Below are 48568 nucleotides of genomic sequence, written 5' to 3' on the forward strand. Positions count from 1 at the left end.
GTGCTCCAGCGCGTAGGTCAGCACCCGGCCAGCAAAGTCGAGCAGCTCACGCCCAGGCTGTGGAAAGAGCACTTCGCCAGCAAGCCGCTTGTATCAGACGTGCAGTGGATCGACCAGTAACGGTCGGGAATGAACGCTTACCTTGAGCGATTTATTATGTGTTCGGGTTAGCATCTCGGATGTCGTTCTTGAATACATACCAGGCATTTTTCATTCTCTGTAGCTGGTGATATTTGTCCTTTACTCGACCCGACGCTGCCTTCGCGTATATTATTGCTTGATCTAGCTTTCCTGCCGTATAGCCACTAACTTCGCTCCTCAGGCTGGATGCGAGGAATTCAAGTCTCTTAGCAACGACGTCACCCTCCTTCTTGCTAGAGGCAAACGCCACCTGATTGAGGAGTTCTTCCAGTTCCTCGAGATCTACAGCTGCCATATTCTGACACTTCTCTTAGGGCACATTACATCTGAGCTAAGCGGCGCGCCTCTGGCGCGTCCGGTGGGCGCCAGACAGGGCCGGAACGTACTCGAGCGATTTGTCATTCCTTCTGCACACAGGCCTCCACCTCGCTAGCTAGCTGCTCAATTCTGTCGGGATCGTTCTTATCAAATACTTCAGTAACTCCACTATATACCTTCACCAAGAAGGTAGCCAATGTGTATGCTAACTGAGGAATATCCTCTAGCTGAGGATGATTCTTTATAACCACGATTCGCCCTCCTTGGTCCTCTTCCACATAGACTTCCAATGACCTCGGAGCCGTATGCAGAGACGGGCTTGATAAGCGGTACATGCTATCGTAGATGTCTTCCGCGCCAAGATTGGCGGCATACGCGTAGCTTTGGAATGCCTGAATATCTTCCTGTTCAATTTTCTCACTAAGCTGATCCCGCTCCCTTTCCGCGTATTCTCTGAGCTTTTCAAATAGTTCTGTTCTTCGGTTTAATGCGACATTCATAAGCTTAAGTCGCGCCGCCTCATCAGATTGAAAATACTGGGAAACAAAATTCTCATCAGAACAGATGTTGCCAAACACAAAGTAGGCATCTAGGAAGATTCTCAGTAGACTAGAGCTTTCGTTTGACATGCCATGCCGCATAAGCAGAAGCGCTGCCTCTGTGATTTCGATAACACGAGCACACACCACAATCGCTATTACTTTTTGTTTGTCCGTACTTGATTCCAGGGTAGTTACCTTTTGGTCTCGGCAGAACTCTTGGATTTCGCATAGTATCTCGGGAATCTTCTCAAGAATCTCTGCGTGGGGGTCAAGCAAAGCTTGGCTTAAGCTTCGGGCCTCTCCACTCAAGAACCCATCGCCCCGGAAGTTTATTGAACTGGAATCTTCAGGCATAACGATTAGCTAAGCGGCGCGCGTAAGCGCGTCCGGCCGAGGGCCGAAGGACCGGAGCGAGCTTGAGCGATTTGTTAAGCATTACTGCTCCAGGTAATTGCATTTTGAACACACCCATTTTGCAAGGTGTCTCATATGTTTAGGAACTGTTGAAAGGTAGATAGGCTTTGAGGGTGTTGAGCAGTTTGGACACAGGGGTACGTCGTTTTTCAATTCACTTTTCAAGGGAAAGTTCGGCTTCCCTTCTTCGCAACTTTTCTTCCACTTTTGTAAAGCGCCATTAATGGGTGCGTCCATGCACCACGAATCTCTAGTCAGGTCTACTTCATGGAGAAACGCGTTCATAACTCCACGATCAAACACACCCCTCGAAATACCTTTGTGGTTAACAAGCATAATGGGCAGACTTTTGGCGTAAGCTAGGACAGCTTCAATGTGATTCCACTCAGTTGGGAGGACAAAAGCGCCTTCTATCTCTTTCTCTCTTATACGACCCGAACTGATAGCAATCTGAGGATACCCAAGGATGACTGCGCCTTTGCATTGGTCTAGAACCTCGATCACTTCATCCAAAGGCGCCTTCGTAGGATAGTCCGTTGCACCCAAGGTGTGAGGCTCAATACCCATATTCCTAAGACATGTCAAGAAGACCTCAAGGCCGTCACTAAACTCCGGAGTTACTTTTGTTGGTCTACTTACGAAAATCTTCATAGACTGACCTATATTGCTTAACTTGCAACTATCTGTGGAAATCAGTTTATAGTGACTAAGAGGGCGAATTCACCGTTTATCCTGTGGGTTTCAGGGTCGGCGACTGCAAGTGCCTTAGGCTCCGCCTTTTGGTCCGGGCGGTGCCGCTGCTATGTGGCAATTCGCAGATATAGTTGCCAAAACCTCTACTCTCGGCAGCGCCGACTCCCCGCTATACCCGTAGTTCTTTCAGGAGTGCAATATGCCATGGGGGGGCTTTCCGGGCAAATGTGGCTGCGAAGCACGAGCTCGGCTTCGGTGCACTTCCTATTCGCCTGCAGTCAGTCCCAGTGGCAGCGTATAACCGTTTCCTACCACCCGTCCTGCCGTTTGTGCATCCCGCGCCCCTGTTTGTTTTCCCATAAACGAACATCCCGACTAACCCGCGGGATTTGCTACTGGATCGGCCCGGAAACCGGCGGGCGGTCGGGGCTTACGGCACATCCCATCCCAACACACGTGCAATCTTGGAGCTATCCTTTATCAGTCTGTGCGTCATTTGCTCAATGGCTATGTTCAGGCCTGGAGGCTCTAGCGCGACAAATACATGATGATCTGGATAGAAATAGTTTCTAGGCTTGCCAGCTTGGTTTTTCTCGGATAGGCGTTTGAGCAGTTGGCCCAAGTTACCCCTGAAGCTATAGGCGAAGATATGGACCTCATGATTCAAGAAGCTGGAGAACTCCTCAAGATCGGGAATAGGCAATGCAGTAACCGCGTTTTGTGCGTCACGCATAAGTTCGTACACATCGTGATTAGCATAACCCTTTCGAATAGCTCGCTGGCTAATACCGATCGACCTGAGAATTGATTTGCCACAAAGTTCTATTGATTGAAGGAATAGGCCAATTGATACAGCAAGCTGAGGGTTAACTGGGATCTCCTCATCTAGGTCTGTGATGATTGCTTTTCCAGCGCGGTGGAATTGGATGGCATACCCAATGTAGTGCTTAGGATAGGGACGTTTTTCGTTCATGAGCGCTACAGCTTAAGTGCTTGTTTTATGGCGTGTCGGTTCAGATTGAATCTATATCTCAATTCATTCGCCAAGCATAAGCACGGCCGCCCACATCCCTTTCGATCCTGCCGAGTAGTGCCTTGATCTGTGGTGGGTTAACTGGAACGCTGATCGAAATCATCACGCCCAAGTGACCCACATCGCTTTCCGAGGTCAGCAACTCCCGCTCCTCGAATGAAATGTGCCGTTCTGCATACTGGAATTGCTCGGCCCATTCCAGAACTATCGGACGAACCTGGTCGATGTCACCGTAGACGATGCCCTTCCATGCCATATGAAATTTCCTCGCTTGTATGGAGCCGCCCAGGGCCGGCCACTGGCATTGGCCCCGGCGGTTCGGTGATCTCGGTCGGTCTCGGACCCAGGACAGTCCCGACCACGCGTTGAGAATGCCAGAAATCTGTCGGGGAGTCAGTCCGAGATCGGTAGGGCGGCTTGTAGGAAATCGGCGCGGGTTGGTGTCGTAATTGCGTAACAGGGCAGGGCGCAAGCGGTCCGGAGCGGTGCCGGCAGTGTTACGCAATCGTTACGCAATTGGGTTGTAGGCAGAAAAAAGAGACTGCGATATCGCCACAACTCCTTGATGCTCTTGATTTTCCGGGTCGGATTCGAACCAACGAGCCGGACAGGTTATGCGATATTTTCAACATAACTTGTCCGAAACGGACAAGTTATGGTTTCGGACCTACCCCTCGAACTTCGAGGTTTGAAAATGGTGGGCCCAGCTGGACTTGAACCAGCGACCAACCGATTATGAGTCGGGTGCTCTAACCAACTGAGCTATGGGCCCGGGCAGTCAGCTGTCGTCGGAACCGGTGTCGGTGGGGTTGTTGGCGTCGCCCTGGATTTCGGCCATGGGCTTGGGTTTGAGGCCCTGGGCTTCCAGTTCTTCGTGCTTGCGCTTCTGGATGTAGGCAAGGTTGTTCTTGTACATGCTGGCGACTCTTTCGACGCCGTTTTCGGCCAGAAAGCCCTGGTTTCCGGCGGCCACGAAGGTGGCGTAAACGCCGGAGGCGGCCATCAGTGCGGCCGAGACCAGGTTCTGTTCGAAACCGCGTTCGTTGACCATCTTGTTGGCCAGTTCGATGAATTCGTTGGTGGCCTGGTTGTGGGCGTCGATCTGTTTTTGCTGTTCGGACATGGAAGGCTCGAATCAATCGGGTGTGTTGGTGTCCGGCAGACGCACCGCCGGCAGAGGCGAAAGAATACCACGATCGCCGGCGATTTCGTTGTCAGCTGCGACGTTTGCGGATGCCCAGGCTGGCGGCTGAAACGCTGGCTTCCTCGCCCGCATCGGTGCGGATGGGCTGGCCTTCGTCCGGCGACCAGGCGGTGGTGTAGAGCATTTCCCAGGTGACGGCGGTTTGCTGGCCGTTCAGGGCGCTTTCGAAGGCTTGCCGGCCCACGGGCAGGCGGCACTTCAGGCCAAGCTGGTGCAGCTCTTCGAGCAGCTGATCCAGGTTGGCGTGGGTGCTGGTCAGCCAGTCGGTGTCGAGGACCGGTTCCTGGAAGCCGGCCCGGGTGAGCACATCGCCCATTTCCTGGGCGTGGTTGGTAATGCCCATTTCGATGATGGCCCCGGCCTGGCGCAGTTCGCGCAGGGTGTCCGGCCCCGGCAGGGTCATCATCATGATGCCGCGCGGGCGCATGATGCGACGCAGGCCGGCCAGGGTCGCTGCCAGATCCGGGCTCCACTGCAGCGACAGGTTGGCAAACACCAGGTCGATACTGGCTTCGGCGATCGGCAGGGCGGAAAGATCGGCGCAGGCCAGCTCGAAGCGCGGTCGCCAGCGCCCGCGGCGCCTGCGGGCCATGGCCAGCATCTGCGCGGCGTGATCCACGGCCAGCAGCCGGGCGTCAGGATAGCGCGTGCGCAGGGCCAGGCTGTGTCGGCCGGTGCCGCAGCCGAGGTCGAGAATGCGCTCGGGCGCAAACCGCAGGCCGTCGAGACGTTCAAGCAGGCGCGTGCCGACTTCGTCGAATATGGCGGAGTACTGGTCGTAGTGCTCGGCAAGTGCGCCGAAGCGCTGCCGGATCGGGGCGGTGTCGGCCGGTTCGTTCATGGGTGGTAGGCTTGTGTGCTGTACGAAACCATCCGGGGGCGGGCGGTCATGCGGGTCGAAATATCGTCTTCCGGGCGTACCGGTTGGCTGCTGCCGCCAGTATGCCTGATCTGTGCCCGGCGCGGGCGGCCGGGGCTTGATTGCTGTGCCGGCTGCGAGTCCGATCTGCCGGTTGTTGCGCGCCGCTGTCTGCGTTGCGGGTTGGGCCTGGCCTCTACCACCGTTGTATGCGGCCGCTGTGTTCGGCGTCCGCCCGCTTTCGACAGCACCTGGCCGGCCTTCGAGTACACCGGCGCGGTCGAGCGGCTGGTGCATCGCTTCAAGTTCCATCGCGATCTGGCGGCCGGGCGCACGCTGGCCGGTCTGGCCGCGCGTCGTCTGGCGGCGCTGGGTGCGCCCCGTCCCCGGGTGCTGGCGCCGGTTCCGCTGCACTGGCGGCGTCAGTTATGGCGCGGGTTCAATCAGTCGCGCATGCTGGCCGATGATCTGGCAGCGGCGCTGGGCGCCATTCCCGTGGCGCCCTTGCTGCTGCGACGCCGCGCGACGCGATCGCAGTCCAGCTTGCCGGCCGGGCGTCGGAGCGCCAACGTGCGCGGCGCATTTCGTGTGCGAGCGGTAGGCCAAAAGATTTCGCATGTGGCCCTGGTTGACGACGTCATGACCACGGGCACGACGCTGGATGCCTGCGCACGAGCGCTGCGTCAGGCCGGCGTGAAGCGGGTGGATGTCTGGGTGGTGGCAAGGGCCTGAACGGGATTCAGGGTGTTTGCATTGCCAGCGCGATGGCGGCCCCGGCCCAGACGAACAGACCCACCCAGTGATTGCTCAAGAAGGTCTTGAAGCAGGCGACCGGATCACGGTTGCGAATTCGCCACAGCTGGATCAAAAAGTGGATGAACACCAGGCCGACGGCAATGAACCACGCCGGCTCGGGCAAATGGCGCAGTCCTATCAGTACCAGCAGGGCGGTCATCACGCCCATCAGCGCGCCCAGGATGGGCACATCAGCGCGGCCGAAAGCGATGGCGGTGGACTTCACCCCCACTTTCAGATCATCGGCGCGATCGGCAATGGCATATTCGGTGTCGAAGATCACCGTCCACACGAAGTTGGCCGCAAACAGCCACCAGGCCAGGGCGGGCACCTGCCCGGCCTCGGCGGCAAAGGCCATGGGAATGGCCCAGCTGAACGACGCGCCCAGCACCAGCTGCGGAAAGTGCGTGAAACGCTTGAAGAACGGGTAGGTGGCGGCCAGCAGCGCGCCGAAAAAGGCCAGCAGCAGGGTCAGTTTATTGGTCAGGAGCACCAGGCCGAAAGCGATTGCCAGCAGGATCAGAAACAGCGCCAGGGCTTGGCGGGGGCGAATCTCACCGGTGGCCAGCGGGCGGTCGACGGTGCGCCCGACGTGCGGGTCGAGATCGCGGTCGGCGTAGTCGTTGATCACGCAGCCGGCCGCGCGCATGACGACGACGCCCAGGGTGAAGATCACCAGATTCTTGAGGCCGGGCACGCCGCCGGCGGCAAACCACAGCCCCCACCAGGTCGGCCAGAACAGCAGGGCGATACCGATGGGGCGGTCGAAGCGCATCAGCCGCAGCCACGGGCCGGCCGCGCTGGAGAAAATGCGTGCGCGCAGGCGAAACTCCATGCCGTCAGCCTCCGGTTGCCGTCGTCAGGCGGTATTCCGTGCAGGGCACCTGGACGCGCTGTGCGCCGGGTGAGGCGCGCACAATGAACCGCCACGGCGGTGATTCACCCGGCTCGACACGGTAATCCACCCAGAACTGGGGTACCGTTTCGCGCCGCACCTCCAGCTGCGCGTCGAGCCCCATGGCGCGGATGCGCCGCTGGCGCTCGCGCGCGTTGTCGATGTTTTCGTACAGCCCGACCGAAACGGCGTTTTCAAGCGTGCCGCCGGCGATCACATAGTAGTCTTCGACGCCGCGCTCGGCCAGGTCGCGGGTCAGCGACAGGGCCTGGTTGCGGCTGCTGGCGGGCAGGTAAACCCACCAGCCGCGGTCGTGGTCGGCTTCGGTCTGGCGCAGCTGCAGGTGGCTGGCGAAGGGTCGGAGACGATCGCTGGCCCGTTGCCGGGACAGCAGCGTGGGCAGCGGGCCGATGGTATAGCAGCGCGGGCCGCTGTCTTCGCTTTGCTCGTGACTGCGCTCGACCAGCTCGGCACGCGGCAGCGCGGGGTCGAGCGGCGGGAGCTCGCCCTCACGCACCGGTGGTGGCGCTGTCGTGAATTGACCAAGCACGAATACGATGGTGTTGATTGTAAACAGCGCGACCGCGAGCCAGCGCCAGTTGATGTTGTTCATGTCGCTTGCGTTGCCAATGCCAGGCCGTGAAGCACAAGGTGTCTTTGGTGCCGGGCTTCTCGCCTCAGGTGCGAGATCAGCTCGGCGGCGTTGCCCCCGGTCAGCCACAGGCTGACTTGATCGTCAACGGCGCGTTCGGCCGCGGCAACGGCGTGTTCGATGCCGCCGGCCGCCAGAATCAGCCCGCCGCGAGCCAGCGCGGTGCCGGTGCCACGCGCCGGGCGCTCGATGTCGCCGGCTTGTGGCAGCGGCCGATTGAGCCCCGGTGCGCGCATGAACAAGCCGTTGCGCGCAGTTTCGATGCCGGCCATGATCCAGCCGCCTCGGTGCTTGCCGCTGCCGTCGACTACATCGACGGTGATGGCGGTGCCGCTGTCGACGACGACAAAGGCGCGTCGCTCTTGCTGCCATGGCATCTGCAGCGCCATCCAGCGATCGCAGCCCAGCGACTTGTACGCCGGCGCCACGGGCAGCGGACGATCACCGGTGGTGATGATATCGACTTGCGTCCCGGCCTGCTGCAGTTCATCGGCGATCCGGTTGACGGTTTCAGGCCGCGATTGCCCCGAGATCAGAGCGTGCTTGCAGCTGGCCTCCTGCAGGGCGGCAAACAGCGCGTCGGGCTGGTCGGTCATGACCCGGCCAATGCTGGGCAGATCGAGCTGGCCCTCTTTTGCGCGCGCCCACTTGATGCGCGAGTGGCCGATGTCGACGATCAGGTCATGCGGCACGAACGCTGACCTCGCCGCTGACAATGGGTTGGGTTTGTCCGTCGGCCTCAAGCAGCAGGCGGCCTTGCCGGTCGATGCCCCGAGCAGTGCCCGGGAAACTGTGGCCGTCGGCCCGGGTGACCGTCACCGGTTTATCGTACAGCAGATCGAACTGCGGCCAGTGCGCCATCAGCTCGTCAACCCCGCGTTCGTCGAAGCGAGCGAGCGCTCTGGCCAGCGCATTGATCAGCCCGGCAGCGAGCGCGTTGCGGCCAACCGGCTTGTCGGCATGTTCTTCGAGCACGGTCGAGGCCTGCTCCAGTGCATTCAGCGAGGGCGTGCGCGACAGGTTGATGCCGACGCCGACAACGGCGCGACACGGGCCTTCGGCAGCGCCGCCGAGATCAACCAGGCAGCCCCCGAGTTTGGCGTGGCCCACGAACAGGTCGTTGGGCCATTTGACTTTTACCGCAGCGCCGCTGAGCTGTTCGAGCGTTTGCGCGGCGCTCAGGCCTACCACCAGGCTCAGAAGCGACAGCCCGGCCAGGCCGGATTCAAAACGCCAGGCGAGCGACAGATACAGACCGCTGCCCGGCGGCGACAGCCAATGGCGCCCGCGCCGGCCGCGGCCGGCAGTCTGGGCCTCGGCGATCAGCGCCCGGCCGTGCGGGGTGTCCGCCGCCATCAGCCGGGTGTTGGTCGAATCCACCGCGCCGGCGACTTCCAGCCCGACTCCGTCGTGGTCGAGCTGCGCCCGTATGGCGTCTGCGTCGAGCCGCTCGATCGGGTGGGGCAGGCGGTAGCCGTCGCCGGCGGTGCCGGAGATTTCCAGCCCCAGCTTGCGCAGGCCCTGCATGCGCTTCCAGACCGCAGCGCGGGTGATCCCCAGCTCTGCGGCGAGCTCGGCGCCGTTGTGTAGCTCGCCGTCGGAAAGGCGCGTGTAGAGTTCGTACAGACCGGGTTTCATCGTCGTCCAAATGCTCGTCCAGCAGGCTTTCAGCGTCGCTTGAGCAGGCGTGCTTTCTCGAAGCGGCTTTCGTCGCCTGCCAGCATGCGCGCAAGATTACCCCGGTGGGTGAACACCAGCAGCACCGCCAGCGCAATGGCCAGTACGCCGAGCGCGGCCGGCAGGGGTTTGGGGCCGAGCAGCCACATCGACGGCACCAGGCTCAGGCCGGCCAGAATGGTAGCCAACCCGACATAGCCGGTGCCGATGATGGTGACCACCCAGACCAGCAGCAGCGGCGCCAGACACCACGGGGCGATGACGGCCATCGCGCCCACTGCCGTCCCGGCGCCCTTGCCGCCTTTGAAGCGGAAATACAGCGGCCAGACATGGCCGACGACCGCGCCGCCGCCCGCGGCCGCTGCCAGGGTGATGAAGTCCGGCGGCTGGCTGGTCAGCAAAGACGTGGCCAGCGGCAGCAGCCCGGCCGCAATGGCGCCCTTGCCGACATCGACCAGCACGACCGCCAGGGCAAAGCGCCAGCCGACCGTGCGCAGGGCGTTGGTGCCGCCGGCGTTGCCCGATCCCATGGTGCGGATATCAATGCCCTGCAGCCGACCCAGCAGCAGGGCACCGGAAATCGAACCCAGCAGATAGCCGCCCAGCAGCGTCAGCAGCAGTTCAATCATGGTGTTTCTCCGGCGGGTTCCAGATATGCATGCCCACCGCCAGCATACCCGGCCCGGCGTGCGCGCCCACCGCCGGGCTGGCTTCAACCACCCAGCAGGCGTCCACGCGCGGGTGTGCGGCAAGCAGGTGTTTGCGCAGCGCCCGCGCGTCGGTCTCGGCGTCGGTGTGGCTGATGATGATTCGATAGCTGGCTTGCTGGTCCATCCGGCGCAGCAGGTAGCGGGCAAATTTCTCCAGGGCGTGCCGGCGACCGGCAATCACGCCCCGCGTGGTGAGCTCGCCCGCGGCCGAGACGGTCAGCACCGGGTTGAGCCGCAGTCTGCGCGCCAGCTTTTCCATCCACGGCTTGACCCGGCCGCCGCGTACACCCCAGCTGAGATCGCGAATCAGCGCATGCGTGCGGAAGGTCCCGCGCATCTCGGTCAAACGGGCGCGGATGGCCGCGCGGTCCCAGCCTCTGGCCGCGGCTTCGGCGGCCCAGAGCACCATCAGGCCCTGACCACAGGCGGCATTGCGGCTGTCCATCACCTCGATATTTTCGGGGTCGCTGCGCTCGGCGGTCTGGCGGGCAGCCTGCAGCGTGCCGCTCAGACGCCCGGCGATGTGAATGCCCAGCACCTCGAGGCCGTGCGAGGTGAGCAGCTCGTACTGGCGGCGAAAATCGGCCGGTGGCGGCTGCGAGGTCTGCGGATGGATCGGTGAATCAGCCAGGCGCGCGTAGAACTCGCTCGGCGTCATGGTCAGTTTATCGAGGAACTCCGCGTCATCGAAGTTGAGCCGTACCGGCACTACGTGAATGCCCAGCCGCTCGATTTCTTCATCGGGCAGATCGGCGGCCGAGTCGGTCACGATGGCGAGCGTGCCGGTATGGTTCATCAGACCGTGCTGCCGCGTCATGTCGTCGGCTTTTTGCTGCGTCAGCTCGCCGAATTCGCTGCACAGGTTGAACACTTCACCGGGGCGGTCGGTATGGATATGGACCCGCGCCCGGCGCTCGCTGCCGGCCACTACCAGCGAACTGGCTTCGAGTGCTTCCAGCCGCTGTCTGAGTCGGGCCACGGCAATGCCTTGGCCTTCAACCAGGCACTCGGTACAGAAACGGTGCTTGTCCGGCGCAGCGGTTGCCCGCTGCCCGGAGGCGGGCGGTGGGGCAGCGACCGCGTTGAGCTGCGGTATCTGCCCGCTGCGCACGTACTGCCAGATGCCCTCGAGCAGGTCGACGAAGCCCTGAGCACCGGCATCGACCACTCCGGCCTCGCGCAGGACGCTGAGCTGCTCTGGCGTGGCCGCCAGCGAGCGCCGCGCGCGCGCCAGGCCGCGTCGAAAAAGCTGGCGAATGTCATTGATGCCGCTGCCGGTCACGCGCAGCAGCTCGTCGGCAAAATCCTCAAGCACGGTCGGCAGCGTGCCGGGTACCGGCTCGGACATGGCCGACCAGGCCGAACGCGCGCCCGCGGCCGCAACCTGCGCCAGGTGCTGGCCATCGAGCGTCTGAAGCTCCCGCGCCGACTGGCTCAGGCCCTGAAAGTACTGCGCCATGATGGCGCCCGAGTTGCCGCGGGCGCCGTCGAGCGCGGCATCGGCAATGCGGCACAGCAGCTCCGGCAGGCTGCCGTTGAAAGCGCGATCCTCGATGGCCTCGCGTACGCTCGCCAGGGTAAAAGCCAGGTTGGTGCCGGTATCGCTGTCGGCCACCGGAAAGACATTGATGGCGTTGATGTGGTCGCGGCGACGGGAGACGTTGGCGATGCCGGCCAGAAGTGCTTGCTGCAGCCGCTGTGCATCGACCTGAAAAACGGCTTGCGACACGTCAGTTGGCGACCAGTTCGCGCACCTGTGAGGCGGTGAACGGCCAGGACAGCTTCTCGCCGGTTCGGGTGTTGTGCAGCACCGGAATCTTGTCGCCGTATTGCTCGATGAGCTTCAGGTCGGACTCGATATTGACCTTTTCGTATACTTTGCCGAAGCCGCCCTCGGCAAGCAGCGCTTTGGCCTTGGTGCACAGGTCGCAATCCGGGCGTGTATAGAGATTGATGGTCATGGCTTCAAGCCGGAAAAGTTTCGCGGTTGGCAAGTATTTCATTTTAGCGCTTGTTATTCCAGCGTGCCCGGGGGCGGCTGCCGAACGACGCAGGACAGGCCCGGGAGGGGTGACATGAGAACGCTATCAAGTCGGCTGAATGCGCTGCGCTTTTCTGCCGGGTCAATGATTCCGGCATTGCTGTTGTTCCCGGCGCTTGTGCTGGCGCAGACGATCTACATCTGGGAAGATGAAGATGGGATCAAGCATTTCACCGACCAGAAACCCGAGACGGATCGCGAGGTCACGGTTCAGCGCGCCCGGGCCGAGCCGCAACGCCTGATCGATACCGTCAAGTCGGGCAGCCGCGATGCGCCCGTCTGGCGGTTTCGCAATCGCATCCAGGGCCCGGTGAGCGTGCGGGTGTCACTGGTCGAGGGAACCAACGTGATCAGCGAGCCGCGCCTGCCGGCAGATTTCGTGCTCGCGGCCCTGCAGGAGCGCGAGCTGGTCGCTTTTGCTGCCCGCAATCAGCGCCGTGCCTGGTCCTACCGCTTCGAAACCGTCACCGCGCCGGGGCGCCAGGGCGCCCGTCACCAGCCGCGGCGAGCCTATCGGCCGCCGATTCCCGCCGGCAGCCGTTTCCGCATTGGCCAGGCCTTTGGCGGCAAGCACAGCCACAGCACGCCATCGGGCTTCCACGCGGTGGATATCCAGACGCCGCTGGGTACGCCCGTGCATGCGGCACGCCAGGGCGTGGTGATGGACGTGGCGCGCTATTTTCACGGCGCCGGTGAAGATCTTGAATACGATGGGCCGCGCGCCAACTTCGTGCGCATTCTCCACGACGACGGTTCCATGGCGCTCTATGCCCACCTCGATTACGAAGGCGTCGAGGTGCGCCCGGGAGATCGCGTCGAGCGTGGCCAACGCATCGGCCGCTCGGGCAATACCGGCTACAGTACCGGTCCGCACCTGCACTTTGCCGTGCAGGTCAATCGCGACATGCAGCTGACATCGGTGCCGTTCGAGTTCGAGGGTGCGGATTCAAAAGCCATCGCTCCGAGCCCGGGGCAATGGCTTGAAGTGGAGTGATTCGTGGCGACTAATCGCAGTCGGCAAGCATCGGCCGGGCCAGGCGCTCGATCGCGAACTCCCCTGCACCGTATGCTCCGAAGTTGCTATCGAATTGCACCTCGCCGTGATCCAGGTCCGAGAAGGAAACCGTCAGCTCGCCCCATTCAACGAGATCCACATCTTCCGGATCGAAGTCGGGCCCGTAGCTTGCGCCCTGAGGCTGGTAGAGCGTGACGGTGAAGTGATTGACGGGTGGATGGACAGGAATCGAGGGGACATTTGGCGACAAGTCGCCGCTGCCGATCATCCAGGCCTGCTCGCCCGAACCATCGGGCTTGTAGGTGAACCAGTAGACGATGACCCGGTCATCGGGGAGAACCTCGACGAGAAAGCCTTCGCCGGACTGCTCGGGGTTGTACCAGGCGCCGGAAAAGTGCTGGAAGTTGCTGGCGCTATCGCAGGTGGTTCCGGCCAGCTGCGACAGGCGCTGGTAATCCATCCGGTCGTCGATCAGCGGCATCCAGCACAGGCCGGGGTCCTCGACCGGCGTTTGTGGTGACCAGGGGCCGCAAACCAGCTTGTCGTGGTAGTGGCGATGGATGCTGAGCGTGTCATCACCCACGCGGTCGGCGCGGAATCGGCCGGTGCCGCGAACGAAGGTGAAGTCTTCTGCGGTGGCGATGCCCTCGCCGAAATACCCGCGGGTTTCGCGCATGGGATCCCAGCGCAGCCACTTGTCGCCGGCCGTGCCGACCTCGAACAGCCACTGCTGGCGGCCCTCGGTATTGAAGCTGAAGCTGTAGAGCAGCGGCGCGCCGTTGTCGAGCAGCATGACCGACACGCCTTCGCCGGAGCGTTCGGGGTGATACCAGCTGCCGCTGGCGGTGGCGTCGATGGCGCTTCGCTCGCGGCCCAGGCACAGCTCGAAATCCGGTGAGCCGACGTGGCGCGCGGCGATCCAGTCGCGCACGGCCGGATCGGTGACGAGAAAGTCGTTGTAGCAGATATCCAGCCCGGCGCCGACGTTGGTGTCGCCGCGCTCGGCCAGACCGCTGGCGCTCATGATCTCCTCGCCAAGCTCGGCGGCGAAGCGGTTGCCGTTGAGGTAGAGAAAGCTCTGTTTGGAACCGCGCATGGCGGCGAAGGCGTTGCTCGCGCCGGCGTCCAGACGGTTGTCCGCCAGGTCGAGCGAGCTCAGCTGCAGACGTTTCCAGCTGGACGGAATACGGCCCGAGAAGTCATTCCGGGCCAGTCTCAGCCGCTCGAGATTGTCGCTTGGCAACTCTTCGGTGAATTCAGGGAAGGCGCCGGTGAGGAGGTTGTCATTGAGGTTTACCTCGCTCGTGCGCCAGGGAAAGTGAGCCAGTTTGCCGGCAATGGCGTTACCGCTGAGATCGAGTTCGACGCTTGGCGTCGGCGGGCCCTGGCGCCACATGCGTTCGAGCAGGTCGGCGCTGAGTTCGCCGTGCAGGTTGTTGTTCGGCAGCTCGAGGCGGCCGATCCATTCGAAGCCGCCGCTTTCGGGTTGTTCGGTCACGCAGGTGATGCCGTACCAGTCGCAGACATCGACCTCGGGGTCGAGCCAGCCGTCGTTGCGGTGCCAGTCGTCGCCGTTCATGGCCTCGTAGAAATCCGTGAGCGCTTCGACTGGCAGGGGCGGTGGCGGTGAGAGGGCCGGCAGGGCCGGGCTCAGTGCCAGCATGGTGCCGGCCAGCGCCGCGCGGATGGGGAAGGGAAAACGGGTATTGATGTTCATGCAAGCCGCCTGTTGTTGGAGTACCGCCTTCCTGACCATGCTACGGTAGCCGTTTGGTTGGCGCAAATCGCGCCGGGTGTAGCGCTGCGCAGTGGCGAGCTGCGCCGGTATAATGGCGTGTTTTCCCTTGGATTGTTGCAGCATGCCCCAGTTGTCCGACCAGGTTGCGCGCCGGCGAACCTTTGCCATCATCTCGCACCCGGACGCCGGCAAGACCACGCTGACCGAAAAGTTCCTGCTTTTCGGCGGTGCGATCCAGCTTGCCGGCTCGGTCAAGTCCCGCAAGGCCGAGCGCCACGCCACCTCCGACTGGATGGAGATGGAAAAGCAGCGCGGCATCTCGATCACCTCCTCGGTGATGCAGTTTCCCTACAAGGAGCGCATCGTCAATCTGCTCGACACCCCGGGCCATGCGGACTTTTCCGAAGATACCTACCGCGTGCTCACTGCCGTGGACTCGGCGCTGATGGTGATCGACTGCGCCAAGGGCGTGGAGGAGCGCACCATCAAGCTCATGGAGGTCTGCCGCATGCGCGATACCCCGATCTTCACCTTCATCAACAAGCTCGACCGCGAGGGCCGCGAGCCCATCGAGCTGCTTGATGAGGTCGAGGAAGTGCTGGGCATCGAGTGCGCGCCGGTAACCTGGCCGATCGGCATGGGGCGCCGGCTCAAGGGGATCTATCATCTGGTGCACGACGAAATTCATCTCTATGAGTCGGGCAAGAATTACATGCGCCAGGAGCCGCGGATCATTGCCGGCCTGCACTCGGCCGAAGCTGACGAAGCCCTGGGCGACATGGCCGCCGAATTGCGCGACGAAATCGAGCTGGTGGCGGGTGCCAGCCATGATTTTGACCATGAGCGCTACCTTGAAGGCAAGCAGACACCGGTGTTCTTCGGCTCGGCTCTGAACAATTTCGGCGTGATTCCGCTGCTCGACGAGTTTGTCGATCGTGCCCCGCAGCCGCAGGCGCGCGCTACTCTGGGACGCTCTGTCGAGCCGGTCGAGGACAAATGCACCGGCTTCGTGTTCAAGGTGCAGGCCAATATGGACCCGGCCCACCGCGACCGCATGGCCTTCATGCGCGTGTGCTCGGGTCGTTTCGAGAAGGGCATGAAGCTGCACCATGTCCGCATCGGCAAGGAGCAGCGCACCCACGGCGCGCTGACCTTCATGGCCGGCGAGCGGGCGGCAGCCGAATATGCTTACCCAGGTGACATCGTCGGCCTGCACAACCACGGTACGATCGGCATCGGCGACACGTTTACCGAGGGCGAGAAGCTGCAGTTCTCCGGCATTCCGAACTTTGCCCCCGAGCTGTTCCGCCGCGTGCAGCTGAAAGACCCGCTCAAGCTCAAGGCCCTGACCAAGGGTCTGACCCAGCTTTCAGAGGAAGGCGCCACACAGTTTTTCAGGCCCTTGATCGGCAATGACTTGATCGTTGGCGCCGTGGGTGTTCTCCAGTTCGACGTGGTGGCCTATCGCCTCAAGGAAGAGTACAACGTCACGGCGGTGTTCGAAGCGGTCAACGTGTCGACCTGCCGCTGGATCGGCGCCGAGTCCGAGCGCGAACTCGACAAGTTCCGCAACAAGAACGAGCAACAACTGGCCGAAGACGGCGGCGGGCGCCTTGTCTATCTGGCGCCGACCCGCATCAACCTGCAGCTCGCCGAGGAGCGCCACCCGGAAATCACTTTCCGGGCCACGCGCGAGGTCAGCGTTTACGTCGACGTCGATTGACCGGCCCCCGGCGGGCTTCAGGTCGGCCCGGGGTGCTCGGCAGCTGGCGTGCGAGGTGGTCGCACTGTTTGCGGGGCGGGTGACCGGTTCCGGGTGGATTTGTCGTTAGGTTTGATATATTCGGCCGAAAGGGGCGGCATGCGCGCCGGCCGCGGCGACTGATCCAGCCGGGAGGTGACGGAAATGGGCGAAGTTCTCGGGCGTTATCACATCATCAGCGAACTCGGTCGCGGCGGTATGGGCGTGGTCTACAAGGCGCTCGACCCCAAGCTCGAGCGTTTCATTGCCATCAAGTGTCTGAGCGACGAGCTGAGCGAAGACGAGATCGTCGTCGCCCGCTTCCTGCGCGAGGCGCGCAACGTGGCCGCGCTCAACCATCCCAATATTGCCCAGATTTTCGTCGCCGACGAACATGACGGCAAGCCGTATTTCGTCATGGAATACGTCGACGGCGAATCGCTGGCCGAATTCATCGACCGTGAAGGCCAGTGCTCGCCGGAGATGGCGCGCCGGGTGGCCGAGCAGGCGGCTCGCGCCCTGGCGGCCGCCGCCGCCGAAGATATCGTGCACCGCGACGTCAAGCCGGGCAACATCATGATCGATCGTCGCGGCCGCGCCGTGCTGACCGACTTCGGCATCGCCTGCATTGCCGCCGAGCAGTCCGGCCCGGAGGGCGGCACCGTCATGGGCACGCCGGGCTACATGGCCCCCGAGGTGCTCAGTGCCGGTCCGGCGGACTCGCGCAGCGACATGTTCGCGCTGGGCGTGGTGTGGTTCGAGATGCTCGCCGGTGAGCGCCTGATGCCGGGCCGCGATCTCAAGCAGGCGTTTTCTCAGCTGGCCAAAGACGGCTTTCCCGACCTGTCGGCACTCGAGGGTCGGGTCGACGATCGCGTCATCGACATCCTGCGGAAAATGCTGGCAGTCCAGCCAGATAATCGCTACGCCAGCTGGACTGAACTGCTGGCCGATATGCAGCCGCTCAAGACCGGCCGGACCGGGCCGGTGGAACGTTCCGACAGCGGCCCTTCGACCGCCGAGCGTGAGGTCACCGAGGCGCTGGCAACGACCGGCGTGCTGTCGCCAACCGCCGGCGGCACGGTTGACGCTGCCGCAGCCGCGGCGGCGCTGCAAACGCAGGCCGAACCTGCGCACCCGGTGCCGGTGCAACGACCGGCGCCGAAGCGACGTGGAAGATGGGTTGCCCTGGCGCTGGTGTTCGTGGCTGCGCTGGCCGCCGCCGGCTTTGGGCTGACGCGGCTGGATTCGGCCACCTGGAACCGCATGACGGCCTGGCTGCCGGGCGGCGCGGGCAGCGAGGACGCAGCCGTGGCCGATGCCGGAGCCGGCGACTCTGAAGCCGGCTCGGCCACGCGGTCGGCGGCTTCACGAGAAGGTGGCGGCATCGCCGATGCCGCCGGCGGCCTTCGCGCCGGGCAGGCGATTGCCGATGCCGGCAGCGGTGACGGCAGTGAAGTGCCGCTGCCAGAAGAGCCGGCAGCCGACGCTCTGGCGGCTGACACACAGGCCGCGTCCTCCGACTCGACCGACAGTCCCGCCGGGGAAGGCGATGGAGTGGCCGAGCTGGATGACTCGGCAGCAACCGCAGCAGCGCAGACCACGGCCGCCGCCGGGAACGCGGATATGTCGGCAGCGCCCGCGGCATCGGATCCAAAGGAGGCCGTGGTTGCAACCGATCCGCCTGCCGAGCCGGTCGAATCGCCGGCAGGCGAGCCCGCAACAGGTGAATCTGACCCCGGTGCGTCCGCCCGCCAGGCCGCGCCGCTGCCGCGCGGCGTGGTCGTGATCGGTGTTGGTGATCCCGTGGTTGCAGACCCGATGGTGCGCGAGATCGAATCGGCGCTGCGCGGCAGCAGCCATCCGCTGGTGCAGCGCAGCTTTGTCAGCGGCTACCGCAATCATGTCCAGGGCGAGGAAGTCGACCTGGTCGGCCTGGCCCGCCCGGCTCTGGATGCCGGCGCGCGCTACGTTGTGGTGGCGCGCGCGCTGCCGGCCGGCGAGCGGGAGTTGCAGTACTACAATCGCATTGAAAGGGCCTTCATTGCCCAGCTCGAGGCGGTAACGTTCGACCTGCACAGCATGCGCAAGATCGGCGCATCACCGGTCGAGCAGATCGAGTTCACCGCGCTCAACGCTACCCGCCGCGCGGTGGATTCCGTACGGCCCTGGCTGCCGGGGATTCGAGACCAGTTCGACTGATGGCGAGCAGCTTCTTTTCCAGAGCCGGACTGTCTCTTCCGCCCGGCATGCCACTCCGACCTACAGCCGGAATTCGCGACCCAGATAGACGTTGCGGACGTTCTCGTCGGCCATGACCTCATCGGGCGAGCCGTGGATGAGCAGCCGGCCCTCGCTGATGATGTAGGCGCGGTCGCAGATGCCGAGGGTTTCGCGCACGTTGTGGTCGGTGATCAGAATGCCGATGTTGCGCTCGGTCAGGTGCCGGACGATGTTCTGAATTTCGCCAACCGAGATCGGATCGACGCCGGCAAAGGGCTCGTCGAGCAGGATATAGGACGGGTTGGCTGCCAGCGCGCGGGCAATTTCCACCCGCCGGCGTTCGCCGCCGGACAGGCTGATGCCCGACTGATCGGCCAGATGGCTGACCGAAAACTCCTCCATCAGGCGCTGGAGTTCATCACGTCGGCCGGAGCGATCGAGATCACGGCGCAGTTCCAGCACCGCCTTGATGTTGTCGGCCACTGACAAGCGCCGGAATATCGAGGCTTCCTGCGGCAGATAGCCCAGGCCGTAGCGCGAGCGCTGGTTCATGCTCGCGCGCGTGATGTCGCGTTCGTCGAGTACGATGCGACCGCCGTCGGCCGTGACCAGTCCCACCACCATGTAGAAGCAGGTGGTCTTGCCGGCGCCGTTGGGGCCGAGCAGGCCGACGATCTCGCCGGTATCGACCTGCATGGACATGCCGTGAACCACGGCACGCCCCTTGTAACGCTTGGACAGCTGTTCGGCGATCAGCACGGCTCAGTCCGGCTCGGTCTCATTGTCGACCTCATCGTCGGCCTCGTTGTCGGTGGCGTCGTCGGCCGGGTCGTTGGGCGCTTCATCGGGTTGATCGTTTTCGATGACCTCCGGCTCGATCGACAGGCGCACGCCACCTTCGCCGCGAACGCCTTCGGTATCCAGGCTGTAGACCAGGCGCTGGCCGGAATAGGTGCCGCGGGGGTCTTCGATGTAGGCATCGCCGACCAGGGTGACAGTGCGTTCGATCAGGCTGTAGATCACCTGGTCTGCGTGACCGGTCGTTTCCCGGTTTTCTTCGTTGAGCGTGCGCCAGCGTACCGGCTCGCCGAACAGCTCGATGCGCTCGTAGCCGTTATCGCCGCGATAGGCAAAGCCTTCGTCGGCGGTCACTTCCATCTCGCCGCGGGTGATGCGCACGCTGCCCTCCAGGTGGGAGGCATTGCGCTCGGTATCGTGCTGCGCGTTGTCGGCCTCGACCCCGATAGGGCCTTTGTGCTGTGCTTCAGCCGCGGTCGCCAGGCTTGCCAGCAGCAGCGCCAGCACGACGGCCGTCGCGATCAGCCACGGCCGGCTCGAGCTCACCTTGTACGCCATCAGTCAGTTCCAGAAGGTTTTTGTCCAGTTGAATTCTCAGACCGCCGGAACGCAGCCGGGATTCCGTCTGCGTGATCGTCACCGGTGTATCCGACGAGATTGTACGCTTGCCCCGGTCGTAGCGCAGGCGTTCGGTGCGCACCTCGATGTCTCCACCCCGAGCGCGATGGACAAGCTGGATATCGCCCTCGAGCACGAGCATTTCCTGATCGCGCAGCACGCGGCCCTGATTCGATGAACCCCGCCAGTCGGCGCCTTCGGGCTCGATATGGAATTCGGGCGCCTCCAGCCGGGCGACGCGCTCGGCCCAGACGTGCTCGAGCCGGGGCCCCGAGAGCGTGAGCTCCACGCGGTCGAGCGCATCGCGAAAGCGCGCCGAGAAGTCGGTCAGGGTGTAGTCGAACTGCGGGTCGGGTACCGACAGCGGCGGCGTGGCTCTGCGGTCGCTGGGCATCAGCCAGCGAATGCCAAGCGCCAGCACCAGCGCCAGGCAGCCGATCAGCACCACGCGCCAGGTCACTCGAAGCCATCCTGCCAGGCGCCCAGCAGGCCGCGTCCGGCGAGGATACGCTCGCACACCGCCCGCACGGCGCCAAAGCCGCCGCGCTCTGGCGTGACAAAGTCGGCGCGCTCACGAATCCAGGCGCTGGCGTCGGCTGGCGCACACTTCAGGCCGCAGCGGCGCATCGCCGGCCAGTCGAGCAGGTCGTCGCCGGTGTAGGCGCAGTTTTCACCGGCCAGATCGAGCGTGTGCAGCAGTTCCTCCAGCGCAGCGGCCTTGTCCTGACGCCCCTGAACGAGGTGCTCGATGCCCAGCTCCTGCGCGCGCCGGGTCACGATCGGTGACTGCCGAGCGGTGATGATGGCCACGGCAATATCGTTGTCGAGCAGGGCCTTGATGCCCAGGCCGTCGCGGGTGTGAAAGGTCTTGATCTCGTCGCCGGCATCGGTGTAGGCAAGGCGGCCGTCGGTCATCACGCCGTCGACGTCGAAGATGGCCAGCTGAATGTTCGCGCTCATACCACGCCCGCCTGCAGCAGATCCTGAAAGTTGAGGGCGCCCACCAGCCGGCCTTCGGCATTGGTGACCAGAACGCCCTGAATGCGATGACTCTGCATCAGCTCCACCGCCGCGGCCGCCAGTTCATCGGCCCGTATGGTGCGCGGGTCGCGCGTCATGATGTGCTCGGCCGGCTTGCTGCGAATATCGGCCAGCTCGTCGACGTGGCGACGCAGGTCGCCGTCGGTGACGATGCCCACCAGGGCTTCATCGTCGTCGAGCACTGCGCACATGCCCAGGCGGCTGCGCGTCATCTGCATGATGGCCTCGGCGATACTGTCGTTGGCACGGATAATGGGCAGGGCCTCGCCGGTGTGCATCAGATCACTGATGCGCAGCAGCAGCCGGCGCCCGAGGCTGCCGGCCGGGTGCGAGCGCGCAAAGTCTTCGGCCGTGAAGCCGCGGGCGTCGAGCAGCGCAATGGCCAGAGCGTCTCCCAGCGCAAGCTGGGCCGAGGTCGAAGCAGTTGGCGCCAGCCCCAGCGGGCAGGCCTCGCGATCAACGCTGGTGTCGAGGTGAACATCGGCGTGGCGCGCCAGCGTTGACGACGGATTGCCGGTCATCGCAATCAGTTTCACGCCCAGGCGCTTGAGGCCCGGCAACAGGCGCAGCACTTCCTCGGTTTCGCCGGAGTTCGACAGCGCCAGTACGGCGTTGTCTGCGGCAATCATGCCGAGGTCGCCGTGACTGGCTTCGGCCGGGTGCACGAAAAAGGCCGGCGTGCCGGTCGACGCCAGGGTGGCGGCCAGCTTGCTGCCGATATGTCCGGACTTGCCCATGCCGGTCACCACCAGGTGGCCCGGCGAATCGAGCAGCAGGCTGCAGGCGGCAATGAAGTCTTCACCCAGGCGCTCGGCCAGCGCGGTGATCGCGCGTGCTTCGGTGGCCAGTACTTCGCTGGCGGCATGAATCAGACGGCGAGAGTCGATATTCATGGCTCAGATTCTAATGCAGACCGAAGCGGATCATCATCGTGCCAGCAGCGCTTCCCAGATCACCAGGGTCTGGTAGCCGAGATAGCCGGCAAACAGCAGTACCGCGGCGGGCCGCGTGATCAAGCTCTGGCCGCCGCGGCGCCAGACCATGACCAGCAGCAGGATGGAGATGGCGAACATCACCAGCATGTCGCGGTTGAGCAGCATGGGCTCGATGTGCATGGGTTCGATCACGGCAGCAATGCCCAGCACACCGAGCAGGTTGAACATGTTCGAGCCGAGGATATTGCCGATCGCGAGGTCGTCTTCGCGCTTGTAGGCCGAGGTCGCAGCCGCCGCCAGCTCCGGCAGGCTGGTGCCCAGCGCCACCACGGTCAGGCCCACCACCGCCTCGGAAACGCCCACCAGAAGCGCCAGGGTCACGGCGCCGGTTACCAGCACCTGTGCGCTCAAGGGCAGCAGGATCAGGCCCAGTACGGTCCAGATCACGGCGGCGCGCATCGGCATGCCCGGCGGCACTTCTTCGGTCAGGGCCGCGGTGATCGGGTCCTGGCCACCGCTTTTCACGCCCAGCATCACCATGCCGCCCACCAGCATGAACAGACCGACGATCAGTACCGTACCGTCGAGGCGCGAAAGCTCCAGGTCCCACATCAGAAACAGTGTCAGCAGCATGATCAGCGCCAGCACCGGCACCTCGCGTTTGAAGGTGGCCGGGTCGACGCGCAGCGGATAGATCAGCGCGGTCAGCCCGAGGATCAGGCCGATATTGGCGATATTCGACCCCAGGGCGTTGCCGATGGCGAGCGCCGGGTTGCCCTTGAGCGAGGCGATGGCCGAAACGATCATCTCTGGTGCCGAGGTGCCAAAGCCGACGATCGTCAAACCCACGATCAGGGTCGACACACCAAAGTTGCGTGCCAGCGCCGATGCGCCGGCCACCAGCCGGTCGGCCGCCCAGATCAGCAGCACGAAGCCGGCGAGCAGTTGCAGCAGGGCGATGGTGATCGTCATACGGGTTCCCGGGCGGCGCGAAGGTGGGACAGGGAGAGGATGGGGTACACTAGGCGGCTGGTCCGCATGCTGTTGCGGCCGCTCTTTTTCACTCCCCTCCGGGTTGAATCCATGGATATCACTGCAATCGAAACGCGCATTCTACAGGCAATGCCCGAAGCACAGGTCAAGGTTGAATCCGACGACAACGTGCATTATGTCGCCCGAATCGTGAGCGATTCCTTTGTTGGTTTGTCGCGCATCCAGCGTCACCGCAAGGTGCATGCGGCCGTTGGTGAGGCGCTGGGGCGAGAGATCCACGCCATGAGTCTGGATCTGAAAACTACCGAAGAAGCCGGCCAGGCGGCGGTTGACGGCTGATGGGCATGGCCGGAATCCAGATTGTCGGCGGCAGGGCGCTGGACGGCTCGGTCGAGATTTCCGGCGCCAAGAATGCAGTGCTGCCCATCCTCATGGCCGCGCTGCTGACCGAAGAGCCCTGCCGGCTCGAAGGCGTGCCACATCTGAAGGATGTGACCACCACCATGGAGCTGCTTGGCCAGATGGGCGTGTCCATCGCCCTGGGCGATCGTCTGAGCGTGGAGCTGGATGCTTCGGCCATGGACAGCGACGTCGCGCCCTACGAGCTGGTCAAGACCATGCGCGCCTCGATTCTGGTGCTGGGGCCGCTGCTGGCGCGCCGCGGTGCGGCCCAGGTGTCGCTGCCGGGCGGCTGCGCCATCGGCGCCCGGCCGGTGGATCTGCACCTCAAGGGCCTGGCGGCCATGGGGGCCGAGATCACCGTCGAGTCGGGCTATATCCAGGCCCGTGCTGATCGCCTCAGGGGCGCGCACATCGTGCTCGACACCGCCACGGTTACCGGCACCGAAAACCTGATGATGGCCGCGACTCTGGCGCAGGGCACCACGGTCATCGAAAACGCCGCGCAGGAGCCGGAGGTCGCCGATCTGGGCCACTGCCTCAACTCGATGGGCGCACAGGTCTCCGGGCACGGCAGCAATACCATTGTCATCGAGGGGGTCGAGCGTCTTTCCGGCTATGACTACAAGGTGGTGCCCGACCGGATCGAGGCCGGCACCTTTCTCACCGCTGCCGCCATGACCGGTGGCCGCGTGCGCGCGCTCAATGCAGTGCCGGGCACGCTCGATGCCGTGCTGGCCAAGCTCGAGGAGGCCGGCGGGCGGATCACCACCGGCGAAGACTGGATCGAGCTCGACATGGCCGGGCGACGGCCACGCGCGGTTGACGTCACCACCGCGCCGTATCCGGGCTTTCCGACTGATATGCAGGCGCAATTCACCGCCCTCAACGCCATTGCCGAGGGCACGGGTATCGTTCGCGAGACGGTTTTCGAGAACCGTTTCATGCACGTGCTGGAGCTGCAGCGCCTTGGTGCCGATATTCGCCTGGAGGGCAACGCCGTCATCATCAGGGGCGTCGAGCGTCTGACCGCGGCCCCGCTGATGGCGACCGATCTGCGCGCCTCGGCCTGCCTGGTGCTGGCCGGCCTGGTTGCCGAGGGCAAAACCCTGATCGACCGCGTCTATCACATTGACCGCGGCTACGAGAACATCGAGGAAAAACTGCGCCAGCTCGGCGCCGACATTCGCCGGCTGGCCGGCTGATCCGGCGCGCTCGGCGACAGGCGTTATTCGACCTCTTCCTTGTCGTAACCGGGCACGGGGTCTTCGCCGCCGGGGCAGAACGGATGGCAGCGCAGCAGGCGCTTGACCGCCATCCAGCCGCCACGCCAGGCGCCGTAGAGCTCGATTGCCTGGCTGGCATAAACCGAGCAGGTCGGGTCGAAACGGCATTGCCCGCCAATCCAGGGGGACAGAAAGTAACGATAGGCCCGGATCAGGCCGAGAAATAAAGTCTGCATCGGGGTTGCCCAGAGTTCCCGACTAGGATATATAATCGTCGGTTTTGCAACAACCTGGCTTGAAGAGGCCGTGAGCTGATGCCTAGCAAGAGTGTTGAACTGCCGAAAGGTTACAAGCCTTCCGAAGACGAAGAGTACATGGGCCCGAAGCATCTGGAGTATTTTCGTCGCCAGCTGCTGCAATGGCGTGAAGACCTGATCCAGGAGTCTCAGGAGACGATCGACAACCTGCGTGGCGAGGTCCGCGATGTCGGCGATGAGGCCGAGCGCGCCAGCCGCGAAACCGAAAACAGCCTGGAACTTCGCACCCGCGATCGCTACCGCAAGTTGCTCAACAAGATCGACGAGGCCCTGGCCCGAGTCGAAGACGGTTCCTACGGCTACTGCGAAGAAACCGGCGAGGAAATCGGCTTGCCCCGCCTGGAAGCCCGGCCGATCGCCACGCTCTGCCTCGACGCTCAGGAGCGTTGGGAACTCAAGCAGAAACAGATGCGCGATCGCTGAGGAGCGTTGATCCGAAGCTGCTGATTGATGAAAAGCCCCGCACTGTCGGGGCTTTTTTACGCGTGGCGCGAGGCCGCTCTTCTCCGTTGGCCGAAGAGGCTGTCTTGCTCCGGGAGAGGGCCCCATGGGCGTGGGAGCGCGGCTCCAGACCGCGATACGGCGCCCAGCGGCGCCGGCCCGAGGCAAGGCTCAGTCGCGCAAGAAGGCAGCCCCTTCCGGCCCAAGCCCTGGGGTGTTCAGGCGGCCTCGAGTGCGCGCGTGGCCTGGCGACGGACTTCGGCCAGCATGGCATTGAGGCCATTGGCACGCGTTGGCGAGAGGTGGTCGCTCAAGCCGATCTCGACGACGAAGTGGGGTTCGGAGTCGAGGATTTCGGGCGCGCTGCGACCGGAATAGACTCGCAGCAGCAGGGCGATCAGGCCCGAGACGATGGCGGCATCCGAGTTGGCGCGAAAAATCATGCGTTCGGCGTCGCCCTCGGTGATCAGCCAGACCTGAGATTGGCAGCCGGACAACAAATGGTCCTCGACCATGTCGGCCTCGTCGAGCGCGGGCAGCTTCCTGCCGAGGTCGATCAGGTACTGGTAGCGGTCCATCCAGTCGTCGAACAGGCTGAACTCCTCGACGATTTCTCGCTGTGCTGTTTCGATGCTCATGAGCTTGCCTTCCAGCGCGTTCCATCAGCGCTGTCTTCGAGTTCGATGCCGCGCTCGGTCAGCTCGTCGCGGATGCGATCGGCGGTGGCAAAGTCGCGCGCTTCGCGTGCTGCATTGCGCTCGGCAATCAGCTGCTCGATTTCGCCGGCATCGATGGTAGCGTCATCCACGCCGCGCCTGAACCAGGCGTCCGGCTCGACCTGCAGCAGGCCGAGCAGGGCGGCGGTTGCCTTCAGGCGCGCCGCCAGCCGGGGCTGATCGGACGCTGGGGCCGCAGACAGCCGGCGCGCCAAGGTATTGATTTCTGCCAGCGCCGTGGGCGTGTTGAGGTCGTCTTCCAGCGCAGCAATCACGCTGGTCTCGGGCTCGACGTCGATCGCCGCAGGCGGGTGACTGCGCAGCAGGCCATAGAGTCGGTCGAGGGTGTTGCGGGCCTGCTCGAGAGCGCTCGTTGACCAGTCCAGCGGCTGGCGATAGTGAGCCGACAGCAGCAGGTAGCGCATTACCTCGCCGGGCCATTGTTTCAGCAGCTCGTGCACGATCAGCGTGTTGCCCAGCGACTTCGACATCTTGCGCTTGTCGACGGTCACGAAACCGTTGTGCATCCAGTAGCGCGCGAAGTGCTCGGTGCCGTGGGCGCAGCGACTCTGGGCAATCTCGTTTTCGTGATGCGGAAAGATCAGGTCCTGGCCGCCGGCGTGAATGTCGATGACCTGGCCCAGGTGCGCGGCGCTCATGGCCGAGCATTCGATGTGCCAACCGGGGCGACCGCGGCCCCAGGGGCTGTCCCAGCCCGGCTGGGTTTCGTCGGAGGGCTTCCACAGCACGAAGTCGCCGGGGTGCTTCTTGTAGGGGGCCACGTCGACGCGCGCCCCGGCCACCATCTCGCGCATGTCGCGGCGCGACAGCTCGCCGTAGTCGGGCGCCGATTCAATGCTGAACAGCACGTGGTTTTCGGCGGCGTAGGCGCAACCCTTGTCGATCAGGCGCTCGATCATGGCGATGATTTCATCGATGTGATCAGTTGCCCGCGGCTCGACGGTGGGCCGGCCCACGCCCAGCGCGGCCATGTCCTGATTGTAGATGTCGGCAAACTTGTTGGTGATGGTGCCGATTGCCACGCCCTGTTCGGCCGCCGCGGTGTTGATCTTGTCGTCGACGTCGGTGATGTTGCGCGCGTAGACCACCTGCGGAAAGCGTCGTGCAAGCACCCGATACAGCAAATCGAAAATGACGGCCGGGCGGGCGTTGCCGATATGGGCATAGCTGTAGACGGTGGGGCCGCAGGCATACAGGGTGACCCGTTCCGGATCGAGCGGCGAGAACGCCTCTTTCTGCCGGCTGAGCGTGTTGTATATCTGGATGGTCATCGGTGACTAAATTGGCGGTCAGGGGCTAGAATGACAAGCTCTGAATTCTAACTGATCGAGGACTGTCTCCCCATGCCCAACCCGGAAGCGCTGCTTTATGCCCGTCATATCGAACATCGGCGCGCGGAAATAGACGCCGTTCTTGCCGAGCTCGGCTACGACGGACTGCTGATTCACTCCGGGCGGCCGGAGAACCGCTTGTTCGACGACAGCCCGCCGCCGTTTCGCGCCCACGGGCCTTTCGTGGCGCTGGTGCCGATGCCGTTCGCGGCCGACGGCCTGCTGGAGCTGCGTCCGGGCAACAAGCCCCGATTGTGGCACTGCCAGCCCGATGATTTCTGGCACATGCCGTCCGAGCCGCCGGCCGACTGGTTGACCGACAGCGTGGACGTCGAGGTGGTGCGCTCGCCCGAAGAGTGGCACGAACGGTTTCACCAACAGCGCGCGCTGGCCGTCATTGGCGACGAGCGTGCGCTGGGGTCCTTGCTTGACGGCGCCGATCTCAACCCGCCCGAGCTGATGTGGCGCCTGGACGAGATCCGCACGCGCAAGACGGCTTTCGAGCGCGACTGCATCGAGCGCGCCAACCGCCTGGCCATTGCCGGCCATCTGGCGGCAGCGGAAGCGTTCCGTGAAGGCCGAAGCGAACTCGAGATTCACCTGGCCTATCTCGCCGCCATGGGCGCCGATCAGGACACGCTGCCCTACGGCAGTATCGTGGCCCTCAACGAACACGCCGCGGTGCTTCACTACCAGTTCCGCTCGCCCGAGGTGCCGCGCTCGATGCGCAGTTTCCTGCTTGATGCCGGTGCCGACTGGCGCGGCTACGCCGCCGATATCACGCGCACCTGGACGCTGGAAGAGCACCGTGAGTTCGGCAATCTGGTCGAAGCCATGGATGCCGCGCAGCGCAGTCTGGCCGACGGCGTGCGCGCCGGCGTTGATTTTGTCGACCTGCACCGCGACGCGCACCTGGCGGTTGCCGCCGTGCTTGAGCAGGCCGGCCTCGTCAGAATGCCGCCCGAAGAGCAGGTTGAAACCGGTGTGAGTGCACATTTTCTGCCGCACGGCCTGGGCCACCATATCGGCGCCCAGGTCCACGACGTGGGCGGCCTTGTGGACGAGCACGGCAATGCACTGCCGCCGCCGGCGCGCTACCCGGCGCTGCGGCTGACGCGCAAGCTCGAACCGGGCAACGTGGTGACCATCGAGCCGGGGCTTTACTTCATACCGACCTTTCTGGAAAAGCTGCGCGCCGGCGATCACGCCGCAAAGGTCGACTGGCAGGCCATCGAGCGGCTGACGCCTTTTGGCGGCATCCGCATAGAAGACAACGTGCTGGTCAGCGAGAGCGAGCCGGTGAACTTCACCCGCCAGGCGTTCGCTGAAAGGAGCCGCTGACCGCTACTGCACACGTGGCGGGCGGCGTCCGACGGTGCTCGAGATCGGCATGCATTTGCTATGCACTCCGGTTCCCGTGCTCCGGCGGCCACCGTCAGCCACGCGCTGGCCACGCCCTCAGCGGCTCCCTGGGCTGTCCTTGATGGCTCCGGGGCTCGCTGGTGGGGAGGTCTACTTGAATGCGGCGGCCGTCGTCACCACGTCGAAAACGATACTGATCGCATGCCCGGGACAACCGCCGTGATGAAACGCGAGGCGGTTGACCAGGCGGGGTGCATCTTCTGCGTGACTCCGGGTCACGGCCACTTGAACAAGCGTAATGCCTACGGCGGTTTTTCATGTCCAACCAGTCTATCGGTCTCAGCGACGAGCTCCAGAACTATATCCTTGGCCACTCCATGCAGGAACATCCGCTGCTGGCGCGGCTGCGTGAAGAAACCGCCGAGCTGCCGCAGCGCAGCATGCAGATTGCGCCAGAGCAGGGCCAGTTCATGGCACTGCTGGCCAGGCTGATCGGCGCGAAACGCTACATCGAGGTCGGTACGTTTACCGGTTACAGCGCGCTGGCTGTCACCCTGGCCATGCCCGAAGACGGGCGCACCATCGCCTGCGACGTCAGTCGTGAATGGACCGACATTGCGCGGCGCTACTGGCAGGAAGCGGGCCTGGCCGATCGCATCATGCTCGAACTGCGCCCGGCGCTGAAAACACTCGAAGAGCTTCTGGTCTCCGGCTGCGAAGACACCTTCGACCTGGCCTTCATCGACGCCGACAAGGCCGGCTACATCGACTACTTCGAGCGCTGTCACGAGCTGGTGCGCCCCGGCGGCCTGATCATGATCGACAACACCTTGTGGTCTGGCCGGGTGATCGACGAAGCCGACAGCGACGACGATACACAGGCCATCCGTGCTTTCAACGACTACCTGCGCGACCGCGAAGAGGTTGACGTGTCGATCGTGCCCGTCGGCGACGGGCTGACCCTGGTGCGCAAGCAGGTCATCGACCCCGAAGCGGGCTGAGAACAGCGCCACCGGTTTGAAACTTTTCGGGCCGACGCTTAAGGTGTAGCACTGCCTTCACACCTTGTAGGTTGCGCATGACTGATGCTCCAGTGATCGAAGTATCGGGGCTCTACAAGATTTTTGGAGCGAACCCGTCCGCGGCCATGCCGCTGATCGAACAGGGTTTTGCCAAGGACGAGATCTTCGAAAAAACCGGTCAGACCGTCGGCGTTCACAACGCCGATCTGACCATCAACAAGGGGGAAACCTTCGTGGTCATGGGCTTGTCCGGTTCGGGCAAGTCCACGCTGGTGCGCTTGCTCAACCGCCTGATCGAGCCGACCAGCGGCAGCGTTCGCATCAACGGGCGCGACGTGACCTCGATGAGCCACAAGGAGCTCATTGCCCTGCGTCGCCGCGATCTGGCCATGGTGTTCCAGTCATTTGCGCTGATGCCGCACCGTACCGTGCTCGACAACGCCGCATTCGGCCTGGAAGTCGCCGGCGAGAGTCGCGACAAGCGCCGCGAGCGCGCCCGCGAGGCGCTCGATCAGGTCGGGCTCAAGGCCAACGCCAACAGCTATCCCGACGAATTGTCCGGCGGCATGCAGCAGCGCGTGGGTCTGGCGCGCGCGCTGGCGACCGACCCCTCGATCATGCTCATGGACGAAGCCTTCTCGGCGCTCGATCCGCTGATTCGCACCGAAATGCAGGACGAACTGCTCGAGCTGCAGCACCAGCATGCGCGAACGGTGGTCTTCATTTCGCACGACCTTGACGAGGCCATGCGCATCGGTGATCGCATCGCGATCATGCAGAACGGCCAGGTGGTACAGGTCGGCACGCCCGAAGAAATCGTCACGAAGCCGGCCAACGACTACGTCAGGTCGTTCTTCTACGGCGTCGACATCGCCCAGGTCTTTACCGCCAGCGACATCATGGACAAGCAGCAGGTCACCGTGGTCGAGCGGCCAGGCATGGGCGTGCGCGCTGCGCTCGAGAGCCTGAGGCGATACGACCGCAACTACGCAGTAGTGGTTGGCTCCGGCGGGCGCTACGAAGGTCTGGTATCGGCTGATTCGCTGGCCCATACCCTCAATCAGCCCGGCGAATCGACCTTCCGCGACGCCTTCGAAACGCTCGAACCGGTGGCGCACGACGGCCTGCTCGAGGAGTTGATCGCGCGCTGCGCCGAGACCAGCGCCCCCATTCCGATCGTTGCCGAAGACGGGCGCTACCTGGGTACTGTATCGCGCAGCCGCCTGTTGCGCACCCTCGATCGCACGAGCGACAACGACGTGAATGGAACCGACGCCGACACCGACACCGCACAGGGGGAGACCGATAATGGATGAGTGGCTCGACAAGTTTCGAATTCCCATCGACGACTGGGTCGAGGCCATCGTGCTGTGGATTCAGGAAAACCTGACCGGCCTGCTCGATGGTTTCGCGCTGGTCATCGGCTTTCTGACCGACTCGTTCGAGACGGCGCTGATGTTCCTGCCGGCCTGGCTGCTGAGCCTGATCCTCATCGGGTTGAGCTGGTGGCGCGTGGGCTGGAAGTTCGGCATTTTTGCCTTTGTCGCCCTGGGCGTCATCCTGGGCATCGACCTTTGGCAGCAGACCGTTCAGACCCTGGCGCTGGTGCTGGCGGCAAGCACCGTTGCCCTGTTGATTGGCATCCCGGTCGGCATCGCCATGGCGCGCAATGACCTGGTCGAGTCCATCTGCCGACCGGTGCTGGACTTCATGCAGACCATGCCGCCGTTTGTCTATCTGATTCCGGCGGCCATCTTCTTCGGCCTGGGCAAGGTGCCCGGCGCCATCGCCACGGTGGTGTTTGCCATGCCGCCGGCGGTGCGCCTGACCAACCTCGGCATTCGCCAGGTCAACGAAGAGCAGATCGAGGCCGGACTTGCATTCGGCTGCACTCGCCGCCAACTATTAACCAAGGTTCAGTTTCCGCTGGCCATGCCATCGATCATGGCCGGCGTGAACCAGACCATCATGCTGGCGCTGTCGATGGTGGTCATCGCCTCCATGATCGGCGCCGGTGGTCTGGGCAATACGGTCCTGACGGGGATTCAGCGACTCAATGTCGGGCTCGGGTTCGAGGGCGGTCTGGGGGTGGTCATCCTGGCCATTCTGCTGGACCGCATCACCCAGAGCTTCGCGCCCGGACAGCGCGGCTGACCCCTCAGTTCTGTCAGGTAGCGCGTCGTGTACCGCGCATCATGCGCGGCACGATATTTTCTCGCATCAAACGAAGAGGAGAAAACATCATGCGACACAAGTTCGCTGGATTATTGATCGCCCTGGGGCTGAGTGTGGTGCTTGCCGCACCCGTTCAGGCCCAGGATATCCGCATCGGCTGGACCGCCTGGTCGGACGCCGAGTTCGTCACCAAGCTGGCTGACCAGATACTCGAAGAGCGCCTCGATCAGAACGTCGAGCTGGTCCAGACCGACATCGCGCCGCAGTATCAGGGCGTGGCCTCGGGCGACATCGACGTGATGATGATGTCGTGGCTGCCCGACACCCACTCCGACTACATGGACAGCGTCGGCTCCGACCTCGTCAGCCTGGGCATTCTCTACGGCTACGCCCGTCTGGGCTGGGCCGTGCCCACTTACATTCCCGAAAGCGAAGTCTCTTCGATGGAGGATCTCAACAACGCCGACGTGCGCAAGAAGCTCAAGGGCACGATTACCGGCATCGATCCCGGCGCCGGCATCACCCGGCTGTCGAAGAAGGCCATCGAGGACTACGGACTCGACTATGACCTGCAGATCTCGAGCGGCGCCGGCATGACCGCGGCGCTCGACCGCGCGGTCAAGCGCGACGAGTGGATCGTGGTCACCGCCTGGAGCCCGCACTGGATGTTTGGCGCCTACGACCTGCGCTACCTCGAAGACCCCAAGGGCACGCTCGGCAGCTACGAGCGCATTCACGCCATGGCGCGCAAGGGCTTCTATCAGGACAACCCGGAAGCCGCGCTGTTCCTGTCGCGCATGCACCTCGACATCGACGAGCTGCAGGCGGCCATGTACAACGCCCAGGACACCTCCTACGAGGAGGCGGTCAGCAAGTTCATCGACGAAAACCCCGAGCTGATCGACTACTGGGTCACCGGCAAGATGGACTGAATTGCTGCAGGCAATTGACAGTCAGTTGAAAAAGCCCCGCTTCGGCGGGGCTTTTTCGTGCGGGCCCGCATCGCGCCATGTTTGCGCGCTGAGCAGGATTTCGGCAGTATATCCCCGAACAATGGGGGCTCGGCAAGAACCCGGATTTGCTTACACCAGCCGCGTGCCAGGTCGATTTTCCTTCGGGCGTGGCACTGCCTGACCTGAAGATGGCGGAAGCCGCAAGCGAGTGATACGCATGTCTTCGTCGCAGTTCTGTGAACCGTAATCCTCGAAAACAATCAAGCAAAATTGTGACTGAATGACCGCGAACACCACCAACCTGATCAATTTCGTATTCGATATCGCCAACAAGCTGCGTGGGCCGTATCGGCCGCCGCAGTATCGCAAGGTGATGTTGCCGATGACCGTGCTGCGGCGCCTTGATTGCGTGCTCGAACCCACCAAGGAGCAGGTGCTCAATGAGCACGAGAAGCTCAAGGCCCGCGGCCTGGAGGGGAATGCGCTTCATCGGGCCTTGGCCAGCAAGGCCATCTCCGGCCGAAAGCACCCGCTCTACAACATCAGTGCGTATACCTTCAGGAAGCTGCTGGCTGACCCGGAAAACATTGCCGGCAACCTGACCAGCTACATCAACGGTTTCTCCGAGTCTGCCCGCGAGATCTTCTTGGCCTTCGGGTTCGAAGCCGAGATCGCCAAGCTGGACAAGGCCAACCGGCTCTACCTGATCGTCAAGGCGTTTGCCGATCCCAGAATCGATCTGCATCCGGATCGGGTCAGCAACCACGACATGGGCTATGTGTTCGAGGAGCTGGTGCGCAAGTTCAACGAGCAGGCCAACGAAGAGGCCGGGGATCACTTCACCCCGCGCGAGGTGATCCGCCTGATGGCCCATCTGCTCTACACCGAGGACGAGGAGGTCTATACCCCCGGTATCGCCCGCACGATTTACGACCCGGCCGCGGGTACCGGCGGCATGCTCTCGGTTTCCGAGGAATACATCACCGAACAGAACCCGCAGGCCCATCTGCATCTTTTCGGGCAGGAATACAACGAGGAGTCCTGGGCGGTCTGCCGCTCGGACCTGCTGATCAAGGACGAGCCGATCGAGAATATCGCTTTCGGCGACACGCTGGGCGACGGCGAGACCGAAGACGGCCACCCTGACCGGACCTTTCACTACATGCTGGCCAATCCGCCCTTCGGCGTGGAATGGAAGCCGCAGGAAGATACCGTCAAGAAAGAGCACAAGGAGCTGGGCTTCAACGGCCGCTTCGGGCCGGGCCTGCCGCGGATCAACGACGGCGCCACGCTGTTTCTGCTGCATATGCTGAGCAAGATGAACCCACCGCCGGCGCAGGGCGGCGAGGGCTCGAAGATTGCCATCGTCTTCAACGGCTCGCCGCTGTTCAACGGCGAGCCCGGGCCCAGCGAGAGCAATATCCGCCGCTGGATCATCGAAAACGACTGGCTCGATGCCATCATCGCGCTGCCCGATCAGCTCTTCTACAACACCGGCATCTATACCTACATCTGGCTGGTGACCAACCGCAAGGCCGACCATCGCAAGGGCAAGGTGCAGCTCATCGACGGCACGCGCCACTACCGCAAGATGAAGAAGAGCCTGGGCAACAAGCGCAACGAGCTGGGCCCCGAGCACATCGAGGAACTGACCCGCCTTTACGGTGACTTCGCCGAAGGCGCCACCTGTCAGGTGGGGCCCCACGACGAACTCGAGGAGCGGGTCTGCTCGAAAGTCTTCGACAATCGCGAATTCGGCTACCTGAAAATTACGGTGGAGCGGCCGCTGCGACTCAACTTTCAGGCCAGCCCGGAGCGCATCGAGCGGCTCTGGCAGGAAACCGCCTTCGCCAACCTGGCCAAAAGCAAGAAGCGCAAGAACCAGGCCGAGCACGATGCCGAGGTCAAGGCCGGTGAGGAAACCCAGCAGCGAATCATCGAACTCCTGCAGGGGATGGACGAGCAGCGCTACGACGACCGGGCCGAATTCGAGCCGGTACTCAAGGTCGCGTTCAAGACCGCCGGCGAAAAACTGCCGGCACCGATCAAAAAAGCCATTCTCGGCGCGCTGTCCGAACGCGACCCCGAGGCGGCCATCTGCCGCGATGCCAAGGGCAACCCCGAACCGGATACGGAGCTGCGCGACAGCGAGATTGTGCCGCTGCCGGCCGACATTCCGCTGCCGCTGCCCATGGGCTACGAAAAGAACGCCGACAACGCCCGACTGCTCGAGCTGGTGCGCGATCACTGCGAGGAGTATCTGGCGCGTGAAGTGCTGCCCTTCGTCGACGATGCCTGGATCGACCACGGCAAGACCAGGGTGGGCTACGAGATCCCCATCAACCGGCATTTCTACGTCTACAAGCCGCCGCGGCCGCTCGAGGAAATCGAGCGCGATATCCGGGGGCTGGAGGGCGAAATCCTCGAACTGCTCAAGCGGGTGACGGCGTGAGCCAGGGCGAACTCATCCTCTACCGCAGCGACGACGGGCAGGCCGAGGTCCAGCTCCGGGTTCAGGGCGACAGCGTCTGGCTGACCCAGGCGGAGATGGCCGAGCTGTTCGAGACGACCAAACAGAACGTGAGCCTGCATGTTCGTAACATTCTGAAAGAACAGGAGTTGTCTGAAAATGCAGTTGTCAAGGAAAACTTGACAACTGCCGCAGATGGCAAGAATTACCAGGTCAAATGGTACAGCCTGCCGATGATTCTGGCCGTGGGCTATCGGGTGCGCTCCCCGCGCGGCACCCAGTTCCGCCAGTGGGCCACTGCGCATCTGGAGGAATACCTGGTCAAGGGCTTCGTCATGGACGACGAGCGCCTCAAGGAACCCGGCGGCTGGGACTACTTCGACGAGCTGCTGGCGCGCATCCGCGATATCCGCGCCTCGGAGAAGCGCTTCTACCAGAAGGTACGCGACCTGTTTCAGCTCTCCAGCGACTATCGGCCCGACGACCGGGACACCCAGCTTTTCTTTGCTGAGGTGCAGAACAAGCTGCTCTACGCGGTGACCGGCCACACCGCCGCCGAGATCGTGGTCGAGCGCGCCGACGCCGACGCGCCCAATATGGCGCTGACAAGCTGGAAGGGCGCTCGCGTTCGCAAGCAGGATGTGACCATTGCCAAGAACTACCTCGACGCCGAGGAAGTCGACACCCTCAACCGCCTGGTGGTGATCTTTCTCGAGCAGGCCGAACTGCGCGCCAAGCAGCGCAAGGACCTTTCCCTCGACTATTGGCACAACAACGTCGACAGGCTGCTTGAGTTCAACGAACGCGACGTGCTGGAAGGCGCCGGTTCGGTCAGCGCTGAACAGGCCCGGCGGATCGCCCAGGAACGCTACGATGAATTCGACGCTCAGCGACGGCGGGATGAGGCGCTGGAGGCCGATGCGGAGGACTTGCGGGAGCTGGAGGCATTGGAACAGAAGGCGAAAAGGAAAGGGGAATCGCAGTGACCAAACAGGCTGCGACGCTTCGGCTTGGTGCGATGGGGCTGTGGCATACAACCCCCCGTCCGGAGGGCTGGAAGGACTGTCGGCTGCGCTTCCTGTCTCGTGTGAACCCGTCCGAAAAGGTGATGCTGCCACCGGAAACCGAAGTTTCGTTCGTACCGATGGCTGCAGTTGGCGAGCACGGAGGCATTCAGCTCGATCAGGGCAAATTGTTGGAAGAAGTTGGAGATGGCTATACGCCATTTCGTGATGGGGATGTTGTAATCGCCAAGATCACCCCTTGCTTCGAGAACGGCAAGGGAGCGATTGCTGAGGGGCTCAAGAGCGGGGTCGCATTCGGCACGACCGAGTTACATGTGGTGCGCCCTGAAGAGAAGCTCGATCGACGTTTTCTGTACTATCTGACGGCATCCGAGCTATTCCGTGAGCTGGGTGAAGGCGCCATGTACGGTGCCGGCGGCCAGAAGCGCGTTCCCGAACAGTTCATCAAGGACTTCCGCCTCCCCTTACCGTCGTTACCGACCCAGCGGAAGGTCGCCGATTTCCTCGACCGAAAAACCGCCGAGATCGATACGCTGATCGAGAAGAAGCGTCGCCTGCTGGACCTGCTGGCCGAAAAGCGCACTGCCCTGATCACCCGGGCCGTCACCAAGGGGCTGGACTCCGATGTGCCCATGAAGGACAGCGGCATCGAGTGGCTGGGGGAGATTCCGGCGCATTGGGAAATTCGAAGCATTCGGAGGATATCAACCAAGGTAAAAACCGGTTCAACTCCTCCTAGCGCTGGCGCAGACTATTTTTGTGATAAAGGGATTGATTGGTATACGCCGGGAGACATCTCTGACGACATAACCTTGGAGGGCGCGACCAAAAAAATATCACAGGAAGCCGTTGATGACGGTGTTAGTCGGCTTTTCCCATCCAAATCCGTGCTGATCGTTGGTATTGGAGCTACGCTGGGGAAAATCGCCGTATCTACTCGAGGATTTTCTGCCAATCAACAGATCAATGTGGTTATGACGCTGCCGGATGTCGAACACTGCTACTTGGCATACTACTTATATTCGAGACGCGCTGAGCTGAAAATGATGTCTGCCGCGAGTACTCTTGGGATTATCAACCAAGAGCGAACAAAGCAATTTCCTTGCCCACTTCCGCCTCTAAAAGAGCAGCGGAAAATAGCCGAGTATTGCCGGCGTCAGAATGCCGGGACCGCCGAAGCTGAGTTAAAAATTGATGCGGCAGTTGAGCGGCTGAAAGAATACCGCTCCGCCCTGATCACCAATGCTGTCACCGGCCAGATCAAGGTGGCATGAACTGGGGGAACGCTATGCACCAGGAAACCTACTTCGAACAGGCCATGGAACAGTCGCTGATCGAGCAGGGCGGCTTTGGGAAGGGCAATTCAGCGGGTTTCGATACGGTGCGGGGCCTGTTTCCCGATGAGGTGCTGGCATTCGTTCAGGCCAGCCAGCCGAGGCGCTGGCAGTCGCTGGTCAAGCTGCAGGGCGAGCAGGCCGGTGAAGTGCTGCTGGCATCGCTGGTCAAGGAGCTGGCCGCCAAGCATGCGCTGCATGTGTTGCGCCACGGCTTCAAATGCTTCGGCAAGACCTTTCGGCTGGCCTATTTCGCGCCCAATACCGGCATGAATCCGGAAGCCGCCGAGGCCTACGCGCAGAATCGTCTGCGGGTGATGCGGCAGGTTCATTTCAGCGAGCAGCATCCGCGCAAGTCGCTGGACATGGTGCTGTCGGTCAACGGCCTGCCGGTGGTCACGCTGGAGCTGAAGAACCCGATGACCGGGCAGAGCGCCGAGGACGCCATGCGCCAGTACCGTCGCGACCGCGATCCGGAAGAACCGATCTTCCGCTTCAAGCAGCGCGCGCTGGTGCATTTTGCCGTCGACCCCGACCAGGTGTTCATGACCACCCGGCTGTCCGGCGGGAAGACGCGCTTTCTGCCCTTCAATCGCGGCCATGACTTCGGTGCCGGCAATCCGCCGGCGGGCGAGAACAACTATCGAACGGCCTACCTCTGGGAACAGGTGCTGTCTCGCGACAGCCTGATGGATATCCTGGCCCGCTTCCTGCACCTGGAAGTGAGCGAGAAGAAGATCACGACCAAGCGCGGGGTGAAGCGTCACCGGAAGGAGACGCTGATTTTCCCGCGCTACCACCAGCTCGACGCGGTGCGCAAGCTGGTAGCCAGCGCCCGGGAGAAAGGGGCGGGCCACAATTACCTGGTGCAGCACTCGGCCGGTTCGGGCAAGTCGAATTCCATCGCCTGGCTGGCACACCGGCTCTCGAGCCTGCACGATGCCGCCGACGAGAAGGTGTTCGACAGCGTGGTGGTGATTACCGACCGGCGCGTGCTCGATCAGCAGCTTCAGGACACCATCTACCAGTTCGACCACAAACAGGGCGTGGTCGAGAAAATCGACGAGAACACCCGGCAGCTCGCCCAGGCGCTGTCGTCGGGCGTGCCGATCGTCATCTCCACCATCCAGAAGTTTCCCTTCATCAACCAGGCGATGGAAACGCTGGCGAACAAGGGCGAAGAGGTCTCGCTCGAGACCGGCGGCCGACGATTTGCCGTGATCGTCGACGAGGCGCACAGCTCGCAGTCGGGCGAGACCGCCATGGAGCTTCGCAAAGTGCTCAACCGCGACGGCATCGAATCAGCCATCGCCGGCGAGTTCCTGGACGTGGAGGAGGAAGACCTGTCCGGGGAGGCGCGCAAGGCCCTGTTCGAGGACATGCTCAAGCGCCCGCGCCAGGAGAACATCAGCTTTTTCGCGTTTACCGCCACGCCCAAGTACAAGACCCTGGCGGTGTTCAACGAACCCGGCCCCGACGGCGAGCCGCCGTTTCACCTCTACTCGATGCGCCAGGCCATCGAGGAGGGTTTCATCATGGATGTGCTGGCCAACTACACCACCTACAAGGCCTACAGCGGCCTGATCAAGTCGATCGAGGACGACCCCCAGGTGCCGCGACGCAAGGCGGCCAAGGCGCTGGCCCGGTTCCTTTCCCTGCACCCGCACAATATCGCGCAGAAGGTGGAGGTGATCGTCGAGCACTTCCGTCACCACACCCGCCACAAGCTCGGCGGGCGGGCCAAGGCCATGGTGGTGACCGGTTCGCGCCTGCACGCGGTGCGCTACAAGCAGGCCTTCGACAAGTACATCGAGGACAACGGCATCACCGGCATTCGTTCGCTGGTGGCGTTTTCCGGCAGCGTGACCGATCCGGACTTTCCCGATCAGAGCTACACCGAGGTCGGCATGAACGAGGGCATCAAGGAGTCGGAGCTGCCGGACAGATTCGATTCCGAGCATTACCAGGTGTTGTTGGTGGCCGAAAAGTACCAGACCGGCTTCGATCAGCCGCTGCTGCATACCATGTACGTCGACAGGCGCCTGGCCGGCGTTCAGGCCGTGCAGACCCTGTCGCGTCTGAATCGCACCGCGCCCGGCAAGGAAGACACCTTCGTGCTGGATTTTGTCAACGAGCGCGACGAGATCTTTCAGGCTTTCAAGTCCTACTACGAGGTCACGCCCGTCGGCGAGCCCAGCGACCCGCAGCAGCTCTACACCCTGCAGCACCGCCTGGAAGAGGCGCAGGTGTTCTTTGCCGACGAAGTCAACGCCTTCTCCGAGATCTGGTACCGCAATCGCCACGAGCCCACCCCGGCCGATCACCGCAAGATCAACGCCATCATCGACCGGGCAGTGGAACGCTACAAGGCACTCGACGACGATGAGCAGGAAGGCTTCAAGGGCCAGTTGGCCAGTTTCCGCAACCTCTACGGTTTTCTCGCCCAGATCATCCCCTACCAGGACAGCAGCCTGGAAAAGCTCTATGGCTACGCCCGGTTCCTGCTTTCCAAACTGCCGCGCCGCAGCGACGACACGGTGTTCGAACTCGAGGACGAGGTGGCGTTGAAGTACTATCGGCTGCAGAAGATCAGCGAAGGGGCGATCGATCTTGGCGTAGGCGAGGCGCGGGAACTCTACGGCCCCACCGAAGTGGGGACCGGGCGCGGGGAAGACGAGGAGGTGGAGCTGTCGACCCTGATCGGCAAGCTAAACGAGCGTTTCGGCACCGAATTCACGCCGGCCGAACAGCTGTTCTTCGACCAGATCGCCGAATCCGCTGTTGAGAACGAAACCCTTCAGGAGGCCGCGAAAGCCAACAGCGTCGACAACTTCGCCTACGTGTTCGAGAAGATGCTCGAGGGCCTGTTCATCGAGCGCATGGACGGCAACGAGGAGATCTTCGGGCGGCTGATGAACGACGACGATTTTCGTCGTGTGGCCAAACAGCATCTGCTCCACGAGGTCTACGAGCGCCTTCAGCCGGAGGGCGGGGCCGCCAGGGCGCAATCCAGCCCGGGAAGCGCAGGTTATTGACGCACCGAAGAAGCCGTCGGTCAGCTCATCGAGAACAACGAAGACCTGATCGACTACTGGGTCACCGGCAAGATGGACTGAATTGCTGCAGGCAATTGACAGTCAGTTGAAAAAGCCCCGCTTCGGCGGGGCTTTTTCTTGTCGGCAGCAGTCGCAATGTTATTACTCTGGCCTTGTGCGCTACAGTCGCGAACATGAATTCTCAAGATCACGCTCATGATCATGCGCCCTCCAGCCGCAAGGCACTGATCGGGGCGCTTTGCCTGACGCTCGGTTTCGCCGCCATCGAGTTTTTCGCTGGCCTTTGGGCCGGCTCGCTGGCGCTGGTTGCCGATGCCGGCCACATGCTTGCCGATACCTCGGCGCTGGGCCTGGCTGCCCTTGCCGCCTGGATTGCAGCGCGCCCGGCCAGCAACCGGCGGACCTGGGGCTACGGGCGCGCCGAGGTGCTGGCCGCCCTGATCAACGGTGCGGTCATGCTGGCGCTGGTGGGCCTGATTGCCTGGCGCGCCGTGGAGCGTTTTCAGGACCCGCGCGAGGTCAGCGGCGGAATGGTCATGGTCGTGGCCCTGATGGGGCTGCTGGTCAACCTGCTCGTCTTCTGGATCCTCAGCCGTGGCGAGCGCAACCTCAACGTGCGCGGTGCGCTGCTGCACGTGATGGGTGATCTGCTGGGCTCGGTGGCCGCGCTGGCTTCGGGTATTGTCATTCTGGCCACCGGCTGGACGCCCATCGACCCGATCCTGTCGCTGCTGATCTGCGTCCTCATCCTGGTCGCCGCCGTTCGTTTGCTGCTGGAGGGCGCGCATGTGGTCATGGAAGGCGTGCCGCAGGGGCTCGACATCGACCAGGTGCGCGCGACCATGTCGTCGGTGACGGGGGTGGACGATATCCATGATCTTCATGTCTGGCAGGTCGCCAGCGACCGCGTGGCGCTGTCGGCGCACGTGGTGGTGGCCGATCTGGCCGACTGGCCGGAGACCCTGGCGGCGCTTAACCGAACACTGCTCGACACCTGGAACATCGACCACCCGACGCTGCAGCCCGAGTTGCCCGAGCCGGGCCATTGCGAGCACCAGCCCGAGGCGTGTCGCTGATGGCCGGCGGTTGGGCAAGGGACGATGCCGTGCAGGATCAGATCGACAGCACGGTCGAGGATGGGCTGGCGCGGGTGCGCAGTCGCATTCCCAAAGGCGAAAGCCTGCGCGAGTGCGAGGAGTGCGGCGAGACGATCCCCGAGGCTCGCAGAAAGGCGCTGCCGGGCGTGCGGCTGTGCGTGGTCTGCCAGGAAGAGCTCGACGAGGCCGAGAAGAAGAGCTTCAGCGGCTACAACCGGCGCGGCAGCAAGGACAGCCAGCTGCGCTGAGCAGCGGCAGTCCGGCGCCCGGCCCGCGGCCGCGGGCCAGGGTCGGGGCAGCCGGTCGGATCAGTTTTCGCCCTGGCTGTCGCCCTTCGTTTCTGTCTCCGGCCCGGCGGCGTTGCCGCTGTCGTCGCTGGCTTCGATTTCGGCGTCGGCCTGTGCGACTTTTTCCAGCAGGGTGTCGAGAATCTCCTTGCCGGTGACGCCGGCCTGCTCGATGTAGGTATCGCGCACGCCCTTGCTCGCCTCTCTGAACGCCTGGCGCTCTTCGTCGTTGAGCTCGACGAATTCCGTACCGCCCTCGTCCAGGATGATCTGCAGGCGCTCTTCGTTGAACTGGATCTGCTCCTTGTCGATCCACGGAACCAGCTCGTCGCGCACTTCCAGCACCATCTGGCGGCGCTCGTCGCTGAGTGATTCAAACCACTGCTGACTGGCCGCCAGGGTGGAGATGAACTGGGCGTGGCGGCCGTAGGTCAGCACGTCCTGTTCCTCGTAGAAGCTCATCTCCTGGATGGCAAACATCGGATTGACCTGGCCGTCGATCTGGCCGAGCTGAAGCCCGCTGTAGACCTCGGAATAGGGCATCGGCGTCGGATTGGCGCCGTAGGCCTGATAGGACTCGACCAGGATGGGCGAGGTCATCGTGCGAATGCGGAAATCCTCGAAATCAGCCAGAGTGCGCAGCGGCTTGTCGCTGCTCCATACCATCCAGCCCTCGGGGATGATGTCGAGCAGATGCAAATCCTGGTTGTTGTATTCCGGCTGGAACAGGGCATAGACCGCCGGGTCCGAAAGCACTTCGCGATTGACCTCGTTGTGCTCGGACAGCACGAAATGCAGCGTGAATACGCCAACCTCCGGAATAAGGTCGGCCAGATGCCCGGGTGAGGCGAAAACCAGCTCGAGGCCGCCGCCCTGGGCCATCTCGGTCAATTGTGCGGAGGTGCCCAGCGTGCCGTAGGGGTAGATCTCGACGTTGATTGCTCCGTCGCTGCGTTTCTCGATGCGCCGCTTGAACTCCTGTGCGTAGGCATCCTGCACGCTGCCCTGAACTTCTTCGAGCGCAAAGCGCCAGGTTGCTGACTTGTCGGCTTGCGCTGGCGCGGCCGTGTCGCTGCCGCTGTCGGCCGGCGGTGCCTGTCCGGAATCACCGCAGGCGCACAACAGCAGCGTCAGCAGCAGCGTCAGGCCGAGTTTGTGAATGCTCGCTCGCTCCATGTCTTTGGTTCCCGAAATTGAGGCTGTCAATCAACATAACATGGGCCACGGTCGCGGCCGGGCACGCGTCGCGGTTGCTTGCGGCAGCCGTGTAGAATGGCCGGCAGTTTCACGCAGCGAAGAGGGACATCGACGGTGAATACGGGCAGGGCGAAGCGGTCACGGGCGCAGGGGCAGCAGTGAGCGACTCGCAGGCCAGGGCACCCGGCCCCTGGCGCCGGGCCGTGCGCCAACCGTTCAGCTGGTTCGACCGGGGCCTGGACTGGTTCGAAAGATTCGTCCTCGTGGCCGGAATTTCAGCCATGGCGATTGTCAGCGTCGCCAACGTCATCTCGCGCAACACGCTGGGCTCGAGCCTGCAGTTTGCCGCCGACGTCACGCAGCTGCTGCTGGTGGTGGTCACTTTCATGGGCATCGGGATCGGCGCACGCAGCGCCCGCCATATCCGCGTGTCCGCCATTCATGACCTGCTGCCCGAGCGCGCCCGGAAGGTGCTGCTGATCATCGTCAGTTTCGGCACCTCGGTGCTGCTGTTCATGCTGGCCGATTACGGCTGGGAGTATGCGCAGTCGGTGCAGCGCAGCTGCCGCGTGTTGCCGGAGTGGCTTGCGGCCACGCCGCTGTGGCTGGGGGTTGCGCTCACCCTGGTGGCGATGGTGCTGGCCGGTCACTTCATCCGCATGGTGGCCGAGCTGGGCGGAAGGTTTTTGAACGGCATGACCGAGCTCAAGCGCAACCTCATCATCCTGGGCGCGCTGGCTCTGGGGCTGGCGCTCGGCGCGCTCCTGTTCGGGTGGTTCATCGAGCTGGTGGACAACCGCAGCGGCCGCTGCCGGATCATGCCCTCGACCGGTTTCCCGGTCTATCTGATCTATATGGTGGTGCCGCTGGGGTTCTTCCTTGGTGGAGTGCAGTTCTTCCTTGCCGGGCTGCGCAACGTGATCAGTCGGGACAACTATCTGTCGTGGTACCACCGCGACGAGTACGAAGACGAAAGCCAGGCCGCCAAGCACGCGTCATTCGTCAATGCTGCGGAAAAAGAGCAGGCCGCCGACCAGGGCCAGCGGGAGAAAACTGATGGCTGAGTTTCTCGATCTGCTGGGTCTGGCTGCACTGAGCGACGCGCAGGTGGCGCTGGTGGCTGCCGGTGTCATGGTGGTACTGCTGCTGCTGGGCTTTCCGATGATGGTGCCGCTGATGGTGGGCGCCATGATCCTGCTGTTTGCCAGGTTTTCCATGCTCGAGCCGAGAATGCTGGTGCAGCAGATGATCGGCGGCGTCGAGCAGAGCGTGCTGGTGGCGGTGCCGATGTTCATCCTGGCCGCCGACATCATGATCAAGGGTCACACGGCCAACCGCCTGCTCGATCTGGTGAGCAAGTTCGTCGGCCACATCCGCGGCGGCCTGCCGGTGACCACCGCGGTCTCGTGCACGCTGTTCGGTGCGGTGTCGGGTTCCACGCAGGCCACCGTGGTGGCGATGGGCCAGCCGCTTCGGCCGCGCCTGCTCGAGGCCGGCTACAGCGATCGTTTTTCGATGGCGCTGATCATCAACGCCAGCGACATCGCCCTGCTGATTCCGCCGTCGATCGGCATGATCATCTACGGCGTGGCCTCGGGGACTTCGGTCGGGGAGTTGTTCATTGCCGGCATCGGCCCCGGCCTGCTGATTCTGGCGCTGTTTGCGGTGTACTGCTACATCGTCTCGATCTGGAAGAAGATCCCGGCGCAGCCTGCAGCCACCTGGCCCGAGCGCTTTCAGGCTCTCAGACGGGCGCTGCTGGCCTTCGGTTTTCCGGTCATCATCATCGGCGGGATCTACAGCGGCTATTTCAGCCCGACCGAGGCGGCGTCGATGTCGGTGGCCTACGCGCTGCTGCTGGAGATGGTCATCTATCGCGAGGTCAAGCTTCGCGATCTGCCCGAGGTCGCGCTGTCGACGGGCATGATCACCGCCGTGGTCTTCATCCTGGTGGCCGCCGGCATGGGTTTTTCATGGATCGTGTCGTTCGCGCAGATTCCCGATCTGCTGCTCGGTGATGTCGTCGCCAACGCCGCCGACAATCCGCTGATGGTTCTCGCCCTGGTGGCGGTCGCCTATTTTGTCGGCTGCATGTTCGTCGACCCCATCGTGGTCATCCTCATCCTCACGCCGATCTTTTCTCCGGCCATTCAGTCGGCGGGGCTCGACCCGGTTCACGTCGGCACCGTCGTCGTTCTGCAGGCGGCGATCGGCTCGGCCACGCCACCTTTCGGCTGCGACATCTTCACCGCCGTGGCGATTTTCCGAAGGCCTTATCTGGATGTCATTGCCGGCACTCCGCCGTTCGTGTTCATTCTGCTGCTTGCGACCGTGCTGCTGATGCTGTTTCCACAGATTGCGCTGTTCCTGCCCGAGCTGATGGACTGATCGGGTAGTCATCCGGCAGCGGGGTACACTGGCGAACTGTTCACCTTGCATAAACGCGGCAGGGTGTTCAATATCAACCGCGTCTCTGGAGAGGAATCGATATGATCCTGCGTGTTGTGGTGCTCATTGCCGGTTTGATCGGTATGGCGGGAGTGGCCCTGGCCGAATGCGGCAACCTGCTGGACTATTCGCATCGTGGCCTGGCCACGTCAACCGAAACCAACCTCTGCGAGGCCCATGCCGGAGACGTCATCGTGGTCGTCAACACCGCCAGCGAGTGCGGTTTCACGCCGCAGTTCGAGGGGCTCGAGCAGCTCTATCAGAAGTATCGCGGTGACGGTCTGGTCGTGCTCGGTTTTCCCTCCGACGACTTTGCGCAGGAGCTCGACAACGAGATCGCCACCGCTGATGTCTGCTACGCCAACTACGGCGTCACCTTTCCGATGTTCGCCCCCAGCTCGGTCAAGGGCGAGCAGGCCAATGCGCTGTTTCAGGCGCTCAACGCCGCGGCAGGGGAGCCGGGCTGGAATTTCACCAAGTATCTGATCGACCGCGACGGCCGGGTGGTCGAGCGCTTCGAGTCTGCAGTCGAGCCGATGAACAGCCGCCTGGAAGAGCGAGTCGCCGAACTGCTGCGGCGCTGACCTTCTCTATTTCTTGTCCGGGCGACGCAGTTCGACGCGATCGCTCGGCCACCATTCGGGATGATGGCGGCGTACCCAGTCGGCCATCCCTTCGCGCAGGTCCATCTCCATCAGCCAGGCGTCGGTGGGGTTGGCCGCGGTGGCGTAGAAGGTGATCTCCTGATAGTCCTCGTGGTGGGCGGTTACCGCGGTCATGAGCAGCTCATCGACGACAGCCCGCTCGTCGTTTTCGGCCAGCTTTCTGAACGCTTCGCGCAGCTTCTTGGGGCTGGCGCTGTGGTCAAGTCGCAGCGACATGGTGCGCGTGAGGCTGGCGTCGACCATCGACCAGTTCTCGAACGGCTGCGAGATGAAGTGCTGCACCGGCACCAGCAGCCGCCGCCCGTCCCAGGTGCGCAGCACCACAAAGGTGTAGTAGATCGACTCGACATAGCCCCAGTTGCCTTCGTATTCGATGGCATCGCCAATGCGTACCGGCTTGGCGATGGCAATCTGCAGGCTTGCCAGGATGTTGCCGATGACCGTGCGCCCGGCAATCGCCAAGATGACGGCGACCACGCTGGCCGAGGCCAGCAGCGACAGGCCGACGTTGTCGAACAGGCGCAGCTGGGTCAGAAACAGGATCGAGCCGAGCAGCACGGCGGCCAGCAGCACGAAGCGGCGCAGCGCGTAGATCGAGGTATAGAGCTCGCGGCGATCGCGGTCGCTGCTGTCGTCGATGTCATTGACGAAGCGCTCGGTCACTTTTTCAAGCGTGGCGTCGATGCTGCGCAGCGTGGCCAGCGTCAGGCCGACGATGACCAACCCCATCAGCAGCGGCGTGAGCACGGTGTAGAAAAAGCCGGAAAAGCTGATCAGCCAGCCGGTCAGGAACTGGGCCAGCAGCGCCATCAGCGCCACGGTCAGCGGCATGCGCATGCGGCTGGTGGCGCGGTTGATCCAGTCAACCGGCAGCCAGCGCCCGAACCAGCCCAGCAGGCCGTGCGTCAGCCAGCCCAGCAGGATCAGCCCGGCGATGGTCAGCGGCAATACCAGCCATTCCCACATGCGCGTGCCCCAGAATGCCGGGCGCTGCAGGGCATCGGGCAGGCGCTGCTCGAGCCAGCCGGGGCCGTAGCGTTCATAGAGGCCGTCGATATCGGCCACCGTGTGCGCTGAAAACACCCAGGCCGCCTCGCGCTCGGCGGGCTTGATCCGGTTGAGCCGGATCTCGGCGGGCCGGCGCTCGAGATCGAGCACGCTCAGTTCCAGGCTGCGCCTTGGCTGGCCGGCCAGCGGTTCATCGCTGGCCGAGCGCTCCAGCAGGGCATCGGCGCGGGCCGGCAGCTCGCGCCAGTCGATTACCATCGTGCGCGCGATCACTTCCGCGAGCCGGCGCGCCAGCTCCGGCCCGCGCTCGGCCTGCTCGTCGACCGGCAGGCGCGAGAGATCGAGGAGATGAGCGGCGCGGGTGAACTCAGCGCGGTCGGTAGCTGCCAGCAGCGCGCTGACGGCCGAGCGCGGCGTGCTGCGGTCGAGATCGGTTGGCGTCTCGCCCAGGCCGGCGTTGAACGCCTCGACCTCGAACCAGCGCTCGGGCGGCGTGGATTGAGCCACAGCCAGGCCCGCCAGAAGGATCAGCAGGGCGGTGGTGCCGGCAAGCCGCAGCGTCTGCGTGGCGGTTGAAAGGTTCATGGAACCAGACCTTACATCAGGTCTCGTGTGATCCGCACCTGCCGGCCTAGGTTCCCCGCAGCCCCGGACTTGATCCGGGGCCTTCCGAGTGCCGGTGCCCTTGGCAGGAAGATCCCGGCTCGAGGCCGGGAATACGTCATCCAATCAGCCAACTCCGGTCCCGCAGCCCCGGACTTGATCCGGGGCCTTCAGAGTGCCGGTCGCCTTGGCAAGAAGATCCCGGCTCGAGGCCGGGAATACGGTATCCACTCAGCCAGCTCCGGTCCCGCAGCCCCGGACTTGAGCCGGGGCCTTCCGAGGGCGGGAAGCCGTGGCAAGAAGATCCCGGCTCGCGGCCGGGAATACGGGCTCCAAGCA

47 protein-coding genes and 1 tRNA gene are annotated in these 48568 nt (G+C 63.3%); 21 read left to right on the top strand and 27 right to left on the bottom strand.

The annotated features are described in order from the left end of the window. Window positions 1-154: 154 nt before the first annotated feature. The 8 genes from ACEWQZ_RS05850 to ACEWQZ_RS05885 form a co-directional block, all read right to left on the bottom strand. On the bottom strand, window positions 155-436 hold the full coding sequence (locus ACEWQZ_RS05850; protein WP_476482138.1) for a hypothetical protein: 282 nt from the start codon (window positions 434-436) through the stop codon (window positions 155-157). Between the two features lie 103 nt (window positions 437-539). Next, on the bottom strand, window positions 540-1355 hold the full coding sequence (locus ACEWQZ_RS05855; RefSeq protein ID WP_476482139.1) for a DUF5677 domain-containing protein: 816 nt from the start codon (window positions 1353-1355) through the stop codon (window positions 540-542). An 81-nt stretch (window positions 1356-1436) separates the two neighbouring features. Then, on the bottom strand, window positions 1437-2066 hold the full coding sequence (locus tag ACEWQZ_RS05860) for a hypothetical protein (RefSeq protein ID WP_476482140.1): 630 nt from the start codon (window positions 2064-2066) through the stop codon (window positions 1437-1439). A 472-nt stretch (window positions 2067-2538) separates the two neighbouring features. Next, window positions 2539-3081 (bottom strand): hypothetical protein, encoded by a 543-nt coding sequence (locus ACEWQZ_RS05865; protein ID WP_476482141.1) that lies wholly within the window; start codon window positions 3079-3081, stop codon window positions 2539-2541. A 58-nt stretch (window positions 3082-3139) separates the two neighbouring features. Continuing rightward, window positions 3140-3397: a hypothetical protein gene (locus ACEWQZ_RS05870; protein ID WP_476482142.1), complete on the bottom strand. Its 258-nt coding sequence runs from the start codon at window positions 3395-3397 to the stop codon at window positions 3140-3142. A 439-nt stretch (window positions 3398-3836) separates the two neighbouring features. After that, a tRNA-Ile gene (locus tag ACEWQZ_RS05875) sits at window positions 3837-3913 on the bottom strand. Between the two features lie 6 nt (window positions 3914-3919). Beyond that, entirely contained in the window at window positions 3920-4264 is a 345-nt protein-coding gene (locus ACEWQZ_RS05880; protein WP_476482143.1) for a DUF3144 domain-containing protein, read from the bottom strand. A gap of 91 nt (window positions 4265-4355) precedes the next feature. Next, window positions 4356-5186 carry a methyltransferase domain-containing protein gene (locus ACEWQZ_RS05885; RefSeq protein WP_476482144.1) on the bottom strand — a complete coding sequence of 277 codons (831 nt, stop codon included), beginning with the start codon at window positions 5184-5186 and terminating at the stop codon, window positions 4356-4358. Between the two features lie 48 nt (window positions 5187-5234). On the opposite strand from ACEWQZ_RS05885, the gene ACEWQZ_RS05890 reads away from it, so the two are divergent. Continuing rightward, a complete protein-coding gene (locus ACEWQZ_RS05890) occupies window positions 5235-5936 on the top strand; it encodes a double zinc ribbon domain-containing protein (protein WP_476482145.1) in 702 nt (233 codons plus the stop codon). A gap of 7 nt (window positions 5937-5943) precedes the next feature. On the opposite strand, the gene ubiA is transcribed toward ACEWQZ_RS05890, so the two are convergent. The 7 genes from ubiA to ACEWQZ_RS05925 are packed head-to-tail and all read right to left on the bottom strand — an operon-like array spanning window position 5944 to window position 11894. Further along, window positions 5944-6834 (bottom strand): 4-hydroxybenzoate octaprenyltransferase, encoded by an 891-nt coding sequence (gene ubiA, locus ACEWQZ_RS05895; protein ID WP_476482146.1) that lies wholly within the window; start codon window positions 6832-6834, stop codon window positions 5944-5946. Window positions 6835-6838: 4 nt separating this feature from the next. Continuing rightward, window positions 6839-7507, bottom strand: coding sequence for an SPOR domain-containing protein (locus ACEWQZ_RS05900; protein WP_476482147.1), 669 nt, complete (start codon window positions 7505-7507; stop codon window positions 6839-6841). Next, complete coding sequence (locus ACEWQZ_RS05905) at window positions 7504-8238, bottom strand: type III pantothenate kinase (protein ID WP_476482148.1); 735 nt, start codon at window positions 8236-8238, stop codon at window positions 7504-7506. Before ACEWQZ_RS05905 ends, ACEWQZ_RS05900 begins: the two co-directional genes overlap by 4 nt. Next, window positions 8228-9184 (bottom strand): biotin--[acetyl-CoA-carboxylase] ligase, encoded by a 957-nt coding sequence (locus ACEWQZ_RS05910; RefSeq protein ID WP_476482149.1) that lies wholly within the window; start codon window positions 9182-9184, stop codon window positions 8228-8230. The genes ACEWQZ_RS05905 and ACEWQZ_RS05910 overlap by 11 nt, the downstream gene beginning before the upstream one ends. 29 nt (window positions 9185-9213) lie before the next feature. After that, on the bottom strand, window positions 9214-9852 hold the full coding sequence (gene plsY / locus ACEWQZ_RS05915; protein ID WP_476482150.1) for a glycerol-3-phosphate 1-O-acyltransferase PlsY: 639 nt from the start codon (window positions 9850-9852) through the stop codon (window positions 9214-9216). Further along, window positions 9845-11662 carry a DegV family protein gene (locus ACEWQZ_RS05920; RefSeq protein ID WP_476482151.1) on the bottom strand — a complete coding sequence of 606 codons (1818 nt, stop codon included), beginning with the start codon at window positions 11660-11662 and terminating at the stop codon, window positions 9845-9847. The genes plsY and ACEWQZ_RS05920 overlap by 8 nt, the downstream gene beginning before the upstream one ends. Window position 11663: 1 nt before the next feature. Continuing rightward, window positions 11664-11894, bottom strand: a complete 231-nt coding sequence (locus ACEWQZ_RS05925; protein ID WP_476482152.1) for a glutaredoxin family protein — start codon at window positions 11892-11894, stop codon at window positions 11664-11666. A gap of 114 nt (window positions 11895-12008) precedes the next feature. On the opposite strand from ACEWQZ_RS05925, the gene ACEWQZ_RS05930 reads away from it, so the two are divergent. Further along, the gene (locus tag ACEWQZ_RS05930; protein ID WP_476482153.1) at window positions 12009-12968 is read left to right on the top strand and encodes a peptidoglycan DD-metalloendopeptidase family protein; all 960 of its coding nucleotides are present in this window, start codon (window positions 12009-12011) and stop codon (window positions 12966-12968) included. Window positions 12969-12978: 10 nt separating this feature from the next. Here ACEWQZ_RS05930 and ACEWQZ_RS05935 read toward each other — a convergent pair whose 3' ends face one another. After that, window positions 12979-14706 carry a hypothetical protein gene (locus ACEWQZ_RS05935; protein ID WP_476482154.1) on the bottom strand — a complete coding sequence of 576 codons (1728 nt, stop codon included), beginning with the start codon at window positions 14704-14706 and terminating at the stop codon, window positions 12979-12981. A 142-nt stretch (window positions 14707-14848) separates the two neighbouring features. On the opposite strand from ACEWQZ_RS05935, the gene ACEWQZ_RS05940 reads away from it, so the two are divergent. Further along, window positions 14849-16450: a peptide chain release factor 3 gene (locus ACEWQZ_RS05940; protein WP_476482155.1), complete on the top strand. Its 1602-nt coding sequence runs from the start codon at window positions 14849-14851 to the stop codon at window positions 16448-16450. 183 nt (window positions 16451-16633) lie between these two features. Next, complete coding sequence (locus tag ACEWQZ_RS05945) at window positions 16634-18670, top strand: serine/threonine-protein kinase (RefSeq protein WP_476482156.1); 2037 nt, start codon at window positions 16634-16636, stop codon at window positions 18668-18670. Window positions 18671-18730: 60 nt separating this feature from the next. Here ACEWQZ_RS05945 and lptB read toward each other — a convergent pair whose 3' ends face one another. Genes lptB through ACEWQZ_RS05975 form a run of 6 tightly spaced genes read right to left on the bottom strand, consistent with a single transcriptional unit; the run spans window position 18731 to window position 23055 of the window. Then, complete coding sequence (gene lptB, locus ACEWQZ_RS05950; RefSeq protein ID WP_476482157.1) at window positions 18731-19450, bottom strand: LPS export ABC transporter ATP-binding protein; 720 nt, start codon at window positions 19448-19450, stop codon at window positions 18731-18733. A gap of 3 nt (window positions 19451-19453) precedes the next feature. Then, window positions 19454-19996: a lipopolysaccharide transport periplasmic protein LptA gene (gene lptA, locus ACEWQZ_RS05955; protein ID WP_476482158.1), complete on the bottom strand. Its 543-nt coding sequence runs from the start codon at window positions 19994-19996 to the stop codon at window positions 19454-19456. Beyond that, on the bottom strand, window positions 19956-20567 hold the full coding sequence (lptC, locus tag ACEWQZ_RS05960) for an LPS export ABC transporter periplasmic protein LptC (RefSeq protein WP_476482159.1): 612 nt from the start codon (window positions 20565-20567) through the stop codon (window positions 19956-19958). The genes lptA and lptC overlap by 41 nt, the downstream gene beginning before the upstream one ends. Next, window positions 20564-21067, bottom strand: coding sequence for a KdsC family phosphatase (locus ACEWQZ_RS05965; protein WP_476482160.1), 504 nt, complete (start codon window positions 21065-21067; stop codon window positions 20564-20566). The genes lptC and ACEWQZ_RS05965 overlap by 4 nt, the downstream gene beginning before the upstream one ends. After that, window positions 21064-22041 carry a KpsF/GutQ family sugar-phosphate isomerase gene (locus ACEWQZ_RS05970; RefSeq protein WP_476482161.1) on the bottom strand — a complete coding sequence of 326 codons (978 nt, stop codon included), beginning with the start codon at window positions 22039-22041 and terminating at the stop codon, window positions 21064-21066. Before ACEWQZ_RS05970 ends, ACEWQZ_RS05965 begins: the two co-directional genes overlap by 4 nt. A gap of 33 nt (window positions 22042-22074) precedes the next feature. Next, window positions 22075-23055, bottom strand: a complete 981-nt coding sequence (locus ACEWQZ_RS05975) for a calcium/sodium antiporter (RefSeq protein ID WP_476482162.1) — start codon at window positions 23053-23055, stop codon at window positions 22075-22077. 111 nt (window positions 23056-23166) lie between these two features. On the opposite strand from ACEWQZ_RS05975, the gene ACEWQZ_RS05980 reads away from it, so the two are divergent. Both ACEWQZ_RS05980 and murA read left to right on the top strand, forming a co-directional pair. Beyond that, window positions 23167-23415 carry a BolA/IbaG family iron-sulfur metabolism protein gene (locus tag ACEWQZ_RS05980; protein WP_476482163.1) on the top strand — a complete coding sequence of 83 codons (249 nt, stop codon included), beginning with the start codon at window positions 23167-23169 and terminating at the stop codon, window positions 23413-23415. Window positions 23416-23420: 5 nt separating this feature from the next. After that, entirely contained in the window at window positions 23421-24680 is a 1260-nt protein-coding gene (murA, locus tag ACEWQZ_RS05985; RefSeq protein ID WP_476482164.1) for a UDP-N-acetylglucosamine 1-carboxyvinyltransferase, read from the top strand. 23 nt (window positions 24681-24703) lie between these two features. Here the strand turns inward: murA and yidD are convergent, their stop codons facing one another. Further along, window positions 24704-24937, bottom strand: coding sequence for a membrane protein insertion efficiency factor YidD (yidD, locus tag ACEWQZ_RS05990; protein WP_476482165.1), 234 nt, complete (start codon window positions 24935-24937; stop codon window positions 24704-24706). Window positions 24938-25015: 78 nt separating this feature from the next. On the opposite strand from yidD, the gene dksA reads away from it, so the two are divergent. After that, window positions 25016-25441 carry an RNA polymerase-binding protein DksA gene (dksA, locus tag ACEWQZ_RS05995; protein WP_476482166.1) on the top strand — a complete coding sequence of 142 codons (426 nt, stop codon included), beginning with the start codon at window positions 25016-25018 and terminating at the stop codon, window positions 25439-25441. A 236-nt stretch (window positions 25442-25677) separates the two neighbouring features. Here dksA and ACEWQZ_RS06000 read toward each other — a convergent pair whose 3' ends face one another. Then, window positions 25678-26097: a SufE family protein gene (locus ACEWQZ_RS06000; RefSeq protein ID WP_476482167.1), complete on the bottom strand. Its 420-nt coding sequence runs from the start codon at window positions 26095-26097 to the stop codon at window positions 25678-25680. Beyond that, window positions 26094-27467 carry a cysteine--tRNA ligase gene (gene cysS, locus ACEWQZ_RS06005; RefSeq protein ID WP_476482168.1) on the bottom strand — a complete coding sequence of 458 codons (1374 nt, stop codon included), beginning with the start codon at window positions 27465-27467 and terminating at the stop codon, window positions 26094-26096. Before cysS ends, ACEWQZ_RS06000 begins: the two co-directional genes overlap by 4 nt. A gap of 72 nt (window positions 27468-27539) precedes the next feature. Between cysS and pepQ the strand changes: the two genes are divergently transcribed. The 11 genes from pepQ (at window position 27540) to ACEWQZ_RS06060 (ending at window position 42269) form a co-directional block, all read left to right on the top strand. Continuing rightward, window positions 27540-28868 (top strand): Xaa-Pro dipeptidase, encoded by a 1329-nt coding sequence (pepQ, locus tag ACEWQZ_RS06010; protein ID WP_476482169.1) that lies wholly within the window; start codon window positions 27540-27542, stop codon window positions 28866-28868. 338 nt (window positions 28869-29206) lie between these two features. Further along, window positions 29207-29890: a class I SAM-dependent methyltransferase gene (locus ACEWQZ_RS06015; protein WP_476482170.1), complete on the top strand. Its 684-nt coding sequence runs from the start codon at window positions 29207-29209 to the stop codon at window positions 29888-29890. Between the two features lie 77 nt (window positions 29891-29967). Then, window positions 29968-31227, top strand: a complete 1260-nt coding sequence (proV, locus tag ACEWQZ_RS06020; protein ID WP_476482171.1) for a glycine betaine/L-proline ABC transporter ATP-binding protein ProV — start codon at window positions 29968-29970, stop codon at window positions 31225-31227. Further along, window positions 31220-32065 (top strand): ABC transporter permease, encoded by an 846-nt coding sequence (locus ACEWQZ_RS06025; protein ID WP_476482172.1) that lies wholly within the window; start codon window positions 31220-31222, stop codon window positions 32063-32065. The genes proV and ACEWQZ_RS06025 overlap by 8 nt, the downstream gene beginning before the upstream one ends. 89 nt (window positions 32066-32154) lie before the next feature. Then, a complete protein-coding gene (locus ACEWQZ_RS06030; RefSeq protein WP_476482173.1) occupies window positions 32155-33018 on the top strand; it encodes a glycine betaine ABC transporter substrate-binding protein in 864 nt (287 codons plus the stop codon). Window positions 33019-33319: 301 nt separating this feature from the next. Then, a complete protein-coding gene (locus ACEWQZ_RS06035) occupies window positions 33320-35491 on the top strand; it encodes a type I restriction-modification system subunit M (protein ID WP_476482174.1) in 2172 nt (723 codons plus the stop codon). Further along, on the top strand, window positions 35488-36495 hold the full coding sequence (locus ACEWQZ_RS06040) for a virulence RhuM family protein (RefSeq protein ID WP_476482175.1): 1008 nt from the start codon (window positions 35488-35490) through the stop codon (window positions 36493-36495). Before ACEWQZ_RS06035 ends, ACEWQZ_RS06040 begins: the two co-directional genes overlap by 4 nt. Continuing rightward, window positions 36492-37808, top strand: a complete 1317-nt coding sequence (locus ACEWQZ_RS06045) for a restriction endonuclease subunit S (protein ID WP_476482176.1) — start codon at window positions 36492-36494, stop codon at window positions 37806-37808. The genes ACEWQZ_RS06040 and ACEWQZ_RS06045 overlap by 4 nt, the downstream gene beginning before the upstream one ends. Window positions 37809-37822: 14 nt before the next feature. After that, on the top strand, window positions 37823-40903 hold the full coding sequence (locus ACEWQZ_RS06050; RefSeq protein ID WP_476482184.1) for a type I restriction endonuclease subunit R: 3081 nt from the start codon (window positions 37823-37825) through the stop codon (window positions 40901-40903). Window positions 40904-41097: 194 nt separating this feature from the next. Continuing rightward, window positions 41098-42000 carry a cation diffusion facilitator family transporter gene (locus tag ACEWQZ_RS06055; RefSeq protein ID WP_476482177.1) on the top strand — a complete coding sequence of 301 codons (903 nt, stop codon included), beginning with the start codon at window positions 41098-41100 and terminating at the stop codon, window positions 41998-42000. After that, on the top strand, window positions 42000-42269 hold the full coding sequence (locus tag ACEWQZ_RS06060) for a DksA/TraR family C4-type zinc finger protein (protein ID WP_476482178.1): 270 nt from the start codon (window positions 42000-42002) through the stop codon (window positions 42267-42269). The genes ACEWQZ_RS06055 and ACEWQZ_RS06060 overlap by 1 nt, the downstream gene beginning before the upstream one ends. A 60-nt stretch (window positions 42270-42329) precedes the next feature. Here the strand turns inward: ACEWQZ_RS06060 and ACEWQZ_RS06065 are convergent, their stop codons facing one another. After that, window positions 42330-43484: a TRAP transporter substrate-binding protein gene (locus ACEWQZ_RS06065; RefSeq protein ID WP_476482179.1), complete on the bottom strand. Its 1155-nt coding sequence runs from the start codon at window positions 43482-43484 to the stop codon at window positions 42330-42332. Between the two features lie 179 nt (window positions 43485-43663). On the opposite strand from ACEWQZ_RS06065, the gene ACEWQZ_RS06070 reads away from it, so the two are divergent. The 3 genes from ACEWQZ_RS06070 to ACEWQZ_RS06080 all read left to right on the top strand — a co-directional run bounded on the left by ACEWQZ_RS06070 (window position 43664) and on the right by ACEWQZ_RS06080 (window position 46537). Beyond that, a complete protein-coding gene (locus ACEWQZ_RS06070; RefSeq protein ID WP_476482180.1) occupies window positions 43664-44569 on the top strand; it encodes a TRAP transporter small permease in 906 nt (301 codons plus the stop codon). After that, on the top strand, window positions 44562-45893 hold the full coding sequence (locus ACEWQZ_RS06075; protein WP_476482181.1) for a TRAP transporter large permease: 1332 nt from the start codon (window positions 44562-44564) through the stop codon (window positions 45891-45893). Before ACEWQZ_RS06070 ends, ACEWQZ_RS06075 begins: the two co-directional genes overlap by 8 nt. Window positions 45894-45994: 101 nt before the next feature. Then, the gene (locus ACEWQZ_RS06080) at window positions 45995-46537 is read left to right on the top strand and encodes a glutathione peroxidase (RefSeq protein WP_476482182.1); all 543 of its coding nucleotides are present in this window, start codon (window positions 45995-45997) and stop codon (window positions 46535-46537) included. Window positions 46538-46543: 6 nt separating this feature from the next. On the opposite strand, the gene ACEWQZ_RS06085 is transcribed toward ACEWQZ_RS06080, so the two are convergent. After that, a complete protein-coding gene (locus ACEWQZ_RS06085; RefSeq protein ID WP_476482183.1) occupies window positions 46544-48211 on the bottom strand; it encodes a mechanosensitive ion channel family protein in 1668 nt (555 codons plus the stop codon). Window positions 48212-48568: the final 357 nt, after the last annotated feature.

This window comes from Wenzhouxiangella sp. YN1 (genome assembly GCF_056324145.1).

Bases quoted from the DNA above. Each gene is read 5' to 3' on its own strand.
- ACEWQZ_RS06035 (WP_476482174.1), top strand. From the start codon at position 33,320: ATGACCGCGAACACCACCAACCTGATCAATTTCGTATTCGATATCGCC.
- ACEWQZ_RS06055 (WP_476482177.1), top strand. From the start codon at position 41,098: ATGAATTCTCAAGATCACGCTCATGATCATGCGCCCTCCAGCCGCAAG.
- proV (WP_476482171.1), top strand. From the start codon at position 29,968: ATGACTGATGCTCCAGTGATCGAAGTATCGGGGCTCTACAAGATTTTT.
- ACEWQZ_RS06030 (WP_476482173.1), top strand. From the start codon at position 32,155: ATGCGACACAAGTTCGCTGGATTATTGATCGCCCTGGGGCTGAGTGTG.
- ACEWQZ_RS05880 (WP_476482143.1), bottom strand. From the start codon at position 4,264: ATGTCCGAACAGCAAAAACAGATCGACGCCCACAACCAGGCCACCAAC.
- ACEWQZ_RS05890 (WP_476482145.1), top strand. From the start codon at position 5,235: ATGCGGGTCGAAATATCGTCTTCCGGGCGTACCGGTTGGCTGCTGCCG.
- ACEWQZ_RS06050 (WP_476482184.1), top strand. From the start codon at position 37,823: ATGCACCAGGAAACCTACTTCGAACAGGCCATGGAACAGTCGCTGATC.
- ACEWQZ_RS05855 (WP_476482139.1), bottom strand. From the start codon at position 1,355: ATGCCTGAAGATTCCAGTTCAATAAACTTCCGGGGCGATGGGTTCTTG.
- ACEWQZ_RS05900 (WP_476482147.1), bottom strand. From the start codon at position 7,507: ATGAACAACATCAACTGGCGCTGGCTCGCGGTCGCGCTGTTTACAATC.
- yidD (WP_476482165.1), bottom strand. From the start codon at position 24,937: ATGCAGACTTTATTTCTCGGCCTGATCCGGGCCTATCGTTACTTTCTG.
- pepQ (WP_476482169.1), top strand. From the start codon at position 27,540: ATGCCCAACCCGGAAGCGCTGCTTTATGCCCGTCATATCGAACATCGG.
- ACEWQZ_RS05930 (WP_476482153.1), top strand. From the start codon at position 12,009: ATGAGAACGCTATCAAGTCGGCTGAATGCGCTGCGCTTTTCTGCCGGG.
- ACEWQZ_RS06085 (WP_476482183.1), bottom strand. From the start codon at position 48,211: ATGAACCTTTCAACCGCCACGCAGACGCTGCGGCTTGCCGGCACCACC.
- ACEWQZ_RS05850 (WP_476482138.1), bottom strand. From the start codon at position 436: ATGGCAGCTGTAGATCTCGAGGAACTGGAAGAACTCCTCAATCAGGTG.
- ACEWQZ_RS05860 (WP_476482140.1), bottom strand. From the start codon at position 2,066: ATGAAGATTTTCGTAAGTAGACCAACAAAAGTAACTCCGGAGTTTAGT.
- ACEWQZ_RS06000 (WP_476482167.1), bottom strand. From the start codon at position 26,097: ATGAGCATCGAAACAGCACAGCGAGAAATCGTCGAGGAGTTCAGCCTG.
- ACEWQZ_RS05970 (WP_476482161.1), bottom strand. From the start codon at position 22,041: ATGAATATCGACTCTCGCCGTCTGATTCATGCCGCCAGCGAAGTACTG.
- ACEWQZ_RS05980 (WP_476482163.1), top strand. From the start codon at position 23,167: ATGGATATCACTGCAATCGAAACGCGCATTCTACAGGCAATGCCCGAA.
- ubiA (WP_476482146.1), bottom strand. From the start codon at position 6,834: ATGGAGTTTCGCCTGCGCGCACGCATTTTCTCCAGCGCGGCCGGCCCG.
- ACEWQZ_RS06015 (WP_476482170.1), top strand. From the start codon at position 29,207: ATGTCCAACCAGTCTATCGGTCTCAGCGACGAGCTCCAGAACTATATC.
- ACEWQZ_RS05910 (WP_476482149.1), bottom strand. From the start codon at position 9,184: ATGAAACCCGGTCTGTACGAACTCTACACGCGCCTTTCCGACGGCGAG.
- ACEWQZ_RS05945 (WP_476482156.1), top strand. From the start codon at position 16,634: ATGGGCGAAGTTCTCGGGCGTTATCACATCATCAGCGAACTCGGTCGC.
- plsY (WP_476482150.1), bottom strand. From the start codon at position 9,852: ATGATTGAACTGCTGCTGACGCTGCTGGGCGGCTATCTGCTGGGTTCG.
- dksA (WP_476482166.1), top strand. From the start codon at position 25,016: ATGCCTAGCAAGAGTGTTGAACTGCCGAAAGGTTACAAGCCTTCCGAA.
- ACEWQZ_RS06060 (WP_476482178.1), top strand. From the start codon at position 42,000: ATGGCCGGCGGTTGGGCAAGGGACGATGCCGTGCAGGATCAGATCGAC.
- ACEWQZ_RS06080 (WP_476482182.1), top strand. From the start codon at position 45,995: ATGATCCTGCGTGTTGTGGTGCTCATTGCCGGTTTGATCGGTATGGCG.
- ACEWQZ_RS05975 (WP_476482162.1), bottom strand. From the start codon at position 23,055: ATGACGATCACCATCGCCCTGCTGCAACTGCTCGCCGGCTTCGTGCTG.
- ACEWQZ_RS05870 (WP_476482142.1), bottom strand. From the start codon at position 3,397: ATGGCATGGAAGGGCATCGTCTACGGTGACATCGACCAGGTTCGTCCG.
- ACEWQZ_RS05865 (WP_476482141.1), bottom strand. From the start codon at position 3,081: ATGAACGAAAAACGTCCCTATCCTAAGCACTACATTGGGTATGCCATC.
- ACEWQZ_RS06075 (WP_476482181.1), top strand. From the start codon at position 44,562: ATGGCTGAGTTTCTCGATCTGCTGGGTCTGGCTGCACTGAGCGACGCG.
- ACEWQZ_RS06065 (WP_476482179.1), bottom strand. From the start codon at position 43,484: ATGGAGCGAGCGAGCATTCACAAACTCGGCCTGACGCTGCTGCTGACG.
- cysS (WP_476482168.1), bottom strand. From the start codon at position 27,467: ATGACCATCCAGATATACAACACGCTCAGCCGGCAGAAAGAGGCGTTC.
- murA (WP_476482164.1), top strand. From the start codon at position 23,421: ATGGCCGGAATCCAGATTGTCGGCGGCAGGGCGCTGGACGGCTCGGTC.
- ACEWQZ_RS05925 (WP_476482152.1), bottom strand. From the start codon at position 11,894: ATGACCATCAATCTCTATACACGCCCGGATTGCGACCTGTGCACCAAG.
- ACEWQZ_RS06025 (WP_476482172.1), top strand. From the start codon at position 31,220: ATGGATGAGTGGCTCGACAAGTTTCGAATTCCCATCGACGACTGGGTC.
- ACEWQZ_RS05935 (WP_476482154.1), bottom strand. From the start codon at position 14,706: ATGAACATCAATACCCGTTTTCCCTTCCCCATCCGCGCGGCGCTGGCC.
- ACEWQZ_RS05885 (WP_476482144.1), bottom strand. From the start codon at position 5,186: ATGAACGAACCGGCCGACACCGCCCCGATCCGGCAGCGCTTCGGCGCA.
- ACEWQZ_RS05965 (WP_476482160.1), bottom strand. From the start codon at position 21,067: ATGAGCGCGAACATTCAGCTGGCCATCTTCGACGTCGACGGCGTGATG.
- ACEWQZ_RS05940 (WP_476482155.1), top strand. From the start codon at position 14,849: ATGCCCCAGTTGTCCGACCAGGTTGCGCGCCGGCGAACCTTTGCCATC.